Below are 57,258 nucleotides of genomic sequence, written 5' to 3' on the forward strand. Positions count from 1 at the left end.
ATGGCTTCGATGCCGGGAGCGGGCAGGCGTACGCCCCGAGCTTCCGTCCTGGCGCCGGTCGTCAGATGGCGGGAGACATAGTAGCGATAGCGCACCCCCTTCTTCAGGGCATGGCTCGGCGTCAGCCGCTCGCCATCCGCATCGAAGAGAAGGCCGCGCAGCGGGCTCGGATCGCGACCGGCGCGATCGGTTCGATCGGTCCGACTGCTTCAGGCTCGCGCGGGACATGCCACCGAACATCCGCTCCTGGATGCCGTAGGCGATGGCTCGGACGAGGAGGTCCCGGCTGAAGCGAGGCGGGTCGGTGCCGAAGAGCCGACGCCATTCGGCGCGAAGATCGGTGACGCTTGCCTGTTCCAGACCCTGGAGCTGAGACGCCAGCGATGCGGATGACGCCGCGGGATTGCCTGCGGCTGCCCGGTTGGTCTGCATCGATCGCATCATCGGACCGCCTCGCTGGTCCCGATCCGATAAGCCGTCCGACCGTCCTCCCGCTTGCTCTTGGCCAGCACCTGGCCGGACGAGCGCAGGCGGGCACCTCGTCGATATCCATCGCGATCCGCAGGGCCTGCTGCTCCGATCCGCTCTTGGCGCAGACGACCGCTGCTCTGCCGGTCGAAGAGGTGACGTGTCTCGCACGAATGCGTCTTCGCGATCGATGCTTTCGAAGTTGAGGCCTCAGAGCGGCGGATGAGATGATCCGGTGCAGCGTCTGGCAGACTCCGCGTGGTGGATCAGTCGGCCAAGGTCCTGGCTTCGCGGAGGTTTAACGAGCGGGTTTGCATCGAGGTCATGCTGCGTCGGACCGATCGGCGGACTTGTACCGCTCCTCGAGGAGGTCATAGTCGGGCTTGGCAACGATCCGCTGACGTTCGGCGAAGCTCGCCAGGGCGTCTTCGATGCCCCAGAGGGAGCCTTGCGCCTTGAGGTGGCCGAGCGTCTCCTGCATCGCGCGAAGCGATGCCTGCAACGCGGCATTGGCATAGAGGGCCAGCGAGAAGCCGAGCCGGCGAAGTTCCGCCTGAGAGATTTCCGGCGTCTTGCCGCCGATGACGATGTTGACGACCTGTGGGGCGGAAAGCTGCCCGACGAGCGTCAGTTCTGACAGATTGAGGGGCGCCTCGACGAAGATTACGTCGGCCCCGGCCTCCCGATAGTATTCTGCACGTTCCAGCGCGCGGTCAAGACCTTCGACGGCTCTCGCATCGGTCCTGGCGATGATCTGCAGGTTGGGGTCGTGCCGTGCGTCGACGGCTGCCTTGATCTTGCTCGCCATCTCCTGCTGCGAGATCACGGCCTTACCTTCGAAATGCCCGCATTTTTTTGGGAAGACCTGGTCCTCGATCTGGACCGCGGAGGCGCCGGCACGTTCGAGGGTGGCGATGACCCGCCCGACATTGATGGCGTTGCCGAAGCCCGTATCGATATCCACGATCAACGGTAGGGAGCAGACGTCGGAGATCCGAACCACGACGTCGTTGAGTTCCGTGACCGTCAGAAGGCCGATATCGGGCAGGCCGAGATGGGTGTTCGCAACGCCTGCCCCGGTGACGTAGACGGCCTCGAATCCGAGATCCTCGATGACGCGCGCCGTCAACGCGTTGGCCGCTCCGGGAGCCAGAACGGCGCGCCGTTCCGAGAGGCATCGACGGAGATGCGCGCGAGCAGCCCCAAGCCCGGCCGCCCCTCGTTCACCTTTCATCGCCCATCCTCTGGTTACGAGCCCGATCGCCCCTTGATAGGTGAGAGAGGCAGTTTTTTCAACTGTTGACAATACGGCGGCGCGCGCATCGTCCGACATCCTCTTCGGCAGCCCGCAGGCCGGGGGCGTCCTCGCCTTGGACGGGCGGCGGCGGTGCTGCTAAGCGTGGCAGGATCGGCATCTGCCCCGTCAGGGATCGGGCGCGTTGCTCCCACGGTGCGGGCATGGAACCAGGCAATATCAGCGGTCGCACATTGGCGGATCGGGCCTTCGAATGGCTCGAAGAGGCCATCATCAAAGGCGACTATCCTCCGGAATTCAGGCTCGACGAGGGGGCGCTGGCGAAATCCTTCGGGATCAGCCGGGGGCCGGTCCGCGAGGCGATCCGCCGGCTCGAAGGGAAGAAGCTCGTCGAGCGCGTGCCGCATATCGGCGCGCGGGTGACGTCCTTGACGGATTCCGATCTCGTCGAACTCTTCTTCGTTCGCGAGGCGCTGGAGGGCATGGCCTGCCGGCTGGCGACCGAGCGGATGAGCGACGAGGATTTGCAGGCCCTGTCGGCCCTCTTGGAAGGGCACGCATCATCCGGCGCGCTCAAGGCGGGCGAGAGCTACTACCAGCGCCCGGGCGATTTCGACTTCCACTTCCGAATCATCCAGGGCAGCCGCAATCCGAAGCTGATCGCGATGCTCTGCGACGACCTCTATCATCTGCTTCGGATCTATCGGTATCGCTCCAGCTCGCGGAGGGGCCGGGCGAGTCAGGCCCTCAAGGAGCATCGCTCCATCGTCAAGGCGATGCTGGCGCGAAAGCCCGATCTCGCCGAGCATGAAATGCGGGCCCATCTCCAGCACGCGCGCCTCGCCATCCAGCCTCCCCCCAAGAAGAACGACCCGTCCGTTGACGATTAATGTTGAATGTTGACAATGAATGGGAGGGGCGGATAACCCCGCATTGAGGTCGGCCAGCGAGAGCCGTTCGATGGTGGGACGGGTCGTCGCCAGCGTGGCGGGGACGGCTCGCCTCACGGCGACCGGGACCGGTGCGGCCGCGCGGGAGGTGCTCATGGCGGGTCCAAAGGCGGGGCGAACGGCGGAAGGGCGCACGTTCCTGATCACAGGTGGCGCCAGCCTGATCGGGTCGCATCTCGCGGATCAGCTCCTGGATCGGGGAGCCGCCGAGGTCCGGCTGCTGGAGAACTTCGCTCTCGGCAGCCCGGACACCATCGCGCATTTGTTGGAGGATCGGCGGGTCCGGCTGATCCGCGGCGACATCACGCGCCTCAACGAACTCCTCGACGCGTCGAAGGGTGTCGACGGCCTGTTCGCGCTGGCCGGCTTCCTGACCTTGCCGATGTCGCAGAACCCCGCGCTCGGCGTGCAGATCAACGCGCTCGGCGTCGTCAACACGCTGGAGGCGGCTCGCCACGCCGGTGTCGGCCGCGTCGTCTTCTCGTCGTCGACGGCCGCCTACGGCAATGCGCAGGCGGAGGCGCTGGACGAGGATGTGGGCTTCGTCAGCGCAGGGCTCGGCCCGGCCTCGATGGTCTACAGCTCCAGCAAGCTCCTGGGCGAAGCTCTGTGTGGGCTCTACGCCAAGACCTACGGTCTCGAAACCAATGTGCTGCGGTTCGCGTCCGTCTATGGCGAACGGCAGCACGGCAGGGCCGTGAACGCCAACTACATCGCGCAGCTCTACGAGACGGTCAGGACCGGCCGGCCGCCCGAGATTCCCGGCGACGGCTCGGAGGTGCACGATTACATCCACGTCACCGATGTCGCGGCCGCCCTGTTCGCGGCCTATACGAGCGAGGCCCATGGCCTGACGCTGAACATCTCGACCGATGTCGACACGACGCTGACCGAACTCGTGGGTCACGTCCTCGAGGCCATGGGGCGGCCCGATCTCGCGCCGGTCTATCGGGACGATACCCGCGCGGTGCGGTCCTACACGGCCACGCGGCTGCGCTTCGCCAATCGGCGGGCGGCGGAGACGATCGGCTGGACGCCGAAGGTGTCCGTGCGGGCGGGCGTCAAGCGCTTCGTGACCTGGCTCGACGGGCAGCAGGGAGCCGCCTGAGGTCGGCCGCCCGTCATTGCGGCGCGATGCCGGCGGCCCTGGTCACGCCGGTCCATTTGTCCATCTCCGCCTCGATGAAGCGGGTGAACGCCGCTGCGCTGTCATCCTCGACGAGGTCCGTCCCCTCCTGCGCGAAGGCCGCCTTCAAGGCCGGCACGGCGAGGGTCCTGTGGACTGCGCTGCGAAGCCGGCCGGTGATCTCCGCAGGTGTTCCGGCCGGTGCGAACACGCCGAGCCAGTTCGAGAGTTCGAGCTGCTTCATCCCCACCTCGCCGACCGCCGGGATCTGCGGCATCAGGTCGGAGCGCGCGGTGCCGGTATTGGCGAGCGCTCGCAGGCTCCCCGCCCTGACCTGTTCGAAGACGACGGAGATGTTGCCGAACATCATGTCGACCCGTCCGCTGAGAAGATCGGGCATCGCGGCGGCGGCTCCGCGATAGGGGACGTGGACGAGATCGACGCCCGCGGCCTGTTTGAGCTGCTCGCCGCCCAGATGCGCCGTCGTGCCGCTCCCGCCCGAGGCATAGCTGAGCGGCCGCCCCTCTGCGCCCCGCCGACGCGCGAGCGCCACGAGGCCGGCCATGTCGCGCACGTCGAGTGCAGGATGGACCACGACGACATTGGGAAAGGTGATGAACCGGGTGACGGGCTCGAAGCTGCGGATCGGGTGATAGGGCAAGGCCTTGTAGACCCCGAGATTGATCGCATGGGTGCCGACCGTGCCGATCCCGAGCGTGTAGCCGTCGGCCGGTGCCGACGCGACGCGCTGCATGCCGTTGATGCCGCCCGCGCCGACCACGTTCTCGACGATGACGGGGACGCCGAGCACCGTCTCGAGGCCCTGGCCGAGACGCCGTGCGCCGATATCCGACGACGTGCCGGGGGAGAAGGGGACGACGAGCTTGATCGGGCGCGTCGGGAAGGCCTGCCCATGGGCGGCGTCGGCCGGAAGCCAGATGGCGGCCAGGGCCGCGAGAAGAACAGCCCGTGCCGAGATCCGCATGGTTCGCCCTTTCCTGCCGAAGCGCCCGGAACGCCCGCTGGCCTCAGGTCCTGATCGCGGCACGTCCGAGGGATCGCGCCAGGGGCGCGAGCGTTGGGGAGTCGAAAGCCGCGCGAAGACGGGGAAGAAGCTCCCGGGCCGTCTCGTCGCCGCTCGCGGCTCCGACGAGCGACAGGAACTTGGCGTCGATCTCTCCCGAGGACATTCGGTTCTCGGGCATGCCCTTGGAATGGTCGACGCGCCGTCGGAACGAGCGTCCGTCCTTCAGGCGGATGGTGACGATCCCGGCATAGAGAGCCGGGTAGACGGCATCCATCTCCGCATCGACCTCGACGTCGATGCGCGCGATCAGCGCGTTGAGGGACGAGTCGCCCAGTCGGTGCGGCGTGAACTGCTCGATCAGCGCCGTCCCGTCCGCCAGCGCGACCGCGACGTTGTAGCGGATGCTCATCTGCGCGTTGAGCACGGTGCTCTGCCGATAGGGAAACCCCGTCTGACGCTCGACCACACGGCTGATCCCGACGAGCACGCGATCGATGTCGTCGGCGCAGAAGCCTTCCTCCCGACGGAGCGCGATCGCGGCATCCACGGCGGCGTGATTGCTGCCGCAGCAGGAATAGGGCTTGAACGCCGCCCCCTCGAGCCGCCAGACCCGGCCGAGTTCGCGGGCCACCTCCGCCGGGCGCGGGTCGTCCGACATGGCGACGAAGAAGCCGCCGTCGCTGGTCTCGAGGATCTGGCGCGGCCCCTCGAAGCCCCTCGCAGCAAGTTGGGCGGCGACGATTCCGGCCTGCGCCGCCCGCCCCGGATGGAGGCGCTTGCTCATCGCGCCATCGGCGTTGAAAGCCCACAGGCCTGCCGATTGCGTGCCGGCGAGGCCCAGCGCGCTCGCGACGGTCCAGGCGTCGAGGCCGAGGGCGACCGCGGAAGCCGCCGCCGCCCCGAACGTTCCCGTGGTGCCGGTCAGATGCCAGCCGCGCATGCGGGACGAGTTCGGATTGGTCGCGAGGCTGACGCGGTTCATGACCTCGTAGCCGGCGGCGAGGGCGCGGAGCGCGGTCTCGCCGGAGAGGTCGTCGCGTTCGGCGAAGGCGAACACGGCCGGCAGGATGGCCGCGCCCGGATGGATCTTGGCGCGGCTGTGATCGTCGAAATCGAAGCCGTGAATCGCCGTGCCGACGGCGAGGGCGGCATTGGCGACGGAGACTCGGCGACCGGCGGCCCCCCAGAGCGACGCCTCCTGGGGGCCGCCCTGCGCCTCTGCGAAGCCCTGGACGATGCGGCACGCGTCCGTGGTCAGGCCGAAGAGGCCGCATCCGACCGAGTCGACGAGGGCGTCTTCGAGCACCGACCGGACGCCGTCCGGCACGCCGCCGCGTCCGACCGACTCGACGAAGACCGCAAGATCCGCGGTCGGGCCGGGGACCAGAGCCGGTGGAGGGGCGATCGAGCCGTGCATGATGGCCTCCTCAGGCGGCTTGCCGGGTGGGAATGGTGGTGCGCAACACCTCGCCGATGCCGGACAGGCTCTCGATCCGGTCCACCGCTCGGATCATGTCCGATACGGCCCCTTCGCCGATGACGGGATCGCCGAGAAGGTGGACCTTCCGGTTCATCTCCTCGGGCGTCATCGGATTGGCGATCGAGCCTTTCGGGTGGTCGATCTGGCTGCTGAGCTCCGCGCCGCCCTCGGTCCTGAGCGTCATCAGGCAGGACACGCCCCGCGGAAGGGTTTCGTCCGCCACCACCTCGACCATGTCCGACAGCCGGCGGATCTCGGGGTCGGCGAGCTTGCTGTTCTGATACTGAGGAAAGAAGGCTGCCCCTTCGATGAGGGCGACGGCGACGGAATAAGGCAGGCTCACCTGGGCCTCGTGATAGGTCTTGGGGCGCGTGTTCAGGTGATAATGGGCCCAGGCCGGGTGACGCCGCATCGTGATGGACCGCGCGGCCGACAGCGGCTCCGTCAACTGCCTTCGGATGTCGAGGGCGCAATCGATCGCGTTATGGATGGGCCGGGCGCACGAATAGGCCTTATATTCGATATGGATCGGAAAGGTCTTGCCGAGATCCCGGGTCAAGGCGCCGATGTCGTGCCGGTCGCTGAAGGTGCGGCAGAAGCCCCGCTCGCCGTCGAAGATGGAGGCGGTGCCTGTGAAGCCCGCCTGCGCCATCAGGGCGGCGGTGACGCCGTTGCGCGCGGCCGGGCCGGGGTTGAAGCGCTTCTGCATCGAGGGGCCGTACATCTCCATCAGCCCGGAGGCCTGCGCCCCGGCGAGGCCGAGGGCGGAGACCGTCTGCTCGACGTCGAGCTTCAGCAGACGCGCGGCGGCGATGGTCGCGCCGAACACGCCGCAGACCGGCGTCGTGTGGTAGCCCCTGTCGCGCAGGGAGAAGTTGGTGGCCTCGCTCGCGCGCGCCATCATCTCGCAGCCGGCGACGACCGCGGCGACGAAGTCCTGCCCGCTGGACTTCTCCCGTTCGGCGACGGCGAGGGCCGCGGAGACGACCGGCGGGCTGAAGTGGAACAGCGCCAGGATGTCGACGTCGTCGAGCTCGATGGAATGCGACGAGATCGCGTTGGTGAAGGCCGCATGGATCGCCGGCACCCGGGCGCCGTGTCCGATCAGTGTCGATTCCGCGGTGCCGCCGGTCGCGAGGACGAACCGGGTCGCCGCCTCGGCGCTCCCGGTCTGGCTGCCGCCCAGCGCGACGCCGAGATAATCCCGCACCAGGGCCTTGGCGTCGTCGAGGTGGTTCTGCGGAATGTCCTCGACCTTCAGGTGGACGAAATGATCGGCGAGACTTTCTGCGGCGGTCGAGGGCATGTCTTCACTCCAGCGATGGGCGATCTGGGTCTTGGAGGGGCGATCGGCGTTCAATGCTTGCCGTCCGCTCAGGAGGGCTCGCGAGGCGAGGGCGCGACGTCGAGCCGAACGGCGATCCCCTCCAGGTCGGGCGAGGGCGCCGGATAGCGCGCCATGACCAGCGGATCGTGCCCCGGCACGATGTGATCCGGCGTCGGCGCGGCGGCCAGGAGCTTGTCGAACCCCTCCAGCATCTCGCCGACGTGGAAGGCGGTCGGGAAGGGTCGCAGGCGCTCGAGATTTTCGTAGAAGTGGCTCACGTCGGAAGCGAGGACCACGACCCCGCGCCGCGTGTTCACGGTGACGAATTGCAGCCCCGCCGAATGGCCGCCCGCGGCATGCAGCCCGATGCCCGGAGCAAGAGCGGCCGAGCCGGTATAGAAGACGACGCGATGCGCGTAGTTCAGCCGGACGATGCCGCAGACGTCGTCGACCTCGAAGGCATGCGACAGGCGCGGATAGCGCATGTAGCGGCCCACCGCATAATGCAGTTCCGGCTCCTGCAGGTGGAAGCGCGCGGCCGGAAAGCGATCGAAATTGCCGACGTGATCGTAGTGCAGATGGCTCAGCACCACGTCCTCGACCGTGTCGGGGTCGACCCCGACCAGCCGCAGCGCCTCGACCGGACAGCGGAGGAAGGTCCGTCCCCGTCGCGCGGCGACCTCCGCGTTGAAGCCGGCATCGATCACGACGCTTCGCTCCGGGGAGACGGCGGCCCACAGGAAGTAATCCATCGGCATCGCCCCTTCGTGAGGGTCGCCGCCCATGAAGTGATCCCTGCGCTGGCCTCCGCGCGTGGCGTAGCGGATCGCATAGAGCTCGTAGGTCGGGGCCGGCGTCACGCCGATGGTCATGGCGTCTCCTGCTGTCTTCGGCATCGGGGCGTCCGCCCCGCCGGGGCGTTCAATGGCCGGGCGATGCCGCGACCGCGTCGGGGATGAAGACGTAGCCCTCCATGATGCGGCGGGCGGTGCGCCCCAGCGTGGCGCGATGGACGCGGAATGCGTCGCCGTCCGGCTCGACGGCCGTTTCCGTCACGATGACGCCGGCCGGGTGTCCGATCCGGACCTCGAGCCTGTTGTGCGGCCGGGCCGCCTCGTGGACCAGGGTGCCGGGCAGGCGGCTCGCGACGCCCGTGCAGACCGTGCTCGTGCCGGCGTAGGTCTTGTGCATCTGCTGCATGAACATCAGGCGCGAGACGAGATCGACATCGGCGGCGGCCACCGTCTCGCCCGTGAGATCGTTGCGGTACGCGGCCGGTGGCGACACGATGCCGAGGAGGGGGGTCGCCGGGCTGTCCTCGCGCGAGCGTTCCGCATCCGGGATCATACCCATGCGCACGGCGCCGGCCCCGCGGATACGCTCGAGCAGGGCACGAAGTTCGCTGTTCCGGTCGATCTCCGCGGCGCTTTCGGTGCCGGCCAGGCCGAGATCGCGGGCCCGCACGAAGACATGCGCATTACCGATATCAACCAGCGAGGCCTCCAGCGCTCCGAAGCCGGGCACGTCCAGCCGGTCGACGGGGTTGCCGGTTGGCAGAAGCCTGCCGGTCGCGCCGCCGGCCGTGTCGGCGAAATCGATCAGGATCTTGGCGCCGCAGCCCGGGACGCCGGGCACGACATAGTCGCCGGCCTCCATCGGGCGTCCGTTCTCGACCGGCACCTCGATCGTCAGCACACGGCTGAGATTGGTGTTGAACGCCTTCACGATCGTCGTCGGCGAGACCGGCCGCACCAGCCCCTCGAAGACGGCATAGGCTCCCACCGCGGAGCTGATGTTGCCGCACAGGCTCAGCCAGTCGATCTCGGGATGTTCGATCTCGACCTGGCCGAAGGTGTAGGTCAGGTGCGTGCCTTTCGCCCGCGGCTCGTCGTGCCGGGGCGGGCCGATGATGGCGAGTTTGCTCGTGAGCGGATCTGCGCCTCCGATCCCGTCGATCTGCCGGCGATCCGGCGATCCGAACACGGCGAGGATGATGCGATCCCGCTCGATGGGATCATCAGGCAGATCGGCTTCCCGCAGGAACACCGCCCGGCTGGTTCCGCCTCGCATCACGACCGAGCGAATGGATTGGGCCACGCGCCACCTCCCGTTCTTGGCCCGGCGATAGAATGCTCATTGTCGATTGTCAACAACTGCCGCGGCATGCGATCTGGGGATCCGACAGGCGAGGAGAGGGCAGGCCATGAGCGGAGGGATCGAGATGGAGGAAGGCACCGGCCTGACCCGGACATCGGAGCCGATCGCGGTGATCGTCGGGGGTGCGAACGGGATCGGCGCGGCGACCGCACGCGTGATGCGGGCGCGGGGATGGGTCGTCGTGATAGGCGATCGGGACATGCGGGCGGGCGAGGAGCTCGCGCGTGAATTGGGGGGCGCCGCCTACGAGATCGACGTCGCCGAGGCCGGCAGCCTCGCAGCCCTGGCCGAGATTTCCGAACGGGAGATCGGGGCGACGACGGCGCTCATCGTCTCGTCCGGCGTCTTCCAGCCGAACGAGCCGATCGAGACGAGCGATGCGGGGCTCTTCGAGCAGATCACGCGCATCAATCTCGCCGGGACCTACCATGCCGACCGCGCCTTCGGCACGAGGATGGCCGCGCGCGGCCGAGGCAGCATCGTCAACCTGTCCTCGGTGACGGGACACGGCTCGACGCCGCTCAACATCTATGCGCCGACGAAGGCCGCGATCATCAACCTCTCGAAGAGCCTTGCGGGCGAATGGGGCCGCTCGGGCGTGCGCGTGAACAGCGTCTCCCCGGGCATCACGCTGGTGCCGCGCGTGGTGGAGCGCAAGCGTGCGGGCAACCGCTATCCGGCCGATCTCGACCAGCGCATGGCGCTCGGCCGATGCGTGGAGCCGTCGGAGGTCGGCGAGGCCGTGGAGTTCCTCGCCTCCGACCGGGCCTCCGCCATCACCGGAACCGATCTCGTCGTCGATTGCGGCTGGATCACGGCGAGCCTCTGGGAGGCCTATGGCGGCACCCGTCCGCCCCGGCAGGGAGGCTGAGGCGGCATCGCGGGCGCTGCGTCGCGGACGGTCCCCCGCTCAGTTCTTGAGGTAGGGGCAGCCGCCTTCCGACATCGGCCGGAAGGCCTGATCGCCGGGAATGGTCGCGACCTTCCGGTAGATGTCCCATTCCCCGGTCGAATCCGAGGGCTGCTTCGCTTCGAGGAGCGCCCAGTCATAGACCATGCGCCCATCGGGCCGCACCCGGCCGCCTTGCGCGAACATGTCATTCACGGGCGTCTCGCGCATCTTGGCGAGGACGGGAGCGGCCTGGTCTCCGCCCGTGGCCGCGATGGCCTTCAGGTAGTGCGCCACGGCCGAGTAGACGCCGGCCTGGACCATCGTCGGCATGCGGCCGGTCTTGGCCTGAAACCTCTTCGAGAAGGCGCGGGAGGCGTCGTCCTGGTCCCAGTACCAGCCCTCCGCCACGGCGAGACCGGCCACCGCCTTCTGACCGAGGCTGTGGGCGTCCCGCACGTTGAAGAGCAGCGCCGCGAATTTCTGCTTCGGCGTGATGCCGAACTCCGCACCTTGCTTGATCGTCGTCTGGGTGTCGCCGCCGGCGCTGGCGAGCGCGATCACCTTCGCGCCCGACGCCTGGGCCTGCAGCAGGAACGACGAGAAGTCTGAGGTGTTGAGAGGGGCTCGAACCGCGCCGAGCACCTTGCCTCCATTCGCCTTCACGACAGCCGCGGCATCGCGCTCCAGGGCGTGGCCGAACGCATAATCGGCCGTGATGAAGAACCAGGTGTCGTCTCCCCGCGCCACCAGCGCGCGGGCTGTCACCTGCGACAGGGCGTAGGTGTCGTAGGTCCATTGGAGGCCGTTCGGCGAGCAGGCGCTGCCGGTCAGGTCCGACGAGCCGCTGCCGGAGATCAGAAAGACGCGGTTCTTCTCGCGGGTGATGGTCTGGACGGCGAGGGCGATCGAGGAGGTCGGCACGTCGACGATCGCATCGACCTTCTCCGTATCGTACCAGCGGCGGGCGATGTTCGATCCGATATCGGGCTTGTTCTGGTGGTCGGCGAAGACGATCTCGATCGGGGCTCCCGCGACCTTGCCACCGGCGTCCTCGATCGCGAGCTCTGCCGCGGCGACCGATCCCGGCCCGCTCCCGTCGGCGTAGAGGCTCGACATGTCGGTCAGGATTCCGAGCTTCACGACACGGTCGGAAATCTGGGCATTCGCGACGCCGAACACGGACGTCATGGCGAATGCCGACACGATGCGGATCCATCGGCCCATCGTTTCCTCCTGTTTCGGGCAGACACGACATGGAGGCCACGGTCTGCTCCCGACCAGCCATTTTCATCATCATTGTCGATTGTCAACAATAGATCGCGGTTGCTAGAGAAGGCCGTCATGTGCTTGCCGAGGAGCGTCTGCCTGTCGGGGGCGCGCGGCGCGGCACAGGATCGGGGAGGGCAATGTGAGCCGGAAAGTGATCGTCAGTTGCGCGGTGACGGGGGGCAGCCCCATGACGAAGAACAGCCGCTACGTGCCCATCACGCCCAAACGGATCGCGGAGGAGGCCTTGGCGGCTGCCAGGGCGGGGGCGGCGGTCGTCCATATCCATGTCCGCGATCCGGAGACGGGGGCGCCGGGCGGTGGCGTCGAGCTGTTCCGGGAGGTGGTCTCGCGCATCCGCGATTCGGGGTCCGACGTCGTGATCAATCTCACGACCGGACCCGGCGCGCGGTTCGATCCCCCGATCGACGATCCTCGCAGCGCCGAGGTGATGGTCCGCCCGCCCGACGAGCGGGTCGAGCATGTCGTGGCGCTGCGTCCCGAGATCTGCTCTCTCGACATCGCGACGATGAATTTCGGCGCGAGCCCGATCGTGAACTCGCTCGACCACATCCGTCACATGGCGCGCGCGATCTACGAGGCCGGGGTGAAGCCCGAACTCGAGGTCTTCGATCTCGGCCAGGTCGGCTACGCGCTGTATCTGATCGAACAGGGCATCATCGAGAAGCCTCCGTTCTTCCAGTTCTGTCTCGGGATCCGGGGGGGCGCGCCCGCGACCACCGAGGCGATGACCGCGATGAAGAACATGCTCCCGGCCGGGACGGTCTGGTCGGCCTTCGGCATCTCGCGGAGCGAGTTTCCCATGGTCGCGCAGTCGGTCATCCTGGGCGGGCACGTGCGCGTCGGGCTCGAGGACAACCTCTTCATCGCGCAGGGCGAACTCGCCGAGGGCAACGCGCCGCTCGTCGAGCGGGCGGTGACGATCGTGACCTCGATCGGCGAGGACATCGCCTCGCCGGCCGATGCCCGGCGGATCCTCTCGCTCTGACGGCGTATCCGGGCGCGCGGATCGGCGCGCCCGGACGCTATTGCGGCTCCAGCCCGGCTTCCTTCGTCAGGACCGCCCATTGCGCGACCTCGGCCGCGACGCGCCGGCCGAGCGCCTCGGGGGGTGTGGGCAGCGCCTCGAAGCCGATGACGGCGAGCTTCTCCTTCAGCTCGGGCTTCGCCATGGTCGCTGTCAGGGCGGCCGACAGCTTCTCCAGGATGGGGCGAGGGGTGCGCGCCGGCGCGAAGATGCCGGTCCAGGCTGCGATGTCCGAGAGCGGCACGCCGCCTTCCCGCATGGTCGGAAGCTCCGGCATCAGGCCGCTCCGCTCCTCGTTCGTGACGGCGAGCGCCCGCAACGCCCCCGCCTTGATCTGCGACATCGAGGCCGTCATGTCGGTAAACAGCAGGGTCACGCGCCCGCCCAGGAGGTCGGTGATGGCCTGGGGGCTGCTGCGATAGGGGACCTTGGCGAGATCGATCCCCGCGCGCCGCTTCAAGACTTCGCCCGACAGATGGCCGAGCGCGTTGCCGTGCGCGAACGAGAGCTGGCCCGGCCGCGCCTTGGCCGCCTCGATCAGGTCTCCGAGGGAGCGGAAGGGCGACGCGGCGTCGACGACCAGGACGTAGGGGAAGATCCCGACCTGGCCGATGGGCGCGAAGTCTTTGACCGGGTCGTAGGAGATCGTCTTCATCAGGCTCGGATTGGCGGCATGCGTCGTGACGCCGCCGATCAGGATCGTGTAGCCGTCGGGCTCGGCGCGCGCGACCGAGGCGGCGCCGAGCGCGCCGTTCGCTCCGACCTTGTTCTCGACGACCACCTTCTGGCCGAGCGCCTCCGTCAGGTGGACCGCCACCATCCGGGCGATCGCGTCCGTGCCGCTCCCGGCGCCATAGGGAACGACCAGCGTGATCGGGCGGCTCGGATAGGTGTCCGCGCTCGCCGCGGAGAGCAGGCCGACCATCGCGGCCGCGAGGGTGACGAGGGCGCGTATCATCTGTTCCTCCCCTTCGGATTGTAGGTCCGCGGCCGGTCCGGGCCGCGGATCGCGACGTCGGGCCGTCAGGAAGGCCGATCGGTGCGAGGCCTCATCAGAGCGGAGATGACCGGCCAGTACTCGGCGCCATGCCCCTGCATCGACGCGCGCATCAGCAGGTCCCGGCCATTCACCGCCCCGCCCGTATCGAGCCCCGCCGCCTCGGCCATCTCGAGGGCGTACGAGATGTCCTTCAGCATGTAGTCGGTGGAGAAGACCCGCTCCGGGAAGCTGCGGGGAGCGACGGCCTTCAGGCCGTGGTTGCGGAGGGCGAAGCTGTCGGCCGAACCCTTGGCGAAGGTCTCGAACAGCGCCGTCGTGTCGATCCCGACCGATCGCGCGATGGCGCTCGCCTCGGACAGGGCGACGACGGTCTGGACCACGACCATGTTGTTGAGGATCTTGACGATCTGACCGGCGCCGACATCGCCGCAATGCGTGACCTCCGAGGCGAAGCAGCGCAGCAGGGGCTCGATGCGGGCATACACCTCGTCCTTGGCTCCGACGGTGATCGCCAGCGTTCCGCTTTCGGCGGCCTGACGCGTCCTTGCCACCGGGGCGTCGGCATAATCGGCGCCGTTGGCTGCGAAGAGGCCGGCGAGTTCTCGCGACAGCGAAAGCGGGCTCGTGCCGAGATCGACGATTGTCTGTCCCCGCCCGATCGCGGCCAGGAGGCCGCCGTCGCCCCGGCAGAGATCGTCCAGATGGCGGCCGCTCGGCAGAGAGACGAACACCGTGTCAGCGTCGGCCGCGACCTCGCGCGCCGACGCTGCCGCCACGACTCCGTGGTCCGCGAGGCGGGCGAGCGGCTCGGGCGAGAGGTCGTAGGCCACGACCCGCGCCCCGCTCTTCGTGGCGAGATGCCGGCACATCGGCTCGCCCATCACGCCCAGCCCGATGAAGCCCAATCCGCTCTGCACCGTCATCCTCCGCATCCGCGCATCCCGCTGCGCCATCCGTCCCTCAGACCCCGAGATACGCCCGCCGGACGTAGTCGCTCGCGAGCAGTTCCGCGCCCGTCCCGTCGAGGGTGGTGGAGCCCATCTCCAGCACATAGGCATGGTCGGAGAGCCGCAGCGCGAGGTTGGCGTTCTGCTCGACGAGCACGATCGCGACCTTCATGTCGGTGTTGATCTCGCGGATGATGCGCTCGATCTCGTCGACGATGATGGGGGCGAGACCGAGCGAGGGCTCGTCCAGCAGCAGGAATTGCGGCTTCGCCATCAGCGCGCGCCCGATCGCGAGCATCTGCTGCTCGCCGCCGGAGAGCGAGCCGGCCACCTGCTCGCGCCGCTCGCGCAGGCGCGGGAAATAGGCGAAGATGCGCTCGAGGTCAGCATGCGCCCCTCGTCCGTCTCGCCGCAGGTAGGCGCCGACGAGAAGGTTGTCGAGCACGCTCATCTGCGGGAAGACGCGCCGGCCTTCGGGCGACAGCGCCAGGCCGAGCCCGACGCGCTCGGGCGCCGCGAGGTGATCGATCCGTCTGCCGTCGAGCCGGATTTCGCCCCGTTGATTGCGCGCGAGGCCGATGATGGCCTTCAGCGTGGTGGTCTTGCCGGCGCCGTTCGAGCCGATCAGCGAGACGATCGCGCCGCGGTCCACCGTCAGGCTCACATTCGTCACCGCGCGCGTCGCTCCGTAGGTGACGCCGATGCCGCTGACCTCAAGCATGCGACTGCCTCCGGCCGAGATAGGCCTCGATCACGCGCTCGTCGGCCGCGATCTCGGCGGGCGTTCCCTCCGCGATCAGGCTGCCGTGGTTCAGGACGACGATGCGGTTGCACAACGCCATCACGACGCGCATGTGATGCTCGACGAGGACCATCGTGATGTTGCGCTGCTCCTTCACCCGCAGCAGGGCGCCGGACATCTCCTCCGCCTCCTCGGGATTGAGCCCCGCCACGGGTTCGTCCAGCATCAGCAGCTTCGGGTCGCTGGCGAGGGCGATGGCGACGCCGAGGCGCTTCTGTTCGCCGTATGCCAGCTCGCGCGCCGTCACGCCCGCGCGATGGTCCAGCCCGAAGAGGGCGAGCAGGTCGAGCGCGATCGCCTCCTGACGGCGCTGCCAGCCGCCGGGCCGCAGCAGGCCCTCGGCGAGGCCCGGCCTGGAGAACGCGAAGCGGCCGCGCACGATGTTCTGCAGCGCGGTCTGGCCCGGATAGACGGTCGCCGCCTGGAACGTCCGCGCCAGCCCCTGGCGCACGATGCGGTTGGCGGACATCCCCGTGATGCTGCGGCCGGCGAAGAGGATCCGGCCGGCCGAGGGCGGGATCACCCCGCTGATGACGTTGAACGCCGTCGTCTTGCCGGCCCCGTTGGGTCCGATCAGGCCGAGGAGGTCCCCCTCGCGCACCGCGAAGGTCAGGTCCTTGAGCGCGACGAGGCCGCCGAAGACGCGCTGGACTCCGCTGACGTCGAGAAGGGTCACGACGGGCGCTCCGGCGAATGTTCGAGGATCGGGTGCGGTGCCGAGGTTCTGCGCAGGCCCCTCAGGCGGGCGGGCAGCCCGACCAGCCCGTCGCGCAGGAAGAGCAGCACGAGGATCAGGACCGCACCATAGAGCACATGCTGCAGGCCCTGGGTCGAGCGCAGGAGCTCCGGAAGCGGCGTGAGCACGACGGCCCCGAGAATGGGACCCCACACGCCGACCCGTCCGCCGACCACGAGCATGGTGAGGTACGAGACCGAATCCCAGAACGTGAAGCTGTCCGGCGAGATGAACTGGAAGTAGTGCGTGCTCAGGGCACCGGCGAAACCCGCGATGCCGCTGCCGATGGAGAAGGCCACCACCTGATAGACATGCGTGTCGACCCCGCTCGATTCGGTGAGGCGCGGGTTCTCGGCGATCGCGGCCATCGCATCGCCGAAGGGCGAGCGGAACAGCAACCACACACCGGTCCCGACGAGCGCGGCCGCGGCGACGGCCAGCGGGTAGAAGGCGGTCTTGGTGTTGAGGAGGTACCCGAACACCGCCGGGGCGGGCACGTTCACGAGCCCGTTCGCTCCCTGCGTGATGTCCTCCATCCCGAGGGCCAGCAGCACCACGATCTGCCCGAAGGAGAAGGCGACGAGCACGAAGTAGACGCCCCGGAGCCGCAGGATGATCCAGCCGAGCAGCGCCGCCGTCGCGGCGGCGGCGAGCGTCGCGGCGAGGAGGCCGAGCGGCACGGGAAGCCCGAGATTCATCGCCAGGAGCGCCGAGACGTAGCCGCCGAGCAGACCGAACCCCGCATGCCCCATCGAGAGCTGCCCGACCCGCGCGATGACCGCGAGCCCCAGCACGAACATGACGTTGAGGCAGGTCACGATCGCGAGGTGGACATAGAAGAGGTTCGGCGCGACGACCGGGATCAGGGCGATGACGGCCGCGGCGAGCGCGAGCAGCAGGGCGGACCGTCTCATGCCTCGCGTTCCTTCTTGCCGAGCAGTCCCCAGGGCCTCAGGAGGACCACGGCGATCACGATGACGAACTGGGCGATGTCGGCGACCACCGCGCTCAGGAAGGTGCCTGCCGCGCTTTCGATCAGGCCGAGCAGCAGGCCTCCGAGCACCGCCCCCGGGATGCTGCCGAGCCCTCCGATGACCACGACGATGAAGGCCTTGAGGGTGGGGGTGAGGCCGATGAAGGGCGAAACCGACAGGACAGGCGCCATCAGCGCTCCAGCCAGGGCCGCGAGCGCGACGCCGAGGGCGAAGGCGATCGGATAGACGCGCTCGGGCCGGATGCCCTGGACGAGAGCGATCTCGGGGTCCTGGGCGACAGCCCTCATGGCGCGCCCGAACTGCGTGTGGACCACGAGGAGGTACAGGGCGAGGATCGCCACCGCGCCCACCCCGATGACGGTCATCCGCGACAGCGAGAAGACCAGGCCCGCCATCGAGACCGTCCCGTCAACGATCGCGGGGACCGAGCGGGGGGAGGGGCCGAGGACCAGCAGGGCGCCGTTCTGCAGGATCAACGCGAGACCCAGCGACGCGATCATCCCGTTCAGTTCGTCGCCCGTGAAGGGCCGGAAGATCGCGCGCTCCACCACCACGCCCGACAGACCCACGACGATCACCGCCGCCAGGATGCTGACTGCGACCGGAACGCCGAGGCTGTCGAACACGATGGCGAAGACGAACGCGCCGATCATGTAGAATTCGCCATGCGCGAAATTGACGATCCGCATGATCCCGAACACGAGCGTGAAGCCGATCGCCATCAGGACGTAGATCATGCCGACCATCAGTCCGTTGACGATCGTCTGGGCGACGACGGTGCCGAGTCCCACTGAACGTACTCCTGCGCGAGGGAAGCCGGTGCGGCGGGCTGCGCCTATTCGCAGGACTTGTAGGAACAGGTCGCGACCTTGACCGCGACGCCATCCCGGATCTGGCCGATGTAGAACGGCACGTCGATCTGGTGGTCGATTCCGTAGCGCTCCCGGCCCGTCCAGCCGGCCTTGCCGACGATGGTCGGGAAGGCCGACACCTTCTCCAGCTCCGCGGCGATGCGGGTCGTGTCGCTCACCGAGCCGGCACGCTTCATCGCCTCGAGCAGCATCTGCAATCCGGCGAAGGAGAAGGCGTTGTGGCCGTTGACCGGCTTCCTGTACTTCGCTTCGAAGTCCCGGATGTAGCCGGCGGTCTCGGCGTAACCGCTGTCGAGTGGCAGATGGACGTAGGTGCCCTCGGCCGCCTGCTTGCCCGACACCTTGACGAGCTCTGCCGTGACGTCGCCGCCGGTCACGAGGATCGGGCCCTTGTAGCCCAGTTCGCGTGCCTGCTTGATGATCAGGCCGGCCGTCGTCGGCGAGTTGCCGCCGATCTCGAGGACGTCGGATTGCGACAGGATCCGGGTCAGGACGGGGACGAAATCGACCCGCTCGCGATCGAAGAAGTCGAGTTGCAGGTCAACGCCGATCGCCTTGTAGGCCTCCTTCTGCGAGGCGCCCACGGATTGTCCGGTCTCGTCGTTGGGCAGGAGCGCCCGCACGCGCTTCGGCGAGAGCTTCGCCCCGACCCAGGCGAGCTGCGGCCCGGTGAATTCCGTGGTCGTGATGGTCGGCCGGAAGGCGTAGGGCAGGGCGCTGCCGATCGCCTTGGGCGTGAAGCCCATCGTCAGCGTAATCACCTTGGCTTCCGTCGACCGCGCCTGCGTCGCGACCGTCGACGCCGAACCCATCGGACCGACCACGACCTTGACGCCGTCGTCGTTGATCAGCCGATCCATCGCGGTGACGGCATCCTGGGGGCGGTAGCGGTCGTCGTAGACCTTGAGGTCGATCGTGTAGGTCTTGTCGCCGATCTTGACGCCGCCGCCTTCGTTGACCCGGTCGGCCATCGCGCGGGCGGCTCCGAGCATGCCTTCGCCCCAGATCGCGCCTCCGCCCGACAACGTCGCATTGACGCCGAGGAGCAGCGTCTCGCTCCGGGCGCCCCCGGACGCGAGCACGGCGATGGCCGCCGCCAGACAATGCCGCTTCATGGCCCGACCTCCCCGAGGCGGGACCGTTGGATCGGTCCCGCTCTGTCATCATGAGCCGAGCAAGCACCACAGCTTCGGATCGTTGTCAACAATAGACATTAGATCGGCCGGGCCGGTGTCGCGCTACCGGCAGGCGGCGGGATCGCAGGTCGCCATGGTGACGGCCTCGCCGTTCCTGATCTGCCCGACATAGAAGGGCAGATCGATCTGGTGGTTGATCCCGTAGGCCTTCTCCCCGCTCCAGCGTGCCCGTCCGAGCACGGTGGGGAAGTCCTTGAGGGAGGCCAGCTCCTTCGCGATCCGGCCGGTGTCCTCGACCGAATCGACGTTGCGGATGGATTGCAGCAACATCTGCATGGCGGCGTAGAAGAACGGCGTGAAACCGTTCGGCGCATGGCCGTATTTCTTGGTGTAGCGCGCGATGAAGGCGGCCGTTTCGGGACGTTTGGGGTCCAGGGGAATGTGGATGTAGACCCCCTCGGTCGCCTGCTTGCCGGCCACCTTGACGACCTCCGCCGTCACGTCGCCGCCGGTGATGAAGATCGGGTTCTTGTAGCCCAGTTCGCGCGCCTGTTTGATGATCAGTCCCGTGGTGAGAGGCGCGACGCCTCCGATCTCGAGCGCGTCGGCTTGCGGGAGCACGCGCGTCAGCAGCGGGACGAAGTCGACGCGCTCGCGCTCGAAATAGTCGACGTCGAGCGTCACCCCCCGGCTGCGATAGGCCTTCTGGCCCGCCGCGCCCATCTGCTGTCCGGTCTCGTCGTTGGGAAGAAGGGCCCGGACCTTCTTCACGGGCGCCTGTTTCAGGACCCAGTCGAGCTGGGCGTCCGTGAATTCGCCGGTCGTGACCACCGGACGGAAGGCATAGGGCGCCTCGGCCCCGAGAGCGCGATGGGAGAAGGCCATCGTGAAGGTCATCACCTTGGCATCGGAGGTCTTCTGCCGCGTGGCGACGGCCGCGGCGGACCCGAGCGGGCCGATCACGAACCGGATGTTGTCCTCATGGATCAGGCGATCCATCGTCGTGACGGCATCCTGGGCCTTGTACTTGTCGTCATAGGCCTTGAGCGTGATCTCGTAGGTCTTTCCGCCGATCTTCAGGCCTCCGGCCGACTTCACGTCCTCGGCCGCAAGTTCGCCTGCCGATTGCATGCCTTGCGCGAAAATCGCGGCGGCGCCTGAGAAGCTCGCATGGACCCCGATCCGGAGAGGCTCGGCCGCGGATGCGGGCGCCGCCAACAGGGCGGCCAGCACGCCCGTCACACCTGACATCGTCGCATATCTCATCGTCGTTCCTCCCATCTGGTTCTGGTTGTTCGATCGTCCTGCCGTCACGTCTCAGCGTCCGGGCGCCGAGGGTTCGAGGTCGAGGCGGGCGATGCCGTCGAGGCCGTCGCGCGCCGGCGGGTAGCTGGTCAGCACCTGCGGGTCGTGCCCGGGAATGATGTGGTCCGCGCTGCTCGCCAGCGCGTTCAGCTTGCCGAAGCCGTCGAAGAGGTCCTCGAGGCTATGGATGATGGGGAAGGGCCTGCCCTGGCGAAAATTGGCGTAGTAGTGGGCGGCATCGGAGGCGAGCACGACCCAGCCTCTGCGGGTCCGCACCCGGACGACCTGAAGTCCCTTCGAATGTCCGCCGACCCAATGCAGGGAGACGCCCGGCGCGATTTCCGCGTCGCCGTCGTGGAAGGCGACGCGTCCGGCGAAGATCTTCCCGACCATCTCCGTGACGTCCTCGACGTCGAAGGGCCGGCGCATCGGCTCGTGGCACATGCACCGCCCGGTGCAATAGCCCATCTCCCGATCCTGGATGTGGTAGCGGCTGTTCGGGAACAGCCCGTGATTGCCGGCGTGGTCCCAATGCATGTGCGTCACGACGACGTCGTCCACCGCGTCGCACTGGATGCCGATCTGCTCCAGCCCCGTCTTGACCGGCCGCATGACGTCGCGCCCGCGCCGCGCCCCGCTCGTCGCGTCGAAGCCGGTATCGACGACGATGGTGCGGCCCTCTCCCACGATGGTCCAGACGTAGAAGTCCATCGGCATCGGCACGTCATGCGTATCGCCGCCCAGGAAATTATCAGGCGACCGGCGCTCCGCATTGCGCGCATAGCGCACGGCGTAGACTTCGTAGGTCATTTGACCCTCGTTGAACGTTGACTGTCGACAACGATAATCTCGGACGTCGCGTGGGGATCGTCAAGCGGCCTGCGCGTCCCTGCGACGGTCGTTGTCGAACAAGAACTGTTGACAGTCGAAAGTATGAAGAGTACCGGCGCTACCATCGCCGCGCGACAATGGGCGCAGACACCCGGCGCGCCGACAACGAAGAGGGCCGGGAGGATGGGAGCGTTCGGAAGGCGCGGGTGCGTCGTGACGATCGGGCTGATGCTGCTGGGTATCGGATCGGGCTCCGCCTCGGGGCAGCCGGCGGCCTTTCCGGCCCGGCCGATCACCATCGTCGTCGGCTTCACGCCCGGGGGCGGCAACGACGTCGTCGCGAGGGTGGTCGGCGCGAAGGTCGGAGAGCTGCTGAGAACCTCCGTCCTGGTCCTGAACCGTCCGGGCGCGAACGGCGCGGTCGCGCTGGATTCGGTCGCGAAAGCGCCCCCCGACGGCTACACGATCATCCTCGGAAGCTCGAGCGTGCTGGCGATCAATCCCGTCGTGGGCGCCGGCTCCGGCCCGGATCCGATCAGCGGGTTCGTCGGGATCGGCACGGTCGCGATGACGCCGCAGGTGCTGGCCGTGCATCCCTCGGTTCCGGCCCACACCATCAGGGAACTGGTCGATCTGTCCCGGCAGAAGGAGGTCAGTATCGCGTCGGCGGGGATCGGCGGGCTGCCGCATCTCGCCATCGAGCTGTTCCAGTCGAGCGAGAAGACAAGGTTCGTGCATGTCCCGTATCGCGGCGGAGCGCCGGCGGCGACGGACGTTGTGGCGGGCCACGTGAACGGCATCGTCATGGACCTGCCGGTCGTGCAGCCGTTCGTCGCCGACGGGCGCATGCGCGCGATCGCCTTGCTGAACGACAGGCGCTCGCCTGCCATGCCGAATGCTGCCACCTCGGCCGAACAGGGAGCTGGCGGCCTGATCGCGGTGAACTGGTACGGGCTCCTGGCGCCGGCCGGCACGCCGGCTCCTGTGGCCGACAGGCTGTTCGAGGCCTTCAACGCCGCCGTTCACGACACGTCGGTGAAGGCCAAGCTTGCAGCGATCGGGATCGAACCCATGACGTCGGCGTCGCGGACCGATTTCACCGCTTTTCTGAAGCAGGAGATCGCGCGCTGGGCGGACGTCGCGAAGACCGCAGATCTGACGTCGAAATCAGGCGGATAGCGCCGAATCCGTTCACGCTGCATCGTATCCTGCAGCGGCGAGGTAGTTGGCGCATTCGGCTGGGGTGAACGCGTCGATCAAGAGACCGATCCTCTCCCAGAGGCCGCCGACGTTCCTTTCGGCGGCCTTGCGCGGGAGCGCCTTGAGTTTGTCGACGAGTTGTTGCCGGAACCGGTCAAGGGCTTCCGCCAAGGCTCGGGGCCTCCGGAGCGGGGATAACCCGGCCCGTTGGCGGGCACCTCGATCACCTGCTCCCGAAGCGAAAGCATCCGACACGGGTCCATCACCGCGCCTTGCCCGTCGCCGACGTTCCGGCCTTCGCGCGCCTGCGGGAGCGCCGGGGCATGGCGGCCCGGTGAAGGGGCTCAGGCCGCCGATGACGACCCGCTTCGACTTTTCGGGCTCACGGATTCGATGGCCGCGAGCGGGTTCTGAATCGGGGCTGCCTCACTCTCCCCGATGCCCGGAGTTTGTTGCGATGCAGCATAGAAATTGACACCGACCGGCCAGTAGGCCAACGGTCTCATCGGTCCGGTTGGGACAATCACGATAGGGCGGCGCGCATGGCTCGAGCACCTGTCTCCGTCGACTTGGCGCTGCAGGGCGGCGGATCGCACGGGGCCTTCACGTGGGGCGTGCTCGACCGCCTTCTCGAGGAAAGCTGGCTTCATATCGCGGGCGTGTCGGGGACGTCTGCGGGTGCGATGAACGCCGCCGTGCTGGCCGACGGTTTCGCGGCAGGCGGAGCGGACGGAGCGCGCGCCGCGCTCGCCGCCTACTGGGAACTCGTCGCGGAGGCGGCGCGCTACAGCCCCTTCCAGCGCAGCCCTCTCGACATCTGGCTCGGCCGCTGGACGCTCGACCACTCGCCGCTCTTCGTCGCGATGGACATGGCCTCGCGCGTGTTCTCACCCTACGATTTCAACGCCGCCGGGACCAATCCTCTGCGCCCGATCCTCGAGCAGGCGATCGATTTCGAGCGGCTCAAATCCTCTCCGATCCGCGTTTTCGTCACCGCCACCAATGTCAGGACCGGCAGGGGTCGGGTCTTCCGCAACGAGGAGATCTCTGCCGATGTGCTGCTGGCCTCGGCCTGCCTGCCGACACTCTTTCCGGCAGTCGAGATCGACGGCGAGAGCTATTGGGACGGCGGCTATTCCGGCAATCCGACGCTGACGCCGCTGGTGCGCGAACTCGATTCCGACGACACGATCCTCATTCCGATCAATCCGATCGAGCGGCCCGGGACGCCGCGCACCGCCGCCGAGATCCTGAACCGGCTCAACGAAGTCTCCTTCAACGCCACCGCGCTCAAGGAGCTCCGCATGATCGCGCTACTGCGCAAATTCGCCCATTCCGACGATAGCGAGGGCGCCCGCTGGGGGCGGATGCGCATCCACCTCGTGCGCAACGAGATCATGAGCTCCCTCGGCTACTCGTCCAAGCTCAACGCCGAGCGGGCCTTCCTCCACATGCTTCGCGACGAGGGCCGCAAGGCCGCGCAGGCGTTCCTGGAGGCTGACGCCGACAATCTTGGCAAGCGCTCATCGGTCGATCTCGACGTGCTGCTGGACGGAGTCTGATCCATGGGCCTCGCCGGCATCCTTCTCGGCCTGGGGCTGATCGTCTTCCTCTCCTACCGTGGCTGGAGCGTCCTGCTGCTGGCCCCGGTCGGGGCCTTGATCGCCGCGCTCTTGTCCGGGCAGCCCCTGCTCGCGAGCTGGACGCAGATCTTCATGGTCAGCGCTGCGAGCTTCATCGGGCAGTTCTTCCCGCTCTTCCTGCTCGGTGCCTTGTTCGGGAAGCTGATGGAGGCCAGCGGCTCGGTCGGGGCGATCGCGGAATTCATGACCCGCAAGCTCGGAGCCGAGCGCGCGATCCTGGCGGTCGTTCTCGCCGGCGCGCTGGTGACCTATGGCGGCGTCAGCCTCTTCGTCGCGCTGTTCGTGCTGGCCCCGATGGCCGAGGCACTGTTCCGCGCGGCCGATACGCCGCGCCGGCTGATGGCGCCGGCGATCGCCCTCGGCACGTTCACCTTCACGATGATGGCCCTGCCCGGCACGCCGGCCATCCAGAACGCGATCCCGATGCCGTTCTTCGGCACCACGCCGTTCGCCGCGCCCGGCCTCGGCATCCTCGCCTCGGCGATCATGCTCGCCTTCGGGCTTTGGTGGTTGGGGCGCGCCGAGGCGGCGGCCCGCCTCCGAGGGGAGGGCTTCACGAACGAGACGGTGCCCGCCGGTGAGCGCCTCGCCGATCCCGGCTTGCGCGAGCGGGCCGTGATCACGCTGGAGTTCGATCCGGTGGAGATCGGTCGCGGCCATCCGAGTTCGGGGCGCCCGACGATCCTTCTGGCCGCGCTGCCGCTGCTGCTCGTGATCGTCGTCAATCTGTCCATGTCGTTCCTCGTCATCCCCCGGCTGGATTTCGGCTTTCTCGCCGAGGACCAGTGGGGCGGCGTGTCCGTGTCGGCCGTGAGCGGCGTCTGGTCCGTCGCCATGGCGCTGATCGTCGCGATCGTGGCGACGGTCGCGATCAACTGGCGGCGCCTGCCGTTCCTGCGCGACACGCTGGATTCCGGCGCCAGCGCATCGGTCCTGCCGATCTTCAGCGTGGCGAGCCTCGTCGGCTTCGGCGCCGTGGTCGCGGCGCTGCCCGCCTTCGGGCTGGTCCGCGACTGGGTGCTCTCGATCGGTGGAGGGCCGCTGGTCTCGCTCGCCGTCGCCACCAACATCCTGGCGGCCCTGACCGGATCGGCATCCGGCGGGCTGACGATCGCGCTCGACGCGCTCGGCGGCACCTATCTCGCACGCGCGCAGGAACTCGGGATCGATCCGGCCCTGCTGCACCGGGTCGCGGTGATGAGCGCGGGCACCCTCGACAGCCTGCCGCATAGCGGCGCGGTGGTGACGCTGCTCTCGGTCTGCGGCGTCACGGCGAGGGAGAGCTATCGCGACATCGTCATGGTGGCCATCGTCGGCGCCCTGCTCGCCCTGCTCGTCGTCCTCCTCCTCGGCTCGCTGGTCGGCAGCTTCTGAATGACGGGGTCGCCACAGCGCCTGGACCGCGCCTCCGCGATCCTCCTTGCCAAGTTCGTCGCCCTAACCTTTCTCGGCTTCTTCGATCTGGGCCTGCCGCTCGGCACGCTCGCGCCGGATGTCCTGGCCATGGGCTTCGGCCCCGCCATGGTGCTGACGGTCATCGGGATCCAGTCGCTCGTCACGATCGCCAGCCGGCACCGCGCCGGCACGTTCTGCGACCGCGCCGGCGCGCGCCGGACCATGCTCGCCGGCCTCTCCGCCGCGACGGTCGCCGCGCTGCTCTATCTGGCGGTCGAGTTGCGGCCGGTGAACGCGCCGGCGGCCCTGGTCGCCCTGCTGCTGGCCGCGCGAATTCTTCTGGGGCTGGCGGAAAGCTTGGTGCTGGTCGGCACCCTCGCGGGGGCGCTGGTCACGCTCGGGCCCGGGCGATCCTGGCAGGTGCTGGCCTTGCAGGGCGCCGCGATGCATCTCGGCCTGATCCTGGGCGTTCTGGCCGGCATGCGCATCGAGGACGGGCTCGGCCCTCTCGCCGTTCCGGCCGCCGTCGTGATCGTGCCCCTTCTCGCCATGGCCCTGGCAGCCGGCATCGCGGTGCCGGACAGGCCTCCGAGCGCGGCGAGGATCGCCATTCTCGACGTGCTCGGGCGGATCTCGCAACCCGGCATGATCCTCGCCCTGGCCACCGTGCCGGTGGCCGGCTCCGTTCTTCTCCTCATGCCATCCGTGGCGGCCGAGCACTGGCGGATGCCCTGGCCGGCCTTCGGTGCGCTCGTGCTCGGCTATCTGTGCGCCCGTGCGGGCGCTTGGCGCTGGCGCGGCCGCTCCGTCGGGGCGTCGCTGCTGCTGCTGTCCCTCGGCGCCGAACTCTGCGGGCAGATCCTTCTCCTGACCGCTGACGGTGCGGCTCTCCAACTGATCGGAGCCTTCGCGACGGGGCTCGGCTATTCGCTGGTCTTCCCGATCCTTGGCATGGCCGTTCTGCAGCGCTTTCCCGCCGACCTCCATGGCCGCGCGATCGGCGGCTACTCGGCCTTTCAGGACCTCGCCATCGGCATTGCCCTGCCGGGGGCCGTCCTGTTGCTGGCCTGGCGCGACCCTGGCCATGTTTTCGGGGTTGGCGTTCTGGCGACAGCGGGCGCATGGGTGCTGGCCCTGTCATACACTCGCCGCGATCTCACCATCGCGATCGGGGGCGGGACCGGTTGACGACGACGCATCCCGAGCGGGGAGCGCATAGCCGCGCCCCCGCTCGGCTGGGCGAGAGATGGGGACGTGTGATGACGGTCAAGCTGCTGGCAAGCGCATGCGTTCTGGGAGCCGGCCTGCTGCTGGCGGGCTGCGGCTCGCAGGAGGAAGCGCAGTCTCCCGCGCCGCGGCCGGTTCGAGTCGTCACCGTCGAGAAGGCCAAGACAGGCCGGTCGGTCAGTTTCACCGGCCATGTCGAGGCTCAGGATCAGGCGTCCCTGGCTTTCCGCACCGGCGGCCGGATGATCGAACGGACGGTCAATGTGGGCGACCGGGTCCGGGCGGGGCAGGTGGTGGCGCGGCTCGACCCGCAGAACGCGCTCGCCACGCTCCGGGCCGCGCGTGCCGCCCTTGCCGCGGCCGAGAGCCAGCTCGCGACGGCGACCAATACCTTCGAGCGGCAGGACCGGCTGCTCGCCAGCGGCTTCACCAGCCGTGCCAATCATGACGTCGCCCGCTCCGGGCTGCAGGCGGCGCGCTCGGCGGTGGACAATGCGGAGGCGCAGGTCAGGATCGCCGAGGACAATGCGAACCATACCGAGCTCGTGGTCGACGCCGCCGGCATGGTGACCGCGCGCGGCGCCGAGCCCGGAGAGGTGGTGCAGGCGGGTCAGATGATCGTCCAGATCGCCCGCGAAGGGGGGCGGGACGCGGTCTTCGACGTGCCGGAGCAGATCCTGCGGGCCGCTCCGGCCAGCGCGGTCATCACCATCGCGCTCAGCGGGGATGCGGGCGTCACCGCGACGGGCCGCGTTCGGGAGGTCGCGCCGCAGGCCGATCCCGTCACGAGAACCTTCCGTGTGCGCGTCGGCCTCGACAATCCGCCGGATACGTTGCGGCTCGGCTCCACGGTGACCGGACAGGTGCGGCTGGACGGCATTGCGGCGATCGAGATCCCCGCCTCGGCCCTCACCGCGGCCAACGGCCAGCCGGCGGTCTGGGTGCTCGATCGCGAGACGAGCACGGTCTCGCTGCGGAATATCGAGGTGGAGAGCTTCAGCCAGGCCGCGGTCGCCGTGGCCAGCGGCCTGGCGGTCGGCGATGTCGTGGTTTCCGCCGGCGTGCAGGCGCTGCATCCAGGCCAGAAGGTCCGCCTGCTGGGGGCCGGGTCGTGATGCGCTTCAATCTCTCCGAATGGGCGGTCCGCCAGCGCTCGCTGGTCATCTACCTCATGCTCGTGGTGATCGCCGCCGGGGCCTATGCCTATACGCGGCTCGGCCGCGCCGAGGATCCGTCCTTCATCATCAAGACCATGGTGATCCAGGCCGCATGGCCCGGCGCCAGCGTCGAGGACACGTTGCAGCAGGTCACCGAGCGGCTCGAGCGCACGCTGCAGGAGACGCCGCATCTCGACACCGTGCGCAGCTACACCCGCTCCGGAGTCACGACGATCTTCGTCAGCCTCAAGGGAGACGCCAGCGCCCGTCAGGTGACCGATACCTGGTATCATGTGCGCAAGAGTGTCGGAGACATGCGCCATACCCTGCCGCAGGGCGTGGTCGGCCCCGGCTTCAACGACGAGTTCGGCGATACCTTCGGCCTGATCTACGGCTTCACCGCCGACGGTTTCACCCATCGCGAACTGCGCGACTATGTCGAAGGCGCGCGTTCCCGGCTTCTGAACGTCCCCGACGTCGCCAAGATCGAACTGCTGGGCGAGCAGAACGAACAGGTCTTCGTCGAGTTCTCGATGCAGGCTCTGGCGAGCCTCGGCATCAACCGCGGCGTTCTGGTTGCGGCGCTCCGCGCCCAGAACGTGGTGCAACCCGCCGGCACGATCCAGACCGGGCAGGAGAAGCTCGCCATCCGGGTGACCGGCTCCTTCGGTTCCGAGCAGGACATTGCGGGGCTCAACTTCGCGGTCGACGGACGCATGCTCCGGCTGTCCGACATCGCGACCGTGCGGCGTGGCCTCGTCGACCCGCCCGCCCCCCTTTTCCGGGTCAACGGCGAGCCCGCCATCGGCCTTGCCATCGCCATGCGCGAAGGCGGCGACATTCTCGCGCTCGGCCGCAATGTCGACCGGGCGATGCGGGCGATCACCGCGGATCTGCCGGTCGGGATCGAGCCGCATCTCGTCGCCGACCAGGCGGTGACCGTGCGGACCGCCATCGCCGAATTCATGGTCTCGCTCTGGCAGGCCATCGCGATCATCCTCGTCGTCAGCTTCGTCGCGCTCGGCGTGCGCGCGGGGCTGATGGTGGCGCTCACCATTCCGCTCACCCTGGCCGGGGTGTTCGCCGTCATGTGGCTCGCCGGCATCGACATGCAGCGCATCTCGCTCGGCGCGCTGATCATCGCCCTGGCGCTGATGGTCGACGACGCCATGACCACGACGGATGCCACGCTCGGCCGCCTCGCGGCGGGCGAGTCGAAGGAAGTCGCCGCCGTCTACGCCTACAAGACCTATGCTTTCGCCATGCTCGCGGGCACGCTGGTGACGATCGCCGGATTCGTGCCGATCGGCTTCGCGGCGAGTTCGGCGGGCGAATACACCTTCACGCTGTTCGCAGTGGTGACGATTGCGCTGCTCGTCTCCTGGCTCGTCGCCGTCGTTTTCGCTCCGCTGGTCGGGCTCGTGGTGCTGAAGCCGCCCAAGACCCGCGGCGAGCCGGGGCGCGTGGTCAAGCTCTATTCCCGGTTCCTGTCCGCCGCGCTGACCGCGAGCTGGGCGACGGTGGCGGTCACGCTGGTGCTGTTCGTCGCCGCCGTCCTGGCCCTGCCGCTGATCCCGCGCCAGTTCTTTCCGTCTTCCGACCGCCCCGAGCTGATGGTGGATCTGCAACTGCCGCAGAACGCCTCGATTCATGCGACGGAGAGCGCCGTGCTCCGGCTGGATGCCGCCTTGAAGGGCGATCCGGACGTCGCGCGCTGGAGCGGCTATGTCGGGCGCGGCGCGATCCGCTTCTACCTGCCGCTCAACGCCCAACTCCCGAACGACTTCTTCGGCCAGGCCGTCGTCGTCGCCAAGGATGTCGCGGCGCGCGAGCGCCTGCGGGCGAAGCTCGCCAGAGTGTTGGCCGACGATTTCCCCGAAATCGTCAGCAGGGTCTCGCCGCTCGAACTCGGCCCGCCGGTGGGCTGGCCGGTCCAATACCGGGTGACGGGACCCGAGACCGGGCAGGTGCGCGACATCGCCTTCAGGCTGGCGGAGGTCATCGCGGCGGATCCGCTGGTCAGGACCGTCAATTACGACTGGATCGAGCCGGCGCGCGAAATCCGCGTGCGTGTGGACCAGGACCAGGCCCGGCTGCTCGGCCTGTCCTCGGAGGCGATCGCCTCCGTGCTGAACACGGTCGTGACCGGCGCGCCGGTCACGCAGGTTCGCGACGGCATCCATCTGGTGAACGTCGTGCTGCGTGCCGCCGACGAGCAGCGCGTCTCGCTCGACACGCTGCGGACCCTGCAGGTCCCTCTGCCGAACGGCCGCAGCGTGCCGCTCAGCCAGTTCGCGGCCTTCGACTACGCGCAGACCTACCCCATGGTCTGGCGTCGCGGCCGCCTGCCGAGCCTCACCGTGCAGTCCGACGTGACGGAGGGCACGCTGCCCGAGACCGTCGTCCAGCAACTCGCGCCCAAAATCGCGGCGCTGTCCGCCACGTTGCCGGAGGGCTACCGCATCGAGGTCGGCGGGACGGTCGAGGAGGGAGCCTCGTCCCTCGCCTCCGTCATGGCGGTGGTGCCGGTCATGCTGCTGATCATGTTCACGGTGCTGATGTTCCAGCTCCGGCGCTTCTCGCTGACCTTCCTGGTGCTCAGCGTCGCGCCGCTCGGGCTGATCGGCGTGGTGCTGGCGCTGCTGGTCTCCGGCCGGCCGCTGGGCTTCGTCGCCATCCTCGGCGTGCTGGCGCTGCTCGGCATGATCATCAAGAACGCGGTCATCCTGATCGGGCAGATCGAGGCGGAGCGGGCGGCGGGCAAGAGCGCGCGCGAGGCGGTGCTGAGCGCATCCTGCGCCCGCTTCACGCCCATCATGCTCACCGCCGTCTCGACGGTGCTGGGCATGATCCCGATCGCGCCGACCGTGTTCTGGGGGCCGATGGCGTTCGCGATCATGGGCGGGTTGCTGGTCGCGACGCTGTTGACGCTCGTCTTCCTGCCGACGCTCTACCTCCTGACGATGGGCGAGAGGGGCAAGGCTCCGGCGTAAGGGGCGCGGCCTCTCTCGCGTGCAAGCCGGGCGATCTGCGAAATCTGGCTGAAGGTTCGCCGGCCGGCCGGACGGGCGACTCGACTTCTCGGACGGCTGCGCCACACTGCGCCCGGCAGTCCCACCAGGCGGCAATGCGATGGCCCGATCCAAGTGGTCCCTTTCGTCGGCAGCGGCGCTCTGGCTGCTTTGCGGCTGCGCGGCGCTCGCGCAGCCGGTGCCCTTCGCCGGCACGAAGGATGAGCCGCCGAATGTCGGAGACGCGAAACGGGCGGCCACCGAGTATTACCAGTCGGGCCGCTATCAGACGGCATTGGCCGGCGTTGCCGCCGAGGCGCAGGCCTGGATCGGCGAGCGCGCTCGCCAGGTCGACCGGCCGGCCGTCGTCTTCGACATCGACGACACCGCGCTCTCGAACTGGGAGGTCATTCAGGCCGACGATTTCGGGCGGGTATTCGGCGGACCTTGCGAGAAGCTTCCGGAAGGTCCTTGCGGCTGGGTAAGCTGGGATCTGTTGGCGCGCAGCCCCGCCATACCGGCAACGCTGAGCCTCTATCGCTTCGCCCGAACGCAGGGCGCAGCCGTCTTCTTCATCACCGGCCGAGACGAGACGCAGCGGGCAGCGACCGAACGCAATCTCAAGGCGGCCGGATATGACGATTACGTCAGGCTCGACATGGTCCCCGTCGGCGCTCACTTCCCCAAGGCCGCAGCCTACAAGGCCCCGCTCCGCGCCGCGATCGAGGCGGCCGGGTATCGCATCATCGCCAATGTAGGGGATCAGCCGTCCGACCTCGAGGGTGGGCATGCCGAGCGCGCATTCCTCCTGCCGAACCCCTTCTACCGCATCCCTTGAGCGCAAGCCCTCGGGGCCGCCGTGAGCCAACGGGAAGAACGGCGACATCCGCGCCATCTGACGCTCGCTCAGCAGAAACAATCCCAGTCCAAAATCGAGTTGCAACTGACCGACGCATTCGACGGGCTGACCCGCATCCTTCCCGTGCGCGGCGTGCAAACCCTTCGATCGTTGCGGGGCGAAGGGCGCTGTGGCCGGGGCTTTCGAGCAAGGCTTGCGCCCGTCGGGCACAGGGGGCGTCGTGCTTACGGGCGTCCTGCGTCCTTAACCCGTCTGCTACAGCGACACGTCATCACCTCTGCCCGCCGCGGAACACCATGAAGCTGGCTGCTGCGAGCAGCCAGACACTGATGCCGCCGTAAAGCATAACCCCGCCGAATCCGTCTGCGAGGGCTTGATGAACGATGGCATCTGGAACGCCTTGGCCGGATGAGACCATCGTTCCGGCGGCGATTTTTTCCGCGAGCGCACGGAGGGCCGACGCGTCCGTGCCGAATGGCAGGCTTGCCTTGAGTGAAGACAGCACGCCTTCGACCAGGATGAACCCCATGATCGGGATGTTGACGGCGAGCGAGATCATGCGCGCGCTCATGTCGATTCCCGACGCCATGCCGGAGCGCGCGGGTGGCACGGCGCCGGTCGTCGTATTGGTCACCGGCGTGTTGGTCAGCCCCAGCCCGACCCCTGCCAGAACGCAGCCCGGCAGCATAGTCAGCCAGTTTGCATTTTCGGCGCCGCTGCCAAGCTTCATCAGGATGAAGCCGAGCCCGATGACGGACAGCCCGGCCGGAATGACGAGGCGGGGCTGATAGCGCAGCAGCAGACGCTCGGCCAGCGGCGGCACGACCAGCGCCGGCAGCGTGTAGGCGAGCAGGCCCATGCCCGCCGCGACGCTGTCATAGCCGAGGCCTGCCTGGAACCAGATCGGCAGATAGATCATGAACGGCCAGAAGCTGATGTTCATTGCCGCCGAGCCGATGACCGCCCCGGAAAAGGCGCGGATGCGGAACACCGAGAAATCGACCATCGGCCTGAAAGTGAGTTGTTCCGCAATGAGAAAGGCGACGAAGCTCGCAACCGCCACGCCTAGGATCGAAAGCGCCATCGGACTGGAGAAACCGAGAGCGGGTCCTTGAGTGATGAAGAAGGCCAGACAGAACACTGCGATCGACAGCGTGGCGATGCCGGCAAGATCGAGACGGGTCGCCTCCGGGTCACGCGATTCCCGCACGCCGCCGGCCGCCAGCAGCACCGTCACGATGCTGAGTCCCGCATGGACAAGGAACACCCACTCCCAGTTCCACAGCGCGACGATGGCGCCGCCGATGAGCGGACCGAAGCCCAGACCCACACCGGAGATGATGCCCCACCAGCCGAACGCCATGCCTCGCTCGCGGGCGGTGCGGAACTGGTGCGACAGGATGGCGATCTGGCACACCAGCATCGCCCCGCCGCTCAGGCCCTGAATGAAGCGTGCGCCGATCAGCACGGGCACACTTGTCGTGAGCCCACAGGCCAGAGATGCCGCTCCGAAGGCGGCGATGCTGGCGATGAATACGCATTTGCGCCCGAAGCGGTCAGCCAGGGCTCCCGTCGCCATCAGCACCACCGTGACGCCGATCGTGTAGGCGTTCATGATCCACTGAAGCTGCCGGAAATTCGCGTGCAGCACGTGTTCCAGCGTCGGCAGGATCGCCGGCACGCTGGAAATCTCCAGCCCGAACATCAGCGCGGACAGGCAAACGGCGGCGAGCGCGACGGCGCTTCTGCTGCCGGTGGCGACGGATGCGGCAAGGGTCATTGTCCGGCCTTTCGGCATCGGAGCCGCAACGGCGGACCCCATCACGACAGGGGCCATTTCCGCTTCGGTCCGCATGCTGCGTAAGGGCGGCAAACTACCGATGCTTCGATCATAACTGAATTGGATGATCGAACATTTCAGAGACAACAATTCTAGATCATACGACAGCCGAGGCGACCATGACATGCACTCAGGGGCCATCAGTTCCAGGCGTCGTCAGCGCTCGAAACGCGAAGCTTCGAGGCCAAGGCATTCAGCGCGATCCGATGAACGACTTCCACGGGCGCGGTGCAGAGATCACCGATGACCTGCACGTGAAATCGATTGGCCAGGCCCGACAAGGCGGTGAAAACGACGCAGTTCTGGGTCATCATGCCAAAGATCAGCAGCTCGCTGGTTCCGGCGAGATGATCGGCGAGATCGGTATCCTGAAAGGCGTCCGCATGGGCCTTGCTCACGATAGGGGCGTCGCCGGCTGCGTCGGAGATGGCCGGGCGCAGTGCCGCACCGGGACTGCCGGCGACAAACAGGCCGGTGGCCGCCGCCGATACATGGCGTACCAGAATGATCCTGTCGCCGCTCGCCCGGGCCTTGCCGATGGCGGCAACGATCCGCGCTTCGGTCTCCTCGGCCCGCCAAAGCGGTAGCGCGCCGCCGGGGAAGTACTCGTTCTGGATGTCGATCACGAGAAGGGTGCGGGTCATGACGAGGCTCCTTTGGCGTTGCCTCTCTCACTACGGTTGGGAGCAGTCACTCGTCAGTGGCCCGATGGACATTGTTCGTATAGATCGGGCCAATGCGCCTTGCCGTTCTCGCCTATGAGGGCATCAGCCCGTTCATGCTGTCCACGCCGCTTGCTGTGTTCGGGGAGCCCTTTATCGCGAGCGAGCATCAGATCGATGTGTGCTCGAGCGTGTCCCGGTTCGCCGCCAGTGGCGGCCTGACGATCGAAACATCGCGTCCGCTCGAGGCCGCCCGTGACGCAGACATCCTCATTCTTCCCGGATGGCGGAATGTCGACGAGCCGGTCTCCGCCGACATAATGGACGAACTTCGAGCGGCGCAGATGCGCGGCGCGATCGTCGTCGGTCTTTGCCTAGGCGCGTTCGGCCTTGCGGAGGCCGGTTTGCTCGATGGACGGCGTGCGACGACGCATTGGGCACGCGCCGGTACGTTTGCGGAGCGGTATCCAAAGGTTACGGTCGATGCGGGCGCGCTCTTCATCGACGAGGGACAGGTGCTGACCTCGGCCGGAATCGCATCGGGACTCGATTGCTGCCTGCATCTGCTGGCCCGGATTTCCGGGATCGGCGAAGCCAATCGCGTTGCGCGCCATCTCGTCGTGGCACCTCAGCGGATGGGTGGGCAACCACAATTGATCGACAGACCAGCCATCGGCGCATCGGCTGATCGCCGCGTGACGGAGATGCTGGAAGCGCTGCGCACAAACCCGTTCTCGACGCCGGCACTGGACGATCTGGCGGAACGCGCTGGCATGAGCCGCCGCACTCTCACGCGCCATATCCGCTCACGCACCGGAGGGAGCCTCGGAGAATGGCTGAAGCGCGCGCGGCTCGCCCGGGCACAGGAACTTCTTGTCGCGGGAGCGCGCGGTCTCGATGATGTGGCCGTCCGTTGCGGCTTCCCAGATTCTCATGCGCTGCGAAGCGCTTTCCGGGCAGAGCTCGGGGTAACACCGACACGATGGCTGGCGCGGCAACGGGTGCCTTAGGGATCGATCAGTTGGCACCGCGGGTCGATCTCGCGCGACAGGCTTCTCAGTAATCGGTCGCCGTGTGGCAGAATTTGACCATAAGTGAATGGAATGATTGGGTGCTTTATAGACGGCAATTCTGGATCGTTGAATGACCACGCTGGATGTCGACGCCGTGCAGGTGTTCGTTACCATCGCCGATCTGCAGAGCTTCACCCGCGCCGCTGAGGCGCTCGGGAGCACGCAGGGAGCCATCAGCGTCAAGCTCAAACGGCTGGAAGACAGGCTTGGCCAGCGGCTTCTCGAACGGACTCCCCGCTCGGTGAGGCTATCGGCTCAAGGTGCGGTGTTTCTTGCGCCCGCCCGCGAATTCCTCGCGGCTCACGATCGTGCCTTGGCTGGCTTGTCATCCCCGCGCCGCCGCTTCGGCTTGGGCATCGCGGCCCACGTCGCAGGACCTGAGGTCCCAACGCTTCTCGCTCGACTCAACGCCCACGATCCCGGTCTGACCATCGAAGTGCGGATGGACAATTCACGGGTGCTGCTGGACGCTTTCGATCGCGGCGAACTCGATGCGGCCATCATCCGGCGGGAAGACGACCGACGCGATGGCGAGGTGCTGGGGCCTGAGCATTTCGGTTGGTTCGCCGCCCCGCACTTCGAACATCGTCAGGGTGAGCCGTTGCGGCTGGCGGCGCTCTCGCCCGCCTGCGGCGTGCGCGACATCGCCGCCCGCGCGTTGGACTCGGCTGCCATCGCGTGGACGGAAGTCTTTCTTGGCGGCACATCATCGATGGTGACGGCAGCAGTCTCGGCGGGCCTCGCCATCTCGGCCTTCTCCTGTCGACTGGCGCCTCCCGGTACCGTCGAGGTCAGCCGGCGCTTCGGTCTGCCGTCGCTGCCTTCCACCGAGGTCGTGATGTTTTCCACCCTCACTGATTCCAGATCCCGCGAGGCCCTGCGCACGCTCGCCGCTGCCTTCCGTGAGCATCGGCCAGTTCTGTAAGCGAAAACGGTCTGGCGGTTTCCGCTCGGACTATGTGTGAGAGGGGGCGGTGTGAGAGGGCTATAGCCCTTCGTCACAACCGCGGATCATACGCCATCGCCCGCTTCGCTTCTGCTCGAGCATGACCGGATTGGGGCCGTCTCTGGACGGACAGCTATCGCGTGGCGAATGCAGGATAGCTGCCCTTCTGCACCCGACCTGGTCCTGTCTGGACCGGGTTGCGAACTCGTTCGGGGTTAGGCCGCCTAAGCTCGTGTGCGGCCGGTGAAGGTTGTAGCCGATCCCCAGCCGGACGACGCTATTCCGCAGCGCGCGCTCGCAAGCACCGGGCGGAACCCTCTCGTCGAAGCTCAGCCTCGCTGATCGCCGGGCAGTCGATGTCCGCCGGCTCGGATGACCACGTGCTCTCGACACCCGAGAGCCTATCGCCGGAGGGCTTCCCTCACTTGTCGCGATGGGTGCGCACACCCGGTGGGAAATCCATCTTGAACATCTGTTCGGGGCCGACGACGAAATACTCATCGTAGCCGGCCCGCATCACGGGTTGCATGCCGCCCGTATCGACGATGCCGTCTTCGATGAAGGCGTCGTCGATATAGATCCCGACGACTTGGCCGATCACGAGGGCGTAGCGCGTCTGGCCGTCGACGCCGACCATCGGGATGGATTGGACCCATTTGCATTCGAGCGCGGCGGGTGCCCCCTTGACGCGGGGCGGCTTCACGAAGCGGGACGGCTCCGCCTCGATGGCGGCGAAGTCGAATTCGCTTTCGCCGCGGGCCAGCGGCGTCGCTGTCTGGTTCATCTCGTTGCGCTGACCGAAACACGAGAAGGAGCAGGTGAACTCGCCGGTCTCTTCCGCGAAAGCCCGGGAATCCTTGTCGCCCGCCGCCGAAAAGCCCACCATGTGCGGGCGGTCCGACAGGATGGTGAAATACGAATAGGGCGAGCAGTTGAGACGGCCCATCGCGTCGAGCGTCGTGATCCACCCGATCGGGCGCGGCCCGACCAGGGCCTTGAAGGGATCGTAGCGCAGGCCGTGATCGCCGATCCTGACGTCGTATTGCATGGTCTGATACCTCGTTCTCGCGTCGACCCGCCGGAGACCCGGTGGAGGATCACGCCGTCGTTTCGCGACGCCCGTCCGCTTGCGAGTGTCCGGTTGCCGTGGGTTCAAAGGCCGCTCGCGCGGCGAAGAGGGCCTCGAGCCGACGCCCGTCACACCCCGCCTCGCGCAGGATCTCGCGCGTATGCTCCCCGATCTGCGGTGCGTGTCGGCGCACCGCGCCATCGTGTCCGCTGATGGTGCTTGGACAGCCGATGCTCCACATCGGCCCTTCGCTCGGGTGCTCCGTCTCGGTGAGGAGGCCGACCTCGTAGAGGTAGTCCTCGTCCAGAAGGTTCTCGACGGACCGCAATTCCATGGCCGGCACGTCCATCTTCGAGAGCGCCTCCAGCCAGTAGGCGGTCGGCCGCCGCGCGAGCTCCCGGGCGCGCAGGGAAAAGAACTCGGTGATGTGATGGATGCGGGCCGGCCCCGTGTTGAAACGGCTGTCTTCCTTGAGCTCCGGGCGCCCCATGGCGTCGAAAAGCGCCAAGACCTGCGCATCGGTGTTCGTCGTGATGCAGATGTAACCGTCGCTCGTCGCGACCGGAGCCGCATTCGGGTCGAGGAGCCTCAGGTCTCCGGCGTCGCCGAGAGCGGGCATGAAGGTCCGGCCGTACATGTGCTCGCTCAAGAGCAGAGCGACGAAGCTCTCGTACATCGGGATCTCGAGATGCCGGACCGTCCCCGTCCGCTCACGGTCGAAGAGCGCCATCATGATCTGGGTCGCGACCATCGTGGCTGCCATCCGGTCGATGACGACGAAGGGGACGTAGGCGGGCTCTCCTCCGGAGCGCTTCGCCATCAGCGAGGCGAGCCCGCTCGCACCCTGCAGCACCGAATCGTAGGCAGGCCGATCGCGCCAGGGACCCTTCTGCGAGAAGCCGACGACGCTGCACGTCACGGCCTTGGGGTTCACCGCGGCGATGTCCTGCGGGGTGAGACCGAGGCGGCGGATCGCGGCCGGACGCATGTTCTGCAGAACGACGTCAGCGCTCGCGATGACGTCGAGCAGTGCCGCGCGGCCCTCGGGGTGCTTGAGGTCCAGCGCGATGCTCCGCTTGTTGCGGTTCATGTGGAGGAATTTCCCCGGCATCCCCGGCGTCGGCGAGGGCCCGGCGATCCAGCGCATGACGTCCCCGCCCTTGCTCTCGACCTTGATCACGTCAGCCCCCGCATCGGCGAGGATCTGGGTCGCGTAGGGACCGACGACGGCTGACGTGAGATCGACGACCCGGATGGTGCTGAGCATTGCGAACGACCGCCTGGACGAACAAGCCGGCCTAGCCGGAGTGAGACCTCTCGCGCCGATCGTCGTCGGCGGAGCGTCATGAAATGCCTCGGATCCGCAAACCGGCGGTCTTCGACGATGGCAGTGCCGGGACGAGCCCGGGCCGGCCCTATTCGCCAACCACCAGCGCGGTGGTCGGCGCCCAGTCGACCCGGAATCGGGCGCCCGGCGAAAGATCCGGCGGCTCGTTCGACGCCGGTGTCTCGGCCTTGATCGACACGTCGTTTTCCAGCCGCAGATCGAGACGGATCGTCGGGCCTGCGAAGGTCGCGAGTTCCAGCGTCGCGGGAAGGCCGCGGGTATCCGTGCCGGGCAGGACCGAGATCGCTTCGTATCGAAGCGCGACGCTCACCTCGTCGCCGAGCGAGAGCGGCCGATGGCTGATGGCGTCGTAGCTCACGCCGCGATGCTCCAGCCGAACCTCGCCCCCGACCCCGAGCCCAGTGACCGTACCGGGCAGAAAGTTGGAATGGCCGATGAATTCGGCCACGAACCGGCTCTCCGGCCGGTGATAGATCTGCCGCGGTGTCCCCATCTGGACGATGTGACCGGCCTGCAGCACCGCGATGCGGTCCGACATCGTCATCGCCTCCTCCTGGTCATGGGTGACGAAGATGAAGGTGCTCCGGGTCGAACGCTGGATCCGCCTCAGCTCGGACTGCATCTGGATGCGCAACTGAAGGTCGAGTGCGCTCAGGGGCTCGTCGAGGAGGAGAACGGCGGGTTCGTTCACGAGCGCCCGGGCGATCGCGATGCGCTGCTTCTGGCCGCCGCTCAGCGCCTCGACCGGACGGTCCGCGAAGCTCTCCATGCGCACCATCGCGAGCGCGTCGTCGACCTTGCTGCGAACGGTCGCGGCCGGCACGCGCTTCATCTCGAGCCCGAAGGCGATGTTCTCGCGAATGGACATGTGCGGGAACAGGGCGAGGTGCTGAAACACCATGTTCGTCCTGCGCTTGGCCGGAGACAGATGCACCACGCTCTCGCCGGCGATCACGATGTCGCCGGAGGTCGGCTGCTCGAAGCCGCCGATCATCCGCAGCAGGGTCGTCTTGCCGCAGCCGCTCGGTCCGAGCAGGGAGAAAAACTCTCCCTGCCGGACGACGAGATCGGTCGGATGCAGCGCGACGGCGCTTCCGAAGCGCTTCTCGAGCCGGCGGATGTCGACCATCGCCGTCCCGGCCGCGGAATCGTCCGAAGGTGGCTGCGCGGGAGCGAGCGTCGTCATCGGTGATGGTCCATCCTGTCGGTCGCGCGCGTCAGGCGCTCTTGACCCGGTTCCACGCTTCGACCCATTCGGACAGGTCGGACGGGAAGCGGTAGCCGGTGATCTTCAAGCCCCGCTCCTTGATGTCGAAGCCCGCCTGCCGGCGCTCCTCGGGGGTCAGGAGAGCGGCGCCCTTTGCCGACGCGGTCGGGTAGCCGCTGAGCCGTGTGAGCGCGGCTCCCACCTCCGGATCGAGCACTGCATTCAGGACAGCCTGCGCGGCAGCCGGATCCCTGACGTTCTTCGGCATGAAGTAGCCTTCCGTCCAGACGATCACGCCCTCCTTCGGCCAGCCGGTGGCGATGTCCATGCCACGCCTGTTGAGAGTGACCCGGATCGGAATCTGACCGCTGCTGATGACGCATTCGCCGCTGCCCATCAGGTTGATCGCCTGAGCCTGGGTCTGCCAGAGGGCCCTGACGTTCTTCTTCTTCGAGATCATGAACTTGGCGAATTCGCCGATCTCGGCGCGGGTCGCCTTCTCCGGGGCGGAATGGCCGAGATAGAGGGCGGCCGCGTAAAGCGAGTAATAGGGCTGGTCGAGCCAGGCGATGCGCCCTGCGAACCGATCGTCGTAAAGGAGGCCGAAGGTGTTGGTCTCCTCTTCAGGCAGCTTAACCTCTGCCTTGTTGTAGATGACCGTATCGAAGCCCCAGAAGAGCGGAATGATGAAGGTCTTGCCGTCGCGCTCGATCACGTCGCTTTTGACGAGATCCGAGAGGTCGGCAAGGTTCGGCATCTTGGCGGGATCGATGGGGAAGGCCTTCTCGTCGCCCGACGCGGCCCCCATCACGGGCTGGCGCAGGATTTCGGTCACGCCGCAATAGAGGGCGTGGCGCGGTCCTCCGGGAGCATTGATGCGGGCGATGACGTCGGCCGATGACAGGTAGGGGCCGTTGTTGAGAGTGACGTTGGAGAGCCGCTCGACCATCGGGCCGACCGGATCCTGCATCACGCTGGCGAGGATCAGGACGTCGAGACGCTTCGGGGCGGCAAGTGCCGAGACCGGCAGCCCGGCGGCAGCCGCGGCGCCCAGGCCGCCAGCCGCGAGGATCTGACGCCTGTTCAAAGAATCTTGGGTCACGAGCGATCTCCTGTGTGGCACGAAGAAGGGATCAACGAGGTTGACGGGCCGCCCGAGCAGCCAGGGCAAAACCGATGATGGAAGTGACCGCGGAGACCGCGATGTTGAGAACGCCGACTGCGGGAATGTACGGCTCGGCGTTCTGGGTGATGACGCTCCAGAGCAGCAGCGGCATCGTGGCGTCCTGGCCGACGACGAAGACGCTGCGGATGAACTCGTCGAAAGAAAGCGTGAAGCAGAAGATCGTCGTCGCCAGAATACCCGGCATGATGATCGGCAGGACGATGCGCCGGAACAGGACCAGCCCTTCCGCGCCGAGATCCTGCGCGGCCTCCTCGAGGCTTTTGTCGAAGCCCTGAATGCGCGGATAGAGGGTCAGGAACGCGAAGGGCATGACGTATGTCGCCTGGGCGACCAGGATGCTGGTGAACAGGCCGAAGGGAAATCCGAGGTAGCCCAGGAAGATCAGCAGCATGATGCCGCCGACGACCCCCGGGATGATCACCGGCAGGAGGATGATCTGCAGCAGGAGTGGCTTGCCCGAGAACGTCGCCCGGAAGCCGAGCGCCATCGTGAGCGCGAGCAGGCAGGACAGCACCGCGACAGCGACGCCGAGCAGGATGCTGTTCCCGAGCGCGAGGAGGATGTCGCGCTGGTGGACGAGGCCCGTGTACCAGCGCAGCGTGAAACCGCGGAAGGGCAGGCCGATCGTGTCGGAATCGTTGAAAGACAGGACAAACAGAACGACGAGTGGGCCATACAGGAAGACCAGAAAGAGGCCGATATAGCCGCGGAGCACCACCTGCCATCCGCTCGCGCGGAATGGCGAGCGGATGAAGGTGCTCCGCGCCACGGGCGCGCTGCCGGTGGCCGCCACCGCGCTCATGCCGCGAGCCGCTTCGCTTCGTCGATCGGCAGCGTGAGCATCAGGCCGCGCTGCTCGGTGACGCGTCCTTGGGCTCCGAACGGGATGAAGTTCGCCGTGACGATCTCCTGCACCAGCGCCGGCCCCTCGATCACGTTTCCGGGCCGCAGGCGCGATCCGTCATAGACGGGAAGGTCGATCTCTCCGCCGGCATCCTTCAGCCAGGCCCGGCTGGTGGTCAGAAGGGCGCCCGAGGCATCCGCAGCCGACAGGGAGGCGCTTTCGAGGCCGCCTTCGGAGGCGGTGCCGACTGCGTCAAGCGACCATTCGGTGAATTCGACGCGTTCGCCGGGCGAGCGGACCGCGTAGAAGGTCTCGTGCAGTTGGTGGAAGCTCTCCACGAGACCGGGAAGATCGGCCGGCTCGATCCGGTCCTTCTCGAACGCGAGCGAAATCTGCCAGACCTGTCCCGCATAGCGCGCTTCCACGCTGTAGCGGAGCACGCGCTTGCTCGGTTCGACCGCCATCCGGTCAAGGAAGGCGACGCCCTCCTGCCGCAGGCCGGCCAGGATGGTGTTCACGCCCTCGTAGTCGAACCGCTCCGAACTCGTGAACAGCGAGCGAGCGAAGCCCATCTTGATCTCGCCGGTCATGATCCCGTAGGCGCTGAGGACACCGGCCGCACGAGGGATGAGCACCTGAGCGATGCCGAGTTCGCGGGCGATGGTCCCGGCATGCAGGCCGCCGGCGGCGCCTCCCGAAACGAGGACGAACTGACGCGGGTCGACGCCGCGGCGGATCGTGATGTCCTGAATGGCCGCGATCATGTTCTGTTCGGCGACAAGGCAGACGAGTTCCGCCGCCTCCATGAGGCCGAGCCCCAGGGGCGTCGCGACATGCTCGGCGATCGCGCGCTCCGCCGCGCCGACGTCGAGCTCGATCTGGCCGCCGGCGAAATGGCCCGGCAGGAGGAGCCCGCGTACGAGATTGGCGTCCGTCACCGTCGGCCGGGTTCCGCCACGGCCGTAGCACGCCGGTCCCGGCATCGCGCCCGCGCTTTCAGGGCCGACATGGATGAAGCCCCCGGCATCGACCCTTGCGATCGATCCGCCGCCGGCCCCGATCGTCTTCACCTCGACGGACGGGATGCCGAACATGTGGTCGCCGATCATGCCCTCGCGGTGCATGGGCGTCTTCCAGTCGACGCTGACGCTCACCTCGAAGCTCGTACCGCCCATGTCGGTGGTCAGGACGTTGCCCTTGGTGACGCCTTCCTGGCGGCTCAGGCGGCAACCGGCCTGCGGCGCAGCCGAGGGGCCCGACAGGCACAACGAGATGGGCCGCGAGACGATCTCGGCGGGGGAGGTCCTCCCGCCACTCGATGCGATGAACGTCAGGACGCCCTTGAAGCCGGACGCCGCGAGGCGCTCGCTGATCTCGCCGATGCGCTTCTGCACCAGAGGCTTGAGAGAGGCATCGATCGCGACGGCCGACGTGCGGCGATACTCGCGGATCGACGGATTGACCTGATGGCCGAGGCTGTACGGGACGCCCGGCATCTCCTCTTCGATCAGGGCACCGATCCGCAACTCGTGGTCCGGGTTGACGATCGACCAGAGCAGCGAGACGGCGACGGCTTCAACGCCGTATTCCTTCAGGCGCCGAATGGCGCGGCGCGCATCGGCCTCGTCGAGGGCGATCTCGACCCCTCCCTCGGCGTTGACGCGTTCCCTCACGCCCAGCGTCAGACGGCGCGGAATGTAGGGCGGCGGATAGTCGACGTAGAAATCGTAGGAATCGGCCTTTCCGCCTTCGCGGATCAGAAGAGTGTCCCGGAACCCGTCCGTGCACAGAAGACCCGTCTTGGCCTGCTTGCCCTCGAGGATGGCGTTCGTCGCGATGGTCGTGCCGACGGCGAAGCTGTCGCATCGCCCGAGGAATGTCGCGGTGTCGAGATCGAGGGATTTCGCGATCCCCGCGATCCCATTCAGGATCCCGTCGGCGATGTTGGCCGGCGTGGTCGACGCCTTGAAGATGTCGATCTGCGCGCCGTCGGACCGCAGCACAAGGTCGGTGAAGGTGCCGCCGACATCGGCGGACAATTCGTAGGTCATCGTCAGATCCGAGATCAGTGAGAGGTTTCGAGGCGACGAGCGGTCGTCACGACGACGGGTTGCCGCTCGAGCAATTCGTCGCGCAGGCGCTGAGTCGCCTCCGTGTCGACCGCGACGAACTCGCCGCGCGTCTTCAGAACGACGCCGTGGATGCGGTGTGCCCGCTCGAGACTGATCCAGCCTTCCTGCACGTCCTCGGCGACGCGGGCCGGATCGCGGTCGAGCGGGTCACCGTAGCCGCCGCCGCCGCAGGCCTGGGACACGAGCTTCTCGCCCGTGTTGAGGGTCACATCCAGCGAGTTCGGCAGGGCGCGCCGCTCGCCGGCCTTGTCCTCCCACCAACTGTCGTTGCGTCCGCCCGCCCAGCCTCCGGCCGCGCCGAAGGGAGGGAAATCGTGACCGGCAGTATTCGCTGTGTAGCGGATGTTGTCCGTGCGGCTGCGGAAGATGCAGAACGCGCCCGGAGAGCCGTTCCACTCGCCCGCCCCGCCGCTGTCGACGGCGATCTCGAGGCGCTCGACGAGCACGGGCTGCTGCTGCTCGACCATCTCGACGCTGGACTGCCACAACGCGCCGTTGGAGCCGCTGCTGCCATGGGTGAACCAGCCGTCATGACCGTGGAGCCCGGGCCCGCCCCAGTAGCCCATGATGATCTGGTTCACGAACGGCCGGTTGTCGTGGCGCGGATCGACGCCGCTGACCACCGCGCAGGAGCCCGGCAGGCCGATCGTCCCGCAGGCGCTGCCCAACCCGCTTTTGAGCTCGGAAAACGCCGAGCGTACGAGCGGGCAGAGAAGCTGGGTCAGGTTCGAGGTGGCCGCGGATGTCGCGGCGGGGTGTTTAGGCCGGCCGATCGCCGCACCTTCCCGGCTGAGGATGCGCACGCGGCTGAACGAACCGGTGCAGCGAGGAACGTCGGGGCCCAGCACGGTGAGGACCGCGATGAGGCAGGACGCCGTCATCGTGGCTTCTGTCAGATTGATCCCGAGCGGCAGGTTGTCGACATTGTCGAGAAGGTCGACCGTCACCAGGCCCTCGACCGGATCCACCTCGATCGTGGCCCGGACCGGGATCCCATCGGGATAGAGGTCGGTCTCGGAATCGTAGAAGGCCTCCCGGCGGACCCGGCCTGCCGGCAGCTGGCGGATGGCGTCGATCGCCATGTCGCGGGCATAATCCTGGAACTGGGTCAGGAACTTGCGGACGGTCCCGATGCCATACTGGGCGCAAATCTTCTGCATCCCGGCTTCGCCGGTCCGCACCGCGGCCAAGGTCGCGATGTAGTCGCCGTAGAACTGCTCCGGCGCCCTGATATTCGCCTTGCAGATGTCGACGACCTCCTGGACGTCGCTGTTGTCGCGCTGGATGCGCACGCAGGGCAGCTTGAGCCCTTCCTCGTAGACATCTCGCGACAGCGGGCCGTAGGTGGTCGGCGTCGGGAAGCCCATGTCGCCGAGGTGGGCCCTCGCGATCGTGAAGAAGACAAGCTCTCCTTCAAAATAGACGGGGGCGCAGAGCGTGAAGTCTCCGCAATGCGTGTTGCCGTGATAGCCGCTGTTATTCGCGAAGCAGTCACCGGGCCGGATATCGTCGCCGAATTTTTCCTTGACCGCCTTCGGGATCAACTCGATCGCGCCGACGTGAACCGGCAATCCGAGGGCGGTGCTCACGGTCCTCAGGCTGTCGTCGGTGATGCTGCAGGAGAAGTCCATCGCCGTGTTCAAGACGCCTGAACGTCCCGTTCGGAAAAGCGTATTGATCATGTCCCTGATGACGGCTTCGACTCGCCGCCGCAGCACGACCATCGTGAACATGTCGATGGGAGCATCGTCTTTGCTTGGAGCAGAAGCTGTTTTGACCTGAGACATACCTATCGTCACCTGTCACGGACCTGGAGGTCAACGGATGTGTGACCGGAAGCTTTCACAAGCTGGCGAGCGGCACCAGAAACTTGGGATGATGGCTCCCCCCCAGCGAAACGAATACCCCGACGAGGCCGCCGGATTGCGGCTGGCGCGTTGGCCCGATCTCTGCTTCATTGAAATGTCACGGACGTATGCACGCGCCCGGATAGCGGATCGTCATCGTGGATCTCCGGCAGATAAAATATTTTGTCGCTGTCGTGGAAGAAGGCAGCATCACAGCGGCCGCTCGCCGGCTGAACGTCGTCCAGCCCGCGGTCAGCATGCAGCTCCGAAAGCTCGAGGAGGAGTTCGGCGTCGTCCTGTTCGACCGGACGGCGCGCGGCATGTCGCTCAACGGGAAGGCGCAGAAGCTCTACGAGAGCTGCGTCCACATCCTGTCCGAGGTCGCCGCCGCCGGCCGATCCCTCCGATCGACCGAGCCCGTGGCCGACAATTTCCTCAATGTCGGCTTCCTTCACTCGAGCGGCTACGGCTTCATGCCGGCCGTCCTGCGCGAAGTCTGCGAAGCGGACCCGGACTGCCGGGTCGCCAGCAGGGAGGGCTACAACGACACGCTGCTCGATCAACTGGCCCAAGGCGTGACGGATATCGCCATCGTCAGCTCGGTGAAGCAGAATGAGAAGCTGCCTCACGAGCATCTGGGCTCCGAACAGCTGCTTCTGGTCGGCTGCGCCGGCAGCGGCCTGGCGGACCTGTCCTCGATGCCGGCGAGCCACCTGCGTGGCAAACGCCTCGTTCTTACACCCCGACTCAGGCGCCGCTTCGCGGCCGATTTCGGCCGCGCGGGGGTCGAGATCGAACCGTCCCTCGAGGTGGAGAGCGCCACCGGAATCTTCGGGCTCGTGAGGACGCCGGGATGGTATTCGGTTCTGCCGGCCGCCGCGCTGTGCGGGGTCGATCGGGCCGAGTACGAGGCGACCCCGGTGAGCGAACCCACGATGACCCGCTCTCTGTGGCTCGCCCGCTCCGACGCCCGCCCCCTCACGGCGACGGGCGCTCTGTTCATGCGGACGGCCAGACGGATCCTGTCGGAGAACCCCTATTGCTCCGTCGCTCCGCCATCGCCCGGCACGGCGCGGAGCGGGCCATCGTCCGATCCCAGGCGGCTCGTCATGGCCAAAGCATCAGCCGGACAGGCCTGAAGGCATCACCCGAACTTATTTGTCCTTCGACGGAGACTGCGCGATTTCTCCGTCATGACAACCGTCGGTCAGCCTCGCGACCTCCGCCGCCTGCTCGTCATCCCGGGCGCGGCATGGCTCGTCTTCTTCTGCGTCCTGCCCTTCTGCTTCATGCTGGTGATGTCGTTCTGGACATCGAACATGTACGGGACGAAGGCGATCTGGACGCTGGACAACTATCGAAAGATCTTCACCGACCCGATCTATTCGAAGGTGTTGTTGTCGACCCTTCAGACGTCGGCGGTCACGACAGTTTTGTCCTTGTTTCTCGCCTATCCGGTGGCGTGGTTCCTGGCCCGGCAGAAGGGGTATCGGAAATCCGTCTTCCTTCTGATGATCTTTCTGCCGTTCTGGTCGAGCTACGTCATCAGGACGTTCGTCTGGCTTCCGATTCTTGGTAGAACCGGCCTTATCAACCAGACGCTCCTGACGATAGGAATTATAGATCAGCCTATCGACTGGCTCATCTATAACACCGGCGCGACTTATGTCGGCCTAGTCTACGTCTATATGCTGTACATGCTTCTCCCGATCTATCTGTCGCTCGACAAGCTCGACATGAGATTGGTCGATGCCGCTTCCGATCTCGGGGCGGGGCCGTTCCAGATCTTCCGCCGCATCGTGCTGCCGCTCAGTGCTCCCGGCATCCTCTCGGGCTGCGTGATGGTGTTCCTGCTCGATTGCGGCGCCTTCGTCACACCCCAGATTCTCGGTGGCCCCTCCGCGCTCATGTACGGCAATCTGATCGCGGCGCAGTTCATGGACGGCAGCAACTGGGCACTCGGTGCCGCGCTTTCGGTCGTGCTCATCGTGATCATCATGACCCTGATGTTTCTCGTCAGCCGCAAGGTGGGTCTGAGATCGATCGTGGCGCCCGCCGCGCACTGACACGGCGCGCATCCGCGCCTCCTTCGGGGAAGACCAATGCGACACGACGAACGGCGCGTTTCCGCGCGCCGGAGTTCCGTCAGGATCGGCTGCGGCGCCGGCATGTCCGACGACCGGATCGGGCCCGCCGCCGACCTCGTCGAACGCGGGGAGCTCGACGTCATCGTCTTCGAGTGCCTGGCCGAACGCACGATCGCGCGGGAAACTCTGGCGCGCTCCCGAGATCCGGAACGGGGGTACACGCCCACGATGGCCGCGCGCTTGAGGGCGGTTTTGCCGGCATGCCGGAGACACGGTGTGCGCATCGTCACCAATATGGGCGCAGCGAACCCGTCGGCGGGCGCTCGTCTCGCCCAACGTGAGGCGAAGGATCTCGGTCTTCCTGGGATTTCCTGTGCGGTGGTGAAGGGCGACGATGTCACGGATCTCCTGCGCGGGATGGGGAGCCTTCCTCTGCTGGAGACGGGTGAGCCGCTGGAATCTATCCTGCCGGACATGGCGTCTGCGAACGCCTATCTCGGCGCGGATGTCGTGGCCGCGGCAATGGATACCGGAGCGGACGTCGTGGTGACGGGACGCGTGGCGGATCCCTCGCTGTTCGTCGGACCGCTGATTCACTATTTCGGCTGGAGCGGAGCCGATCTTCACCAGCTGGCCGCCGGAACGATCGCCGGTCATCTTCTCGAATGCTCGGCCCAGGTCACCGGCGGGTGTTTCGCCGATCCAGGCCGCAAGGAGGTGCCCGGCCTGAGCGATCTCGGCTACCCCTTCGCCGAGATCGACACGGATGGGCGGGTTGTTCTGTCGAAGACGCCCGGCTCCGGCGGTCGCCTCGATCGGGCGACCTGCACCGAGCAGCTTCTCTACGAAATCCATGACCCGGCCGCCTATCTGACGCCCGATTGCGTCCTCGACATCACCGATGTCGACTTCGTTCAACGAGGACCGGACCGCGTCGAGGTCCGCGGCGCGGCGGCACGGCCGCCCACATCGAGCTACAAGGTCGTCGTCGGATATTTCGACGGCTTCATCGGTTCGGGCGAGATCACCTTCGCGGGGATCAACGCCGTGGAACGGGCACGCCTCGGGGCCGATCTCGTGCAGCAGCGGCTCGCGCGGCGCGGCTTGGCCTATTCCGAGACGCGGATCGACCTGATCGGCATGACGAGCCTGCACGGTCGCGACGACGGGCGCGGCGCGCCCTACGAGGTCAGGCTGCGGGTCGCCGCGCGGACGACCTCCCGGGCCGCCGCCGCCGCCGTCGGAGCCGAGGTGCGCTCGCTGCACATGCAAGGCCCGGCCTCCGCCGGCGGCGGGATCGACCAGGGCGTCCAGGAGGTGCTGGCCGTGAAATCGGTCCTGCTGCCGCGCCATCTCGTGACCCCGTCCGTGGAGTTCATGGCCGCATGACCCGATCCTCACGCCGCGTGTATGATCTCGCGCATTCCCGTGCCGGCGACAAAGGGAACACCTCGAACGTCTCGGTCATCGCCTATCGTCCGGAGGACTGGGACACGCTGGTGGCCGAACTGACGGTGGACCGCGTCGCGGAAGCCTTTGGCCACATCACGCGCGGGCCGATCCGGCGCTACGAACTTCCCAAGCTGCACGCCCTCAATTTCGTGATCGAGGGCGCGCTGGGGGGCGGGGTAACACGCTCTCTCGCGCAGGATCCTCACGGCAAGGGGCTCAGCAGCCTCATGCTGACCATCGAACTGCCGGTCGGGTTGCGCGCGCAGCAGGACGGCACGAGGTCGGCGCGCGAGACGGCGGAGAGCTGACAGGAGGGAGCCTTCCGATGCTGCATCTCGACCTCAGGACGGCCCGGCTGCTCATCGCCGCAGTCGAGGAGGAGAGCATCGCTGCGGCAGCGGAGCGGGAAGGGCTCGCCGTCTCCGCCGCCAGCCGGCGGCTGCAGCAGCTCGAGGCTGCGCTCGGCCTGGCGCTGCTCCGTCGGCACCGGCGCGGCGTCGAGGTCACGGCGGGCGGCATGGTCGTCCTCCGGCGCGCCCGCGCCATGCTCCACGAGGTGGCTCAGCTCGAGGTCGATCTCGCCGGGATCAGGGCCGGGCTCAGCGGCCGCGTCAGGCTCTGCGCGAACGAAACGGCGCTGGTCGAATTCCTGCCGTCGATCCTGCCCGCTTTCCTGGAATCCCATCCCGGGATCGAGGTCGACCTGGACGAGCGCAACAGCGCCAAGGTCGTGCGCGCGGTCTGGCAGAACAGTGCCGATATCGGGATCTATGTCGGCGACGTGCCGCCGATCGATCTCTGGCGCCGGCCCGTGTTTCGCGATCGGCTGGTCGTCGTGGTGCACCGGGACCACCCCCTCGCGGCGCGCGGCGAAGCGAGCATGGTCGACATCGTCCAGCACGAGGTCGTCGGGCAGCCGGAGGAAGGCGCGATGTCGCATCTGCTGACGCGCGCCGCGGCCGCCTATCATCGCGTCTTGAAGATCCGCGTGCGGGTCGACGGCTACGATGCCGTATGTAGCATCGCCGAGACGGGGCAGGCCATCGGGATCGTCTCGGAGAGTTCGGCCCGCCGCTACGCGACGAGCACTCAGCTCGTCGTTCTGCCGATCCTCGACGAATGGGCGGCGCGGGAGCACCAGCTCTGCGCCCGCAATCCCAAAGATCTCGGCCCGGCTCAGCGGGCCCTGCTCGATCACATCATCCAGCGAAGCGGCTTCGGATCGCTCTGAGAGGCCTGAGCTTTCGCAAAACGCGAAAGCTGGTGGTTGAATGAACGCTCCAACGCAGATGATCGCCCGCTTACGGTCCGCCGTCCCTCTCCAACTCGATTACGGCGGACCGACGATCATGAACAAGCCATCATCCCTGACGTATTTCGAGCGCGACATGGCGTCGGTCGTGCACCCTCAGACCAATCTGCTGAAGCACCTCCAGACCGGGCCCACGATTGTCACGCATGGCGAGGGCGTGTACGTCTATGACGACGCCGGTGATCGCTTCCTCGACAGCGGCGCGGCGCTCTGGTGCAATTCGCTCGGCTACGGCAGCGAACGCGTCGCACGCGTCGCCTATGAGGCGATGCAGAAGCTGACGTATTTCCAGCTCTTCCGCGGCTATTCGCACGGTCCGGCCATCGATCTCTCCGAGAGGCTCCTGCAGATCGCCCCCGTTCCGATGTCGAAGGTCCTGCTGCAATGCTCGGGGTCCGAGGCGAACGACAGCGCCGTCAAGATCGTCTGGTACTATTGGCATGGTCTCGGCAAGCCCGAGCGCCGCAAGATCATCTCGCGGCAGGGCAGCTATCACGGCTCGACCTGCGTCGCGATCTCGCTCACGGGCAATTCGTCCTATCACAAGAGCTTCGGCCTGCCTTTCGACGGCTTCATCCATGTCGACAGCCTGAACTACTATCGGTCGGCGAAGCCCGGCGAGACCGAGGAGCAGTTCTCGCAGCGCCTCGCCGATGCCCTCGAGGCGACGATCCTGCGCGAGGGGCCCGAGACGGTCGCCGCGTTCTGGGCCGATCCGGTCCAGGGCAATGCCGGCGCGCTGCCTCCGCCGAAGGGGTACTTCGAGAAGGTCCAGGCGGTCCTGAAGAAGTACGACATCCTGTTCGTCGCCGACGAGGTCATCTGCGGCTTCGGCCGCACGGGCAGCATGTGGGGCAGCCAGACCTACGGACTTCAGCCCGACATCATCACCTGCGCGAAGCAGCTCTCGGCGGCGATGCTGCCGATCTCCGCGATCCTCATGAACGAGAAGGTCTTCGACGTCGTCAAGAACGAGAGCAACAAGCAGGGCGCCTTCGTGCACGGCTTTACCTATGCCGGCCATCCGGTGGCCGCGTCGGTCGCGCTCGAAGTCCTGAAGATCTACGACGAAATGGATATCGCGGCCCGGGTGAAGTCGCTGGAGCCCGTGTTCCTGCAGCAACTCGATGGCCTGACCGACCACCCGTTGGTGGGCGCCGTCTCGGGCGTCGGCCTCATCGGCGGCGTGGAGATCGTCAAGGACAAGGAGACGCGAGCGAGCTTCGACGCGGGCGTCGATATCGGCGGCCGGATCGTCGAGAATGCCCGCAAGAACGGTCTCATCCTGCGTGTCGCCTCGAACCGCATCGCCTATTCGCCTCCGTTGATCATCAGCGAGGACGAGATCGTCGATATCGGCACCAGGACCCGCGCTGCCCTCGACGACACCCTGGCCGAAGTGAGGGCGCTCTGACGAGCGCGCCGTAAGGCAGCGGGGCTCCGTCTCGGCGGAGCCCCATCCCCCGATCTTTCACGGGCTGGACCCGGAGGCGGCGTGGGTCTCCGGCCAGGAGAGTCACGCGCCGCGCGACCGAGCCGCCGCACGGCCGCTCCCTTCGCCTTCCCTTACGCTTTCCCGCCGAGCGCTCTCGGCGTGGCCGGAGCCGACGATGAACGCCGATTACGCCAATCCTGAAATGTATGTCGCCGGCCGCTGGCTCGGCCCCGTCGGCGGCAGCGCCGACATCCTCAATCCTGCGACCGAGGCCGTCATCGGCGAAGTCCCCCATGCCGACGTGGCGACGCTCGACGAGGCGCTCGCAGCGGCCGAGAAAGGGTTCGGCATCTGGCGCGATACGCCGCTCGACAGGCGGGTCGCTATCCTGCTGGAGGCGGCACGGCTCATGCGCGAGCGCGCCGATGTGATCGCTCGCCTCATGACCCTCGAACAGGGCAAGCCGGTCGGGGAAGCCCGCCTCGAGGTCGTGCGCGCATCCGCGCTCGTCGAATGGGATGCGCATGAATCGAAGCGCCTCTATGGGCGGATCATTCCGGGCCCTGCGGGTCAGCGTCAGATGGTTCTCCGCTTGCCGCTCGGGCCCGTCGCCGCGTTCACGCCCTGGAACTTCCCGGCGAGTGTCCTCGCGCGCAAGCTCGGCGGCGCCCTCGCCGCAGGCTGCTCGCTGGTCGTCAAGGCCGCCGAGGAGACACCGGCGACGGCGACGGCTCTCGTGCGCTGCTTCGTCGATGCGGGCCTGCCCGCGGGCGTCCTGAACCTCGTCTTCGGCGTGCCGGCCGAGGTGTCGGATCACCTGATCGGATCGCCGGTCATCCGCGCGATCACCTTCACGGGCTCCGTTCCGGTCGGGAAGCTTCTCGCCGCGAAGGCGGGCTCGCTGATGAAGCCGGCCGTGATGGAGCTCGGCGGCCATTCGCCGGTCATCGTGTGCCGCGACACGGACGTGGCGCGGGCCGCTGCGCTCTCGGCGGCGGGCAAGTTCCGCAATGCCGGGCAGATCTGCACGGCGCCGACCCGCTTCATCGTCGAGGAATCGATCCACGACGCGTTCGTCGAGCATCTCGTGGCCGCAGCGCGGGCGATCAAGGTCGGGGACGGTCTCGACCCGGATACCAAGATGGGTCCGCTCGCCAACGACCGCCGGCGCGACGCCATCGAGGCTCTCGTCTCCGACGCCGAGGCGAAGGGCGCCTCCGTCCCGACGGGCGGCAAGCGGATCGGCAATCGCGGCTTCTTCTTCGAGCCGACGGTGCTGACGGATGTCCCCTTCACATCCGACGTCATGACGACGGAGCCGTTCGGCCCGGTCGCGCCGGTCGTCCGGTTCTCCGAACTCGATGAGGCGATCGGGATCGCGAATGCGCTGCCTTACGGCTTGGCGTCCTACGCCTTCACGGAATCGGCCGCGGCAGCCGCGGCTCTGTCGGACCGCGTTGAGACCGGCATCATGTCGATCAACCATGTCGGCGGCTCGATGCCGGAGGCGCCGTTCGGCGGTGTCAAGGAGAGCGGTCTCGGGCGCGAAGGCGGGATGGAAGGCATGGACGCCTACATCAACGTCAAGTTCGTCTCTCACCGCGCGACGATCCGGTAAGCGCGCGGGTGGCGGCCGGGCCCTGTGGCCCGGCCGAAACGGCCGTGAGCCCGCTCAGCGGCCGCCGAAGACCGGCTCGGGCAGGCCGGCGACACCCGCCCTCACGGCGAACAATCCGCCGGACAGCGGCTCGCGCGCCAGTTGCTCGGCCGAGAGGTTCTGTGCGGCCGTCGTGATGTAGAGCGTGCGGAGGTCATCTCCCCCGAAGGTGACGGCCGTCGGCTGGCTCGTCGGCAGCTCGACGATCGTGTCGACGACGCCGCGCGGCGTGTAGCGCACGACGCGGCCCGCCGCCATTTCGGCGTTCCAGACGCAGCCATCCGCATCGACGGTCGATCCGTCCGGACGGTTCGGGCCGGTGCCGAAATCGACCAGGAGGCGCGGGCGACTGATCATCCCGTCGTCGAAATCGAAATCGAAGGCGAGGATGTGGTATTTCCGCGTATCGGCGAAATACATCGTCCGGTTGTCCGGGCTCCAGCACAATCCGTTCGGGATGATGATTCCGTCGAGATGGCGCGTGAGGCCCTTTGGCTCGTCCAGCCTGTAGAGGATCCCTTCGGGATCGCGGCGGACGTCGTTCATCGAGCCGCACCAGAAGCGACCGGCCCGATCGCAGCGTCCGTCGTTCAGCCGATGTTCGGGCTGGTCCGGCTCGGGATCGACGAGGAGCGTCGTCGCGCCGCTGTCGAGATCGACGAGGTGGAAGCCGCGCTGAAGGGCGGCGAGGAGGCGGCCCCCGCCCGCGAGCGCGATGCTGCCGACCAGTTGCGCCATCGGCCACGATGCGAGCGCGCCGGTGGACGGTTCGAGGCGGTGGATCGCCGGGCCGCGGACGTCGACCCAGAACAGGGCTCTCCGCTCCCCACACCAGATGGGCACCTCGCCGAGCCGGTTGGCGCAGGCGAGGACGCATTCGGCCTTCAGGATCGTCGCACCCATGACCTCAGAGCCCGAAGAGTTCGCGCGCATGGGCGGCGAGCTTGCGCTTCTGGACCTTGGAACTGGCTGTCATGCCGATCGCCTCGAAGCCCGGCACGACCCGCACGTAGCGCGGCACCTTGAACCCCGCCATCCGCTCGCGGCTCCAGGCGATGATCTCATCCGGATCGGGCTCCGTCCCCTCGCTCGCAATGATGAACGCGGCAGGCACCTCGACCAGGCGGGCGTCGGGGACGCCGACGACCTGCGCCTGTTTCACCGCGGGGTGCCGATGCAGGATGTCCTCGATCTCGGCAGGGGCGACGTTCTCGCCGCCGACACGGATGATGTCCTTGGCGCGGCCGACGAAGGTCAGCCTGTTCTCGGCGTCGAGGCGCACGACGTCTCCCGTGGCGAGCCACCCGGCGGGATCGAGCGCCGCGGCGGTCTCCTCGGGCTTGTCGAAATAGCCCTTCATCACGCTCCAGCCTTTGATCAGGAGCTCGCCCTGCCTCGCCCCCTCCTGGTCCGCCGGGACATCGCCCCCCTCCTCGGGGTCGCGGATGCGCACCTCGAGCCCCGCCTGCACCAGCACGCGCGAGGCGACGCGTACGACTTCCGGCTCCCACCAGCACGACAGGGCGACGTTCGGAGATGCTTCCGAGAGGCCGTAGGCGACGACGACGTCACGCATCCCGAGCTCGTCGATCGCGCGGCGGATCACGGTCGGCGCACCGGCGATCCATCCTCCATGCAGGTGGAGCTTGCGCCCCGCGCGCTCCGGGTGGTCGAGCAGCATCAGCACCATCGTGTCGTTGCCCGAGAAGTGGGTCGCACGCTCGCGCTCCATCTGCGCGAGAGCTTCGCCCGGCTCGAACCGGTCCATGGTGATCAGCGTCGCCGCATGTTGGAGCGCGGCGAGCACGGAGAGGGTCGAGCCCGAGACGTGGAAGAACGGACGCGCGCTGTGATAGCGATCCGCGGTCCGGAACCCGACCCGAATGCCTGCGCAGAACGCGTTGGCGAGCATGCTGCGATGGCTCAGCATCGCGCCCTTCGGGAAGGCGGTGGTGCCGGAGGTGTACTGGATCAGGAGCGTATCGTCGGCCGACGCCGTGGGCTCGACCGCTGCGCCGCCGCCATCCATGAACGCATCCCACCCGAGCGCGCCGGGAGGAGCCTCGCCCCCCGCCACGATAACGGTCTCAAGGTCCGGGAGCGCGTCGTCCGGCAACCGATCGTCGACCGCGGGGCAGACCTCGCGCAGGATGGCGAGAAAATCGACCTTGATCACGCGGCTCGCGACGAACAGGAAGCGGGCGCGCGACTGCCGCAAGGCGTAGCGGATTTCGTCGGGCAGCAATCGCGTGTTGATCGGGACGGTCACCGCGCCGAGCGATCCCGCGGCGAAGAACAGCTCGATCCAACGGATGCCGTTGCCCATGCAGATGGCGACATGGTCGCCGCGGCGCACGCCCAGCGCCTGGAGGGCGGAGCGGACCAGACCGACGCGATCCTGCAGATCGCGGTAGGTGATGCGCCCGTCGCTCGCCACGACCGCCTCGACGGTCGGAGCGAGGGCCGCAGCGCGCGCGAGGCTGTCCTGCAACGTCGTGGGGCAGAACGTGTCGATGGCGGTGTTCGGCATGGGCGGCTCGTCAGCATCTCATCGCGGTGCGGAGGCATGGGCCGTACGGGACGCGAAGGGGATCGCGACGATCCTGCCCCGTCCTGCGCCTGCCGCGTCCGCCCGTTTCCCTCGCAACTAAGATCGATACTGTTGAACTAGTCAACTCGCAACGGTTCGCCGAGACGGCGTCGCCCACCCTCTCACGCCTTTCGGCGGCTCGCGCTCGCGTGCTGGGGGCAATCAAGTGTTGACTATGCAACAGTTTGCCCATCCCCTGACGCGTCTCGACAGGGGGTGGTTACCGATGCTGGGCAAGGTCGCGATCGTCACGGGCGGAGCGCAGGGTATCGGCGAGGCCTGTGCCCGCCGCTTCGCTGCGGAAGGCGCGACGGTCGTCGTGGCGGACATCCGGGAGCCGTCTTGGATCGCCGATACGGGCGTCGTCTACCGCCGCTGCGACGTCGGCATGGCGGAAGACGTGTCGGATCTGTTCGCCGCGGTCGCCCGCGACCACGGGCGGCTCGACGTCCTTCTCAA

The 57,258-nt window shown here is 67.5% G+C and carries 50 protein-coding genes and 1 pseudogene (1 of these 51 only partly in view); 22 read left to right on the top strand and 29 right to left on the bottom strand.

Annotation, left to right across the window (positions count from 1 at the left end; all coding sequences use genetic code 11):
• Both EV668_RS25700 and EV668_RS00580 read right to left on the bottom strand, forming a co-directional pair.
• Window positions 1–444, bottom strand: a 444-nt coding sequence (locus EV668_RS25700) for a DUF2924 domain-containing protein (RefSeq protein ID WP_133767932.1), incomplete at its 3' end; no start/stop codon positions are given.
• A 346-nt stretch (window positions 445–790) separates the two neighbouring features.
• The gene (locus EV668_RS00580) at window positions 791–1,801 is read right to left on the bottom strand and encodes an isocitrate lyase/PEP mutase family protein (RefSeq protein WP_245512741.1); all 1,011 of its coding nucleotides are present in this window, start codon (window positions 1,799–1,801) and stop codon (window positions 791–793) included.
• Between the two features lie 125 nt (window positions 1,802–1,926).
• Between EV668_RS00580 and EV668_RS00585 the strand changes: the two genes are divergently transcribed.
• Together EV668_RS00585 and EV668_RS00590 are read left to right on the top strand one after the other, a co-directional pair.
• A complete protein-coding gene (locus tag EV668_RS00585) occupies window positions 1,927–2,613 on the top strand; it encodes a GntR family transcriptional regulator (protein ID WP_133767933.1) in 687 nt (228 codons plus the stop codon).
• Between the two features lie 43 nt (window positions 2,614–2,656).
• Window positions 2,657–3,781, top strand: coding sequence for an NAD-dependent epimerase/dehydratase family protein (locus EV668_RS00590; protein ID WP_166652296.1), 1,125 nt, complete (start codon window positions 2,657–2,659; stop codon window positions 3,779–3,781).
• 13 nt (window positions 3,782–3,794) lie between these two features.
• On the opposite strand, the gene EV668_RS00595 is transcribed toward EV668_RS00590, so the two are convergent.
• The 5 genes from EV668_RS00595 to EV668_RS00615 all read right to left on the bottom strand — a co-directional run bounded on the left by EV668_RS00595 (window position 3,795) and on the right by EV668_RS00615 (window position 9,730).
• A complete protein-coding gene (locus tag EV668_RS00595; protein WP_133767935.1) occupies window positions 3,795–4,784 on the bottom strand; it encodes a Bug family tripartite tricarboxylate transporter substrate binding protein in 990 nt (329 codons plus the stop codon).
• Between the two features lie 43 nt (window positions 4,785–4,827).
• Window positions 4,828–6,243, bottom strand: coding sequence for an MmgE/PrpD family protein (locus EV668_RS00600; protein WP_133767936.1), 1,416 nt, complete (start codon window positions 6,241–6,243; stop codon window positions 4,828–4,830).
• Between the two features lie 10 nt (window positions 6,244–6,253).
• Window positions 6,254–7,612, bottom strand: coding sequence for an MmgE/PrpD family protein (locus tag EV668_RS00605; protein ID WP_133767937.1), 1,359 nt, complete (start codon window positions 7,610–7,612; stop codon window positions 6,254–6,256).
• A gap of 68 nt (window positions 7,613–7,680) precedes the next feature.
• Entirely contained in the window at window positions 7,681–8,529 is an 849-nt protein-coding gene (locus EV668_RS00610; protein WP_245512743.1) for an N-acyl homoserine lactonase family protein, read from the bottom strand.
• Window positions 8,530–8,554: 25 nt separating this feature from the next.
• Window positions 8,555–9,730, bottom strand: coding sequence for a 2-methylaconitate cis-trans isomerase PrpF family protein (locus EV668_RS00615; protein ID WP_208111460.1), 1,176 nt, complete (start codon window positions 9,728–9,730; stop codon window positions 8,555–8,557).
• A 106-nt stretch (window positions 9,731–9,836) separates the two neighbouring features.
• On the opposite strand from EV668_RS00615, the gene EV668_RS00620 reads away from it, so the two are divergent.
• Window positions 9,837–10,661, top strand: coding sequence for an SDR family NAD(P)-dependent oxidoreductase (locus tag EV668_RS00620; protein WP_133767938.1), 825 nt, complete (start codon window positions 9,837–9,839; stop codon window positions 10,659–10,661).
• A 39-nt stretch (window positions 10,662–10,700) separates the two neighbouring features.
• On the opposite strand, the gene EV668_RS00625 is transcribed toward EV668_RS00620, so the two are convergent.
• On the bottom strand, window positions 10,701–11,906 hold the full coding sequence (locus EV668_RS00625) for an ABC transporter substrate-binding protein (protein ID WP_133767939.1): 1,206 nt from the start codon (window positions 11,904–11,906) through the stop codon (window positions 10,701–10,703).
• 196 nt (window positions 11,907–12,102) lie between these two features.
• Between EV668_RS00625 and EV668_RS00630 the strand changes: the two genes are divergently transcribed.
• Complete coding sequence (locus EV668_RS00630; RefSeq protein WP_342636829.1) at window positions 12,103–12,957, top strand: beta-keto acid cleavage family enzyme; 855 nt, start codon at window positions 12,103–12,105, stop codon at window positions 12,955–12,957.
• A gap of 37 nt (window positions 12,958–12,994) precedes the next feature.
• Here the strand turns inward: EV668_RS00630 and EV668_RS00635 are convergent, their stop codons facing one another.
• From EV668_RS00635 to EV668_RS00675, 9 genes are all read right to left on the bottom strand, one after another.
• Entirely contained in the window at window positions 12,995–13,954 is a 960-nt protein-coding gene (locus EV668_RS00635) for a Bug family tripartite tricarboxylate transporter substrate binding protein (RefSeq protein ID WP_133767941.1), read from the bottom strand.
• Between the two features lie 65 nt (window positions 13,955–14,019).
• Window positions 14,020–14,949, bottom strand: coding sequence for an NAD(P)-dependent oxidoreductase (locus EV668_RS00640; RefSeq protein WP_133767942.1), 930 nt, complete (start codon window positions 14,947–14,949; stop codon window positions 14,020–14,022).
• Between the two features lie 7 nt (window positions 14,950–14,956).
• On the bottom strand, window positions 14,957–15,664 hold the full coding sequence (locus EV668_RS00645) for an ABC transporter ATP-binding protein (protein ID WP_133767943.1): 708 nt from the start codon (window positions 15,662–15,664) through the stop codon (window positions 14,957–14,959).
• Window positions 15,657–16,421 (bottom strand): ABC transporter ATP-binding protein, encoded by a 765-nt coding sequence (locus EV668_RS00650; protein WP_133767944.1) that lies wholly within the window; start codon window positions 16,419–16,421, stop codon window positions 15,657–15,659. The genes EV668_RS00645 and EV668_RS00650 overlap by 8 nt, the downstream gene beginning before the upstream one ends.
• A complete protein-coding gene (locus tag EV668_RS00655; protein WP_133767945.1) occupies window positions 16,418–17,395 on the bottom strand; it encodes a branched-chain amino acid ABC transporter permease in 978 nt (325 codons plus the stop codon). The genes EV668_RS00650 and EV668_RS00655 overlap by 4 nt, the downstream gene beginning before the upstream one ends.
• Complete coding sequence (locus tag EV668_RS00660; RefSeq protein WP_208111461.1) at window positions 17,392–18,267, bottom strand: branched-chain amino acid ABC transporter permease; 876 nt, start codon at window positions 18,265–18,267, stop codon at window positions 17,392–17,394. Before EV668_RS00660 ends, EV668_RS00655 begins: the two co-directional genes overlap by 4 nt.
• Before the next feature lie 44 nt (window positions 18,268–18,311).
• Entirely contained in the window at window positions 18,312–19,463 is a 1,152-nt protein-coding gene (locus tag EV668_RS00665) for an ABC transporter substrate-binding protein (RefSeq protein ID WP_133767946.1), read from the bottom strand.
• A gap of 123 nt (window positions 19,464–19,586) precedes the next feature.
• On the bottom strand, window positions 19,587–20,750 hold the full coding sequence (locus EV668_RS00670; RefSeq protein WP_245512747.1) for an ABC transporter substrate-binding protein: 1,164 nt from the start codon (window positions 20,748–20,750) through the stop codon (window positions 19,587–19,589).
• A 51-nt stretch (window positions 20,751–20,801) separates the two neighbouring features.
• Window positions 20,802–21,599: an N-acyl homoserine lactonase family protein gene (locus EV668_RS00675; RefSeq protein WP_133767947.1), complete on the bottom strand. Its 798-nt coding sequence runs from the start codon at window positions 21,597–21,599 to the stop codon at window positions 20,802–20,804.
• Between the two features lie 234 nt (window positions 21,600–21,833).
• Here EV668_RS00675 and EV668_RS00680 point away from each other — a divergent pair, with 234 nt between their 5' ends.
• Window positions 21,834–22,799: a Bug family tripartite tricarboxylate transporter substrate binding protein gene (locus tag EV668_RS00680; RefSeq protein WP_166652297.1), complete on the top strand. Its 966-nt coding sequence runs from the start codon at window positions 21,834–21,836 to the stop codon at window positions 22,797–22,799.
• A 12-nt stretch (window positions 22,800–22,811) separates the two neighbouring features.
• On the opposite strand, the pseudogene EV668_RS00685 reads toward EV668_RS00680, so the two are convergent.
• Window positions 22,812–22,949: pseudogene (locus tag EV668_RS00685) on the bottom strand (IS630 family transposase); the annotation flags it as partial.
• Between the two features lie 413 nt (window positions 22,950–23,362).
• Here EV668_RS00685 and EV668_RS00690 point away from each other — a divergent pair.
• The 6 genes from EV668_RS00690 to EV668_RS00715 all read left to right on the top strand — a co-directional run bounded on the left by EV668_RS00690 (window position 23,363) and on the right by EV668_RS00715 (window position 32,091).
• Window positions 23,363–24,382, top strand: a complete 1,020-nt coding sequence (locus EV668_RS00690) for a patatin-like phospholipase family protein (protein WP_133767949.1) — start codon at window positions 23,363–23,365, stop codon at window positions 24,380–24,382.
• 3 nt (window positions 24,383–24,385) lie between these two features.
• The gene (locus EV668_RS00695) at window positions 24,386–25,837 is read left to right on the top strand and encodes a GntP family permease (RefSeq protein WP_133767950.1); all 1,452 of its coding nucleotides are present in this window, start codon (window positions 24,386–24,388) and stop codon (window positions 25,835–25,837) included.
• Window positions 25,838–27,046, top strand: coding sequence for a hypothetical protein (locus tag EV668_RS00700; protein ID WP_133767951.1), 1,209 nt, complete (start codon window positions 25,838–25,840; stop codon window positions 27,044–27,046).
• A 71-nt stretch (window positions 27,047–27,117) separates the two neighbouring features.
• On the top strand, window positions 27,118–28,200 hold the full coding sequence (locus EV668_RS00705; protein ID WP_133767952.1) for an efflux RND transporter periplasmic adaptor subunit: 1,083 nt from the start codon (window positions 27,118–27,120) through the stop codon (window positions 28,198–28,200).
• Entirely contained in the window at window positions 28,200–31,235 is a 3,036-nt protein-coding gene (locus EV668_RS00710; protein ID WP_133769910.1) for an efflux RND transporter permease subunit, read from the top strand. Before EV668_RS00705 ends, EV668_RS00710 begins: the two co-directional genes overlap by 1 nt.
• Before the next feature lie 139 nt (window positions 31,236–31,374).
• Window positions 31,375–32,091, top strand: a complete 717-nt coding sequence (locus EV668_RS00715; protein ID WP_133767953.1) for an HAD family acid phosphatase — start codon at window positions 31,375–31,377, stop codon at window positions 32,089–32,091.
• Window positions 32,092–32,383: 292 nt separating this feature from the next.
• Here the strand turns inward: EV668_RS00715 and EV668_RS00720 are convergent, their stop codons facing one another.
• Both EV668_RS00720 and EV668_RS00725 read right to left on the bottom strand, forming a co-directional pair.
• Window positions 32,384–33,892 carry an MFS transporter gene (locus EV668_RS00720; protein WP_133767954.1) on the bottom strand — a complete coding sequence of 503 codons (1,509 nt, stop codon included), beginning with the start codon at window positions 33,890–33,892 and terminating at the stop codon, window positions 32,384–32,386.
• Between the two features lie 200 nt (window positions 33,893–34,092).
• Window positions 34,093–34,596 carry a cysteine hydrolase family protein gene (locus tag EV668_RS00725; RefSeq protein ID WP_133767955.1) on the bottom strand — a complete coding sequence of 168 codons (504 nt, stop codon included), beginning with the start codon at window positions 34,594–34,596 and terminating at the stop codon, window positions 34,093–34,095.
• A gap of 92 nt (window positions 34,597–34,688) precedes the next feature.
• On the opposite strand from EV668_RS00725, the gene EV668_RS00730 reads away from it, so the two are divergent.
• Complete coding sequence (locus EV668_RS00730; RefSeq protein WP_133767956.1) at window positions 34,689–35,624, top strand: GlxA family transcriptional regulator; 936 nt, start codon at window positions 34,689–34,691, stop codon at window positions 35,622–35,624.
• A 133-nt stretch (window positions 35,625–35,757) separates the two neighbouring features.
• A complete protein-coding gene (locus EV668_RS00735) occupies window positions 35,758–36,612 on the top strand; it encodes a LysR family transcriptional regulator (protein WP_133767957.1) in 855 nt (284 codons plus the stop codon).
• A gap of 442 nt (window positions 36,613–37,054) precedes the next feature.
• Here EV668_RS00735 and EV668_RS00745 read toward each other — a convergent pair whose 3' ends face one another.
• From EV668_RS00745 to EV668_RS00775, 7 genes are all read right to left on the bottom strand, one after another.
• The gene (locus EV668_RS00745) at window positions 37,055–37,681 is read right to left on the bottom strand and encodes a flavin reductase family protein (protein WP_133767958.1); all 627 of its coding nucleotides are present in this window, start codon (window positions 37,679–37,681) and stop codon (window positions 37,055–37,057) included.
• A 49-nt stretch (window positions 37,682–37,730) separates the two neighbouring features.
• Entirely contained in the window at window positions 37,731–38,969 is a 1,239-nt protein-coding gene (locus EV668_RS00750; RefSeq protein ID WP_133767959.1) for a CaiB/BaiF CoA transferase family protein, read from the bottom strand.
• Between the two features lie 148 nt (window positions 38,970–39,117).
• Complete coding sequence (locus EV668_RS00755; RefSeq protein WP_208111462.1) at window positions 39,118–40,236, bottom strand: ABC transporter ATP-binding protein; 1,119 nt, start codon at window positions 40,234–40,236, stop codon at window positions 39,118–39,120.
• Between the two features lie 31 nt (window positions 40,237–40,267).
• A complete protein-coding gene (locus tag EV668_RS00760; protein ID WP_133767960.1) occupies window positions 40,268–41,359 on the bottom strand; it encodes an ABC transporter substrate-binding protein in 1,092 nt (363 codons plus the stop codon).
• Between the two features lie 31 nt (window positions 41,360–41,390).
• A complete protein-coding gene (locus EV668_RS00765) occupies window positions 41,391–42,245 on the bottom strand; it encodes an ABC transporter permease (RefSeq protein ID WP_133767961.1) in 855 nt (284 codons plus the stop codon).
• Window positions 42,242–44,338: a hydantoinase/oxoprolinase family protein gene (locus tag EV668_RS00770; protein ID WP_133767962.1), complete on the bottom strand. Its 2,097-nt coding sequence runs from the start codon at window positions 44,336–44,338 to the stop codon at window positions 42,242–42,244. The genes EV668_RS00765 and EV668_RS00770 overlap by 4 nt, the downstream gene beginning before the upstream one ends.
• A gap of 14 nt (window positions 44,339–44,352) precedes the next feature.
• Complete coding sequence (locus EV668_RS00775; RefSeq protein WP_425359604.1) at window positions 44,353–46,101, bottom strand: hydantoinase B/oxoprolinase family protein; 1,749 nt, start codon at window positions 46,099–46,101, stop codon at window positions 44,353–44,355.
• On the opposite strand from EV668_RS00775, the gene EV668_RS25705 reads away from it, so the two are divergent.
• The 8 genes from EV668_RS25705 to EV668_RS00810 all read left to right on the top strand — a co-directional run bounded on the left by EV668_RS25705 (window position 46,031) and on the right by EV668_RS00810 (window position 54,170).
• Window positions 46,031–46,201, top strand: coding sequence for a hypothetical protein (locus EV668_RS25705; protein WP_425359618.1), 171 nt, complete (start codon window positions 46,031–46,033; stop codon window positions 46,199–46,201). The genes EV668_RS00775 and EV668_RS25705 overlap by 71 nt on opposite strands.
• Window positions 46,202–46,424: 223 nt before the next feature.
• Window positions 46,425–47,405, top strand: a complete 981-nt coding sequence (locus EV668_RS00780) for a LysR family transcriptional regulator (protein WP_166652298.1) — start codon at window positions 46,425–46,427, stop codon at window positions 47,403–47,405.
• Between the two features lie 54 nt (window positions 47,406–47,459).
• Window positions 47,460–48,332, top strand: coding sequence for an ABC transporter permease (locus tag EV668_RS00785; protein WP_133767964.1), 873 nt, complete (start codon window positions 47,460–47,462; stop codon window positions 48,330–48,332).
• 36 nt (window positions 48,333–48,368) lie between these two features.
• Complete coding sequence (locus EV668_RS00790; protein WP_133767965.1) at window positions 48,369–49,742, top strand: acyclic terpene utilization AtuA family protein; 1,374 nt, start codon at window positions 48,369–48,371, stop codon at window positions 49,740–49,742.
• Window positions 49,739–50,113: an AtuA-related protein gene (locus tag EV668_RS00795; RefSeq protein WP_133767966.1), complete on the top strand. Its 375-nt coding sequence runs from the start codon at window positions 49,739–49,741 to the stop codon at window positions 50,111–50,113. The genes EV668_RS00790 and EV668_RS00795 overlap by 4 nt, the downstream gene beginning before the upstream one ends.
• A 17-nt stretch (window positions 50,114–50,130) precedes the next feature.
• Window positions 50,131–51,036, top strand: a complete 906-nt coding sequence (locus tag EV668_RS00800) for a LysR substrate-binding domain-containing protein (protein WP_133767967.1) — start codon at window positions 50,131–50,133, stop codon at window positions 51,034–51,036.
• Between the two features lie 118 nt (window positions 51,037–51,154).
• Window positions 51,155–52,531, top strand: coding sequence for an aminotransferase (locus tag EV668_RS00805; RefSeq protein WP_245512748.1), 1,377 nt, complete (start codon window positions 51,155–51,157; stop codon window positions 52,529–52,531).
• Between the two features lie 196 nt (window positions 52,532–52,727).
• Complete coding sequence (locus EV668_RS00810) at window positions 52,728–54,170, top strand: NAD-dependent succinate-semialdehyde dehydrogenase (protein WP_208111463.1); 1,443 nt, start codon at window positions 52,728–52,730, stop codon at window positions 54,168–54,170.
• 54 nt (window positions 54,171–54,224) lie between these two features.
• Here the strand turns inward: EV668_RS00810 and EV668_RS00815 are convergent, their stop codons facing one another.
• Window positions 54,225–55,112: an SMP-30/gluconolactonase/LRE family protein gene (locus EV668_RS00815; RefSeq protein WP_133767968.1), complete on the bottom strand. Its 888-nt coding sequence runs from the start codon at window positions 55,110–55,112 to the stop codon at window positions 54,225–54,227.
• A gap of 4 nt (window positions 55,113–55,116) precedes the next feature.
• Window positions 55,117–56,739: an AMP-binding protein gene (locus EV668_RS00820; protein ID WP_133767969.1), complete on the bottom strand. Its 1,623-nt coding sequence runs from the start codon at window positions 56,737–56,739 to the stop codon at window positions 55,117–55,119.
• Window positions 56,740–57,025: 286 nt separating this feature from the next.
• Here EV668_RS00820 and EV668_RS00825 point away from each other — a divergent pair, with 286 nt between their 5' ends.
• Window positions 57,026–57,258, top strand: partial view of an SDR family NAD(P)-dependent oxidoreductase gene (locus EV668_RS00825; RefSeq protein WP_245512749.1) — the 5' portion only. 514 nt of this gene lie beyond the right edge of the window; only the first 233 of its 747 coding nucleotides appear in the window; its start codon is at window positions 57,026–57,028; the stop codon falls past the right edge of the window.

Source organism: Enterovirga rhinocerotis, from assembly GCF_004363955.1.
In the GTDB taxonomy this organism is placed as follows: Bacteria; Pseudomonadota; Alphaproteobacteria; order Rhizobiales; family Beijerinckiaceae; genus Enterovirga; species Enterovirga rhinocerotis.

What these genes read in the sequence shown, in the direction of transcription:
- EV668_RS00625 (WP_133767939.1), bottom strand. Translation starts at nt 11,906, where the DNA reads ATGGGCCGATGGATCCGCATCGTGTCGGCATTCGCCATGACGTCCGTG.
- EV668_RS00755 (WP_208111462.1), bottom strand. Translation starts at nt 40,236, where the DNA reads ATGACGACGCTCGCTCCCGCGCAGCCACCTTCGGACGATTCCGCGGCC.
- EV668_RS00765 (WP_133767961.1), bottom strand. Translation starts at nt 42,245, where the DNA reads ATGAGCGCGGTGGCGGCCACCGGCAGCGCGCCCGTGGCGCGGAGCACC.
- EV668_RS00820 (WP_133767969.1), bottom strand. Translation starts at nt 56,739, where the DNA reads ATGCCGAACACCGCCATCGACACGTTCTGCCCCACGACGTTGCAGGAC.
- EV668_RS00710 (WP_133769910.1), top strand. Translation starts at nt 28,200, where the DNA reads ATGCGCTTCAATCTCTCCGAATGGGCGGTCCGCCAGCGCTCGCTGGTC.
- EV668_RS00715 (WP_133767953.1), top strand. Translation starts at nt 31,375, where the DNA reads ATGGCCCGATCCAAGTGGTCCCTTTCGTCGGCAGCGGCGCTCTGGCTG.
- EV668_RS00725 (WP_133767955.1), bottom strand. Translation starts at nt 34,596, where the DNA reads ATGACCCGCACCCTTCTCGTGATCGACATCCAGAACGAGTACTTCCCC.
- EV668_RS00580 (WP_245512741.1), bottom strand. Translation starts at nt 1,801, where the DNA reads ATGTCGGACGATGCGCGCGCCGCCGTATTGTCAACAGTTGAAAAAACT.
- EV668_RS00675 (WP_133767947.1), bottom strand. Translation starts at nt 21,599, where the DNA reads ATGACCTACGAAGTCTACGCCGTGCGCTATGCGCGCAATGCGGAGCGC.
- EV668_RS00790 (WP_133767965.1), top strand. Translation starts at nt 48,369, where the DNA reads ATGCGACACGACGAACGGCGCGTTTCCGCGCGCCGGAGTTCCGTCAGG.
- EV668_RS00585 (WP_133767933.1), top strand. Translation starts at nt 1,927, where the DNA reads ATGGAACCAGGCAATATCAGCGGTCGCACATTGGCGGATCGGGCCTTC.
- EV668_RS00800 (WP_133767967.1), top strand. Translation starts at nt 50,131, where the DNA reads ATGCTGCATCTCGACCTCAGGACGGCCCGGCTGCTCATCGCCGCAGTC.
- EV668_RS00815 (WP_133767968.1), bottom strand. Translation starts at nt 55,112, where the DNA reads ATGGGTGCGACGATCCTGAAGGCCGAATGCGTCCTCGCCTGCGCCAAC.
- EV668_RS00705 (WP_133767952.1), top strand. Translation starts at nt 27,118, where the DNA reads ATGACGGTCAAGCTGCTGGCAAGCGCATGCGTTCTGGGAGCCGGCCTG.
- EV668_RS00645 (WP_133767943.1), bottom strand. Translation starts at nt 15,664, where the DNA reads ATGCTTGAGGTCAGCGGCATCGGCGTCACCTACGGAGCGACGCGCGCG.
- EV668_RS00795 (WP_133767966.1), top strand. Translation starts at nt 49,739, where the DNA reads ATGACCCGATCCTCACGCCGCGTGTATGATCTCGCGCATTCCCGTGCC.
- EV668_RS00665 (WP_133767946.1), bottom strand. Translation starts at nt 19,463, where the DNA reads ATGAAGCGGCATTGTCTGGCGGCGGCCATCGCCGTGCTCGCGTCCGGG.
- EV668_RS00635 (WP_133767941.1), bottom strand. Translation starts at nt 13,954, where the DNA reads ATGATACGCGCCCTCGTCACCCTCGCGGCCGCGATGGTCGGCCTGCTC.
- EV668_RS00810 (WP_208111463.1), top strand. Translation starts at nt 52,728, where the DNA reads ATGAACGCCGATTACGCCAATCCTGAAATGTATGTCGCCGGCCGCTGG.
- EV668_RS00770 (WP_133767962.1), bottom strand. Translation starts at nt 44,338, where the DNA reads ATGACCTACGAATTGTCCGCCGATGTCGGCGGCACCTTCACCGACCTT.
- EV668_RS25705 (WP_425359618.1), top strand. Translation starts at nt 46,031, where the DNA reads ATGCTGCAGGAGAAGTCCATCGCCGTGTTCAAGACGCCTGAACGTCCC.
- EV668_RS00695 (WP_133767950.1), top strand. Translation starts at nt 24,386, where the DNA reads ATGGGCCTCGCCGGCATCCTTCTCGGCCTGGGGCTGATCGTCTTCCTC.
- EV668_RS00655 (WP_133767945.1), bottom strand. Translation starts at nt 17,395, where the DNA reads ATGAGACGGTCCGCCCTGCTGCTCGCGCTCGCCGCGGCCGTCATCGCC.
- EV668_RS00730 (WP_133767956.1), top strand. Translation starts at nt 34,689, where the DNA reads ATGCGCCTTGCCGTTCTCGCCTATGAGGGCATCAGCCCGTTCATGCTG.
- EV668_RS00600 (WP_133767936.1), bottom strand. Translation starts at nt 6,243, where the DNA reads ATGCACGGCTCGATCGCCCCTCCACCGGCTCTGGTCCCCGGCCCGACC.
- EV668_RS00620 (WP_133767938.1), top strand. Translation starts at nt 9,837, where the DNA reads ATGAGCGGAGGGATCGAGATGGAGGAAGGCACCGGCCTGACCCGGACA.
- EV668_RS00690 (WP_133767949.1), top strand. Translation starts at nt 23,363, where the DNA reads ATGGCTCGAGCACCTGTCTCCGTCGACTTGGCGCTGCAGGGCGGCGGA.
- EV668_RS00605 (WP_133767937.1), bottom strand. Translation starts at nt 7,612, where the DNA reads ATGCCCTCGACCGCCGCAGAAAGTCTCGCCGATCATTTCGTCCACCTG.
- EV668_RS00735 (WP_133767957.1), top strand. Translation starts at nt 35,758, where the DNA reads ATGACCACGCTGGATGTCGACGCCGTGCAGGTGTTCGTTACCATCGCC.
- EV668_RS00785 (WP_133767964.1), top strand. Translation starts at nt 47,460, where the DNA reads ATGACAACCGTCGGTCAGCCTCGCGACCTCCGCCGCCTGCTCGTCATC.
- EV668_RS00595 (WP_133767935.1), bottom strand. Translation starts at nt 4,784, where the DNA reads ATGCGGATCTCGGCACGGGCTGTTCTTCTCGCGGCCCTGGCCGCCATC.
- EV668_RS00610 (WP_245512743.1), bottom strand. Translation starts at nt 8,529, where the DNA reads ATGCCGAAGACAGCAGGAGACGCCATGACCATCGGCGTGACGCCGGCC.
- EV668_RS00700 (WP_133767951.1), top strand. Translation starts at nt 25,838, where the DNA reads ATGACGGGGTCGCCACAGCGCCTGGACCGCGCCTCCGCGATCCTCCTT.
- EV668_RS00750 (WP_133767959.1), bottom strand. Translation starts at nt 38,969, where the DNA reads ATGCTCAGCACCATCCGGGTCGTCGATCTCACGTCAGCCGTCGTCGGT.
- EV668_RS00775 (WP_425359604.1), bottom strand. Translation starts at nt 46,101, where the DNA reads ATGATCAATACGCTTTTCCGAACGGGACGTTCAGGCGTCTTGAACACG.
- EV668_RS00670 (WP_245512747.1), bottom strand. Translation starts at nt 20,750, where the DNA reads ATGAGATATGCGACGATGTCAGGTGTGACGGGCGTGCTGGCCGCCCTG.
- EV668_RS00745 (WP_133767958.1), bottom strand. Translation starts at nt 37,681, where the DNA reads ATGCAATACGACGTCAGGATCGGCGATCACGGCCTGCGCTACGATCCC.
- EV668_RS00640 (WP_133767942.1), bottom strand. Translation starts at nt 14,949, where the DNA reads ATGGCGCAGCGGGATGCGCGGATGCGGAGGATGACGGTGCAGAGCGGA.
- EV668_RS00720 (WP_133767954.1), bottom strand. Translation starts at nt 33,892, where the DNA reads ATGACCCTTGCCGCATCCGTCGCCACCGGCAGCAGAAGCGCCGTCGCG.
- EV668_RS00805 (WP_245512748.1), top strand. Translation starts at nt 51,155, where the DNA reads ATGAACAAGCCATCATCCCTGACGTATTTCGAGCGCGACATGGCGTCG.